The following is a 56,159-nucleotide window of genomic DNA, read 5'->3' as shown; positions in this document are numbered from 1 at the left end:
GCGCACGGCCACCAGGTGCCCAGCGCCCGCGAGGTCACTCCCCGCCGCAGTCTCGACTGAGGCGCTTTCTCAGGTTCCTCGGTTGCCCTGCTCGAGCAGCACGGAACGGGTCAGGTGGCGCGGGTGGTCGGGATCGAGGCCGCGCTCGACCGCCAGCGACTCGGCGAGGCGGTGCACCCGGACCAGGTCGGCCAGCGGGTCCTCGGGTGAGGTCGTCACCTCGGCGCCGGTCGCCCGGATCTGGTCGACCAGGCCGGCCGGCGGCACACCGAAGATCCACACCAGCCGGCCGGGCGCGGCCACCGCGATCGGGCCGTGCCGGTACTCCATCGCCGGGTACGACTCGGTCCAGAACCCGGCCGCCTCGCGCAGCTTGAGCGCCGCCTCGTGGGCCAGGCCGACCGTCCAGCCGGTGCCGAGGAACGTGATCTGCTCGGCCGCCGGCAGCGGCGCGGCCAGGGCCCGGCGCGCGGCGTCCGGCAGCGCCGCCGTGTCCTCGCCCAGGTGCGCGCGCAACAGCACCAGCGCCGTGGTGGCGAACCGGGTCTGCACCACCGAGGCTTCGTCGGCGAACTCGCAGGCGATCACCGCGCCGGCCACCCGGGCGATCGGCGCGGCCGGGTCGGCCGTGATCGCCACGCTGGGCGACCCGACCCGGGACAGCAGGTCGAGCACCTCGGTCGTGGTGCCGGACCGGGACAGCGCGACCACCCGGTCGTAGCGCCGGCCGGCCGGAAACTCCGACGCCGGCCAGGCGTCGGTCTCGCCGAGCCCGGCCCGTTCCCGCAGCGCGATGTAGGCCATCGCCATGTAGTAGGACGTGCCGCACCCGATCACCGCGACCCGCTCCCCCGGACGCGGCAGATCCGGCGATGCGGCCAGCGCGGCGGCGCGCCGCCAGCATTCGGGTTGGGTGGCGATCTCCTGGCTGAGGTGGCTCACCCGGTCAGTCGGGCAGGCGGTCGCCGGTCTCGGCGTCGAACAGGTGCACCGCGCCGGGCTGGGGCACGAGCCCGATCTTCTCGCCGCGCTGCCAGTGCGACATGCCGGCGGCCCGCACCGTGATCGCGTGCGGGGCCTCCTGCTGGTCGGTGCTCTCGTCGGCGGAGATGACCTCGGTGGCGTTGGCCGTGCAGTAAAGGAACTGGTCGCTGCCCAGCTCCTCGACCACCTCGACGGTCACGGCGACGCCCTCGCCGGCCGAGCGGATGTCCCAGCCCTCGGGCCGGATGCCGACCACGACGCTGTCGGTGGTCAGCGCGGACCGCTGGGCCGGGGTCAGCTCGATGATCTGACCGCCGATCTCGGCCACCTCACCGGCGACCTTGGCCGGGATCAGGTTCATGGCGGGGGAACCGATGAAGCCGGCGACGAACAGGTTGCGGGGCTTGCCGAACAGGCCGATCGGGGTGTCGCACTGCTGCAGGATGCCGTCCTTGAGCACGGCCACCCGGTCGCCCATGGTCATGGCCTCGACCTGGTCGTGCGTGACGTAGATCGTGGTGACGCCCAGCCGACGCTGCAGCGAGGCGATCTGGGTGCGGGTCTGCACGCGCAGCTTGGCGTCGAGGTTGGACAGCGGCTCGTCCATGCAGAACACCTGCGGGCGGCGCACGATCGCCCGGCCCATGGCGACCCGCTGGCGCTGGCCACCGGACAGCTTGGCCGGCTTGCGCTCCAGGTAGGGCTCCAGGTCGAGCAGGGCGGCGGCCTCCTTCACGCGCTCCATGCGCTCGGCCTTCGGCACCTTCTTGATCTTGAGGTGGAAGCCGATGTTGTCGGCGACGGTCATGTGCGGGTACAGCGCGTAGTTCTGGAACACCATCGCGATGTCGCGGTCCTTGGGCGGCAGGTTGGTCACGTCCCGCTCACCGATCCGCACGCTGCCGGAGTCGACACCCTCGAGGCCGGCGAGCATACGCAGCGTCGTCGACTTGCCACAGCCCGACGGTCCGACCAGGACGAGGAACTCCCCGTCCGCGACTTCGAGGTCGAGGTTGTCAACGGCCGGCTTGTCGTTGCCGGAGTAGAAGCGGGTCGCGCCCTCGAAGGTCACGGTCGCCATGGTCTAGTCCTCCTCGTTGGGGCTGACCGGGAGAGAGATCCGGCAAGCAATGCACAATTTAGAACACATCCCTGAGTAACACCACGATCGGTTCAGATAAGGACCGGCTGGGCAAGCGCGGCCCGCAGTGCGGCCAGGATCTCCTCGGCGGTGCCCCCGGCCGTGAACCCGGCGGCCAGCCGGTGCCCGCCCCCGCCGAGCGCCACGGCGGCGGCGCACACGTCGACCCGCCGGGCCGCCCGCAGCGATCCCGACCACCGCCCCGGCGCCACCTCCTTGAGCACGACCGCGACCTCGGCCTCGATGGTGGTGCGCAGGATGTCCACCACGCTCTCCACCTCCTCGACGCCCACCCCGGCCATGTCGGCCAACCGCACCTCGGTGTGCACCAGGCCGAGGCCGGCCACCGCGTCCGGTTCGAGCTGGGCGCGGCCGAGCACCGCGGAGAGCATCCGGCTCCAGGCGAACGGGTGGCTGCCGGCCAGCTGTCTGGTCAACGCGTCGGCGTCCACCCCGGCCTCGAGCAGCCGCGCCGCCAGCCGGTGTGTGTCCGGCGTCGCGCGGCGGAACATGCTCGTGTCCATCACCAGCCCGGCGTACAGGCACCGGGCGATCCGCTCGTCCAGCTCCACCCCGAGCTCGTCGAGCAGCCGGGCCACCAGCACCACCGTCGCCTCGGCCCGCTCGTCGACCAGATGATGCGTCCCGAACCGGGTGTTCGACGCGTGATGATCGATCACCAGCACGGCTCCCCCACAGGCGATCGTCGCCGCCACCCGGTCGGCCAGCCGCCCCAGCCGCCCGGCACTGCCCGCGTCCACCGCCACCAACAGCTGCACCGCCCGCGGCACCGCGCCGGCCGGCACCACCAAACCGTCCGAATCCAACCCCCGCAACGATCGCGGCACCTCCCCCGGCGCGCCGAAGGACACCCGCACCGCGACCCCTCGCCGGCGCAGCGCCGTGCCCAACGCGAGCGCACTGCCCAACGCGTCCGCGTCCGGGTTCACATGGGCCAGGATCGTGACGTCCGTAGCCCGCCGCAACAACTCGGCCGCACCCAACAGATCATCCGAACCCACCCGCCCAATATCGCACCCCGACCGCCCCGCCGCTGGTCATCACGGCTGCTTTCCCCGCGAGTCCCCGTTTCCGGCAACAGAGTTTCCGGTTCGGGCTCAGACCGCGGGGGCGGCGGCGCCGATGAACCGGAGGACTTCGGGGAGGATGCGGCGCCAGTAGGGCTCGGTGTGGTCGCCCGCGGTGATCGCGGAGATGCGGGGATGGGCGCGCTCGACCAGGCGGCGGGACTGGGCGATGAACGGGTCGCTGGTGCCGCACCAGACCCCGAGCTGGGTCGCGGCGCCGAGCTCGTCTATGTGGCGCAACGGTTCCGTGGCCTCCCACGCGGCCTCGCTGGCGAAGGCGTTGCGTTTGCGGGCTTCGGTCCAGTTGTCGAACAGGGCGGAGCTGATCGCGGCGACCGCGGCCAGGCCGGGGTTGCGGGCGTAGTTGAGGGCGCCGTAGCCGCCCATCGAGATTCCCATGGCGGCGAACGGGATCGGTTCGAAGCCGCGGTTGGACAGCCAGATGGGCAGGTCCTGCAACAGCATCTTCTGCGGGTCGTCGGACGGTTGTCTGGCAACCCAGTAGCTGTCGCCGCCGTCGACGGAGACCACCGCGAACGGGCGGGTTCCGGTGGTGCTGGTCGCGAGGTTGAGCGCGTCCGGAACGCCGAGGTCGAGGAAGGTCTTGGCGTTGGCGCTGCGGCCGTGCAGCGCCAGGCACACCGGCAGCTTGCCGATCACGCCCGCTGGGCGGATCGTGACCAGCTCGACCTGGGCCGACCGGGCCGTCGACTGCACCCACTCGGTGGAGATCGGCTCCGGTGCGATGGTCGGCGTGCTCAGCGATTCCGCGGTCAACTGCACCGGACCGTCGCCGGCTCCCCCCGCCGCCTGCTTCGAACACCCTGGGGCGGCTGCGATCCCCGCCGCACCGAGGCCACCGACCAGGAAACCCCGCCGCGAGAACCGTCTCGCCGAACCTGTCACCCGTCATCACCACCGGCACTCGCCGAAAGGTCACGGAGAGGTTACCGAAGCCCGCCGCCGCGCGGACCCAGACACCCGAATTCGAGATATGCAACACTGTCCGTGATCCCATAAGAGGAGGTGAGAGGCGTGACAAGTGCACTCGAGCACCCCATCGGCCCCACAACGGTCGACCAGTGGTTAAGGCTCGACCCCCCACCCGACGGATCCCGCCTCGAACTCCTCTACGGACATCTCCACGTGATCCCACCACCCACCGGTGAGCACCAGTACGCCACCGTGAAGCTGCTCGCGCTGCTCGAGAAGGCGATCAGCGCCGCCGGCCGCACCGACCTCTACCAGGTGCCCGCCGTCGGGCTCGAGATCAGCACCCCCTGGCGAACGGGCGTCATTCCGGATGTCGTGGTGCTGTGCGGCAAGCCCATCGGCGCAAGCTTCGAGGCCGAACAGGTGGCCCTGATCGTCGAGATCTGGTCGCCGGGCAACCGCCGGGCCGATCGCGAGGACAAGAAATCCGCCTACGCCGCCGCCGGGGTGCCCTGCTTCTGGGAGATCGAAAACGGCCGAATCTCCGCGCACTACCTGGAGAACGGGCGATACGTACGGGAAGTATGGGCCACACCGGGCAACCCGGTGACCATCCGCCGCGCCGCACCGGTGCCGGTCACATTCGACCCGGCCGACCTGGTCCTGTGAGGTAGGGGGCGCCAGCTCTCGAAAAGGGCGGCCCCGTCAGTCTTCGGTGGGTTCCTCGCGCGGTGGCTTGTAGGGGTCCGGGTCGCCGGCTGGTTGGGCGCCGTTGGCCAGGCGGGCCACTTCGGCGTCGGCGGCTTTGGCGCGGGCCAGGAGGTCGTCGATGTGGCGGGCGTCGTCCGGCACGGTGTCGGCGACGAACGACAGGGTGGGGGTGAACCGGACGCCGGTGGCCTGGCCGACCATGGTGCGCAGCACGCCCTTGGCGCTGTCCAGTGCGGCGGCGGCGCCTGCGGTGTCGGGGGCGGTGTCCAGCTTGTCGCCGAGCACGGTGTAGTAGACGGTGGCGTCCCGAAGATCCGCGGTCACCCGGGCGTCGGTGATCGTCACCCGGGCCAGGCGCGGATCCTTCACCTCGTGCTCGAGTGCGGACGCGACGATCTGCCCGATGCGCTTGGCAAGCTTGCGGGCACGGGGTGCGTCAGGCACGGCGGCTTCTCCTATTCGTCATCCGGGCCGAGCAGCCGGCGCCGGGCGGACAGCAGGTCCAGCTCCGGGCGCCCGGCCACCAGGCGCTCACAGGCGTCCAGCAGATCGCGCACGTGTTTCGCGTCCGGGGCGACCGCGGCCACCCCGATCAAAGCGCGCCGGTGCAGGTCGAGATGGCCGGCCTCGGCCGCGCTCACCTCGAACCTGCGGCGCAGCTCGGCGATCACCGGGCGAACCGCGGATCGCTTCTCCTTCAACGAGCGGACGTCACCGAGCAGCACGTCCAACTCGAGGGCACCGACGAACAACGGGCATCACTCCAGGCCGTCAGGCGCAATGCCACATTCACCGGCTAGGAGCGCGGGAATGTGACATTGCGCCGTACACGCGACGCTGTCAGGTGCGCGGCTTCTCGCGCAGCTCGTAGGTCTGGACCACGTCCTCGACCTTGATGTCGCTGAACGAGCCGAGCGTCAGACCGCATTCGAAGCCCTCCCGGACCTCGGTCACGTCGTCCTTGAACCGGCGCAACGTTCCCACGTTGAGGTTCTCCTGGACCACGTTGCCGTCGCGCAGCAGCCGGGCCTTCGTGTTCCGCCGGATCTCGCCGGAGGTCACCAGGCAACCCGCGATCGTGCCGACCTTGGAGGACTTGAACACCTCGCGAACCTCGGCGCTGCCGAGCGCCACCTCCTCGTAGATCGGCTTGAGCATGCCCTTCAGGGCCTGCTCGATCTCGTCGATCGCCTGGTAGATCACCGTGTAGTAGCGGACGTCGATGCCCTCGCGGTTGGCCAGTTCGGTGGCCTTGCCCTCGGCGCGGACGTTGAAGCCGATCACGATGACGTTGTCGGCGATCGCCAGGTTGATGTCACCCTCGGTGATGCTTCCGACGCCACGGTGGATCACCCGCAGCTCGACCTCGTCACCGACGTCGATCTTCGTGAGCGCGTCCTCGAGGGCCTCGACGGTACCCGAGTTGTCACCCTTGATGATCAGGTTCAGCTGGCTGGTCTCGCGCAGCGCGGCGTCGAGGTTGTCCAGGCTGACCCGGGTGCGCCGGGTGGCGTTCATGGCGTTGCGGTTGCGGGCCGAACGCCGCTCGGCGATCTGCCGCGCGACCCGGTCCTCGTCCACCACCAGGAACGTGTCGCCCGCGCCGGGCACCGAGGTGAACCCGATGACCTGCACCGGACGCGACGGCGTCGCCTCGGCGACGTCCTCGTTGAACTCGTCCACCATGCGCCGCACCCGGCCGTAGGCGTCGCCGGCCACGATCGAGTCGCCGACGTGCAGCGTGCCGCGCTGCACCAGCACGGTCGCCACCGGGCCACGGCCCCGGTCCAGGTGCGCCTCGATGGCCACGCCCTGGGCCTCCATGTCCGGGTTGGCCCGCAGGTCCAGCGCCGCGTCCGCGGTGAGCAGGACCGCCTCGAGCAGACCCTCGATGTTGATCGCCTGCTTGGCCGAGATGTCCACGAACATGGTGTCGCCGCCGTACTCCTCGGCGACCAGCCCGTACTCGGTGAGCTGCTGGCGGATCTTGGCGGGGTTCGCCCCCTCCTTATCGATCTTGTTCACCGCGACCACGCACGGCACGTTGGCCGCCTGGGCGTGGTTGATCGCCTCCACCGTCTGGGGCATCACACCGTCGTCGGCGGCGACCACGATCACCGCGATGTCGGTGGCCTGCGCACCACGCGCACGCATGGCGGTGAACGCCTCGTGACCCGGGGTGTCGATGAAGGTGATCAGGCGCTCGCGACCCTCAAGCGACGTGGCCACTTGATAAGCACCGATGTGCTGGGTGATGCCGCCGGCCTCGCCCTCATGCACGTTGGCCTTCCGGATGGTGTCCAGCAGGCGGGTCTTACCGTGGTCGACGTGACCCATGACGGTCACCACCGGCGGCCGGGCCTGCAGGTCGGATTCGCCGCCCGCGTCCTCGCCGTAGGTGATGTCGAAGGACCCGAGCAGCTCGCGGTCCTCCTCCTCCGGGCTGACCACCTGCACCACGTAGTTCATCTCGGAGCCGAGCAGCTCGAGCACCTCGTCGGAGACCGACTGGGTGGCCGTGACCATCTCGCCGAGGTGGAACAGCACCTGCACCAGCGACGCCGGGTTGGCGTTGATCTTGTCGGCGAAGTCGGTCAGCGAGGCACCACGCGGCAGCCGGATGGTCTCGCCGCTGCCCTTCGGCAACCGCACGCCACCCACGCTGGGCGCCTGCATGTTCTCCATGTACTCCTGGCGCTTCTGCCGCTTCGACTTGCGGCCGCGCCGGGATGGCCCACCCGGACGCCCGAACGCACCGGCCGCGCCGCCGCGGCCGCCACCGGAACCCGGCCGGCCGCCACCGCCACCGCCACCGCGGTAACCACCGCCACCGGTCGTCGGCGCGGCACCGCCGCCGCCACCACCGGGACCACCGCGGTAACCACCACCGCCGCCACCACCACCGGGGCCGCCGCGGGCACCCCCGCCGCCGCCACCGCCGGGACCACCGCGGGCACCGCCGCCGGGACCACCACGGGCGCCGCCGCCGGGACCACCGGGGCCACCCCGGGCGCCGCCGCCGGGACCGCCACGCGGGCCGCCCTGACCGCCGCCACCCGGCCGGGCCGGACGCGGCGGCATCATGCCCGGGTTCGGGCGGGGCGGCATGTTGCCGGGGCTGGCCGGCGGGCGCGGCCCACCGGGAGCCGAACCGCCGCGCGGGCCGGGGGTCGGCCGGCCGTCACCGGGCCGGCCGGCACGCTCGCCGCCCGGACCACCGGCCGGGCGCGGCGCGGACGGCCGCGGCGGGGGTGCGCCGGCACCGACGCCGAACGGGTTGTTGCCGACCCGCGGGGCGCGCGGACCGGGCTTGGGCGACTGCGGCTTGGGCGGCACCACGGTGTGACCGGGGTGCGCGGCGTCCGGAGCGGTCGTCGGCTTGGCGGGCTCGGCCGCGGGCGGCGGCGGAGCCTCGACGGTTGGCTCCGCCGCGGCCGCCGCGGCGGCCGCGGGCTCGGGAGCGGCGGCCGGCTTGGCCGCGGGCTTGGGGCCGGGCCGCGGGCCGGCGGGCTTGGTCGCCGGCTTGGGGGCCTCGGTCTTGGGGGTGGCCGGGGCAACCGGCGCCGTTGCCGCCGGGGCGGACTTGGCCGGGGTGGCCACGGCCTGCGGCGCGACCGCCTTGACCGGCGGGGCGCCGTTGTCCTTGGCTGCCTCGCCCTTCTTCGCGTACGTGTCCCGCAGCCTGCGGGCCACCGGCGCCTCCACTGTGGAGGACGCGGACTTCACGAACTCGCCAAGATCCTTCAACTTGGCGAGAAGCTCCTTGCTGGTGACTCCGAACTCTTTCGCGAGTTCGTGCACTCGGGCCTTGCCTGCCACTGCTCTCCTCGGATGAGTGAGGCCGGCGGCTAGGGTCCCGCTCGACCTCGTCCTATCGCCTCACGTTCATGGCTTCAGCTTCACGGCTGACTCATGACGGGTCGACCTGCTTTCTTTCTTCTTCCGCGGCCGGGGAAAGTCCCCGGTCGGTGCCGCGGTGGGTCACTGCTCCAGCCACTCACGCAACGCCGTGACGTCGAGCGGTCCGGGCACCCGCAGGGCCCTGGGGAACGCTCGGCGCCGCTCGGCTCTGCCCAGGCAGTCCAGATCGGGATGCAACCAGGCTCCCCGACCGCCGAACCGCCGCCGTGGATCGGGAACCAGGTCCCCATCCACGAGAGCGACACGTAGCAACTCACCAGCCATCGCCCTGACCCGGCATCCGACGCAGGTCCGCATGGGTCCCGTACCCGGAGGACATGCGGGAGCCGGTTCGTGACGATGAACCATCAAGAGTCTATCTCGTGTTCGTCAGTCGACCGAACCGGAGGGCGTCGGGGTCGCTGCGGCGGCGTCGCTGCGGATGTCGATCCGCCAGCCGGTCAGCCGGGCGGCCAGCCGGGCGTTCTGCCCCTCCTTGCCGATCGCGAGGGACAGCTGGAAGTCCGGGACGACCACCCGGGCCGTCTTGGCCCGCTCGTCCACCACCCGCACCGACACCACCTTGGCCGGGGACAGCGCGTTGCCGACGAAGGTCGCCGGGTCCTCGGAGTAGTCGATGATGTCGATCTTCTCGCCGACCAGCTCGCTCATCACGTTGCGCACCCGGGCCCCCATCGGACCGATGCAGGCGCCCTTGGCGTTGACTCCAGGCACCGTCGAGCGGACCGCGATTTTGGAGCGGTGACCTGCCTCACGCGCCACCGCGGGGATCTCCACCGTGCCGTCGGCGATCTCCGGCACCTCGAGTGCGAACAGCCGCCGGACCAGGTTGGGATGCGTTCGGGACAACGTGATCTGCGGCCCGCGTGTTCCCCGGGACACGCCGAGCACGTAGCACTTGAGCCGGGTGCCGTGCTCGTAGCGCTCGCCGGGCACCTGCTCGACGGCGGGCAGGACGCCCTCGGTGTCGCCGACCTGGACCACGACCATGCCGCGCGAGTTGGCCCGGGCGTCGCGCTGCACCACGCCGGCCACGATCTCGCCCTCCTTGGCGGAGAACTCGCCGAAGGTCTTCTCGTTCTCGGCGTCGCGCAGCCGCTGCAGGATGATCTGACGCGCGGTGGTGGCGGCGATCCGGCCGAAGCCCTCCGGGGTGTCGTCCCACTCCTCCTCGACCGTGCCGTCCTCGCCGAGGCGGTAGGCGATCACCCGGACGACGCCGGTGCGCCGGTCGACGTCGATCTTGGCGTGCGGCTGGTGGCCGTCGGTGTGCTTGTAGGCGGTCAGCAGTGCGGTCTCGATGGCGTCCAGGACCGTCTCGAACGGGATGTCCTTGTCCCGTTCGATTGCGCGGAGCGCCGCGATGTCGACGTTCACCTCGACTCCTCCTCCACGTCACGCTCGGCGTTCGCGAGCCGCTCCAGTTCCTCGGTGGGTGGCCGGTTGAACTCCACCTCCACCACGGCGTGTGCCACGTCGGCGTAGCGCAGCCGCCGCAGCGTGCCGTCCACGAGCAGTTCGACGCCGTCCTCATCGGAGTCCCCGACCCGGGCGGTGAACGTGCCGCCGTCATCGTGTCGCACCTTGACCAGCCTCAGCCTGGCGCGCCGCCAGTGCCGCGGCATGGTCAACGGGCGATCAAGACCCGGCGAGGTGACCTCGAGCGTGTACGGTCCGCCCAGGACGGTCCCATCCGGGTCATGGGAGTCGAGCGCGGTGGACACCGCCCTGCTCACCTCGGCCACCTGGTCGAGCCCGATGCCCTGGTCGGAGTCCACGACGACCTTGACAAGCCGGCGCCGGCCGGCCGTCGTCACGTCCACCGACTCGAGGTCGAGACCCATCGCCGTGACGGCGTCGGCGACCACCGGCTCGAGTGTTCCGGGTTGTCGCTGACTGGCCACCGTGGTCGCTCCAAGTGGTGCGCGCGTGCAGCGAATGAGGGCAGCATCCACCACGGCCGGCGCTGCACTAACCGACCGTGGTTGACAAGCCTAACTCCTTACGGAGCGTGGGCCAGTCAGGAGCGTTCCCGCACGTCTCCCACGCGCCTGGCAGGATGACTCTTTGTGAGGGGAGATGCCATCGCGAGTCGCCGCCAGGTGTTACGTGCCGTCCTGGCGGCACCCGTCGTGCTCGCCGCGTGCACGTCGACACCGCCTCCTCCCCCGCCACCCGACCCGCTCGCCGCGCTGGCCGAGACCGCGCGCTCGGACGCCGCACTGGCCGCCGCCATCGCCGCCGCGGTGCCGGCCCTGGCGACCGCGGCCGGCTCGGTGTCCTCGGCCCGCGCGGAACACGCCGAGGCGCTGCAACGGGAGGTGGACCGGGAACGCCCGCCGCGCACCTCGGCCAGCGCGCCGCCTTCCAGCACCGCCCCGGCGGTACCCGCCGATCCGGGCGCCGCGCTGGTCACGGCGCTGACCGCGGCCGAGTCGAGCGCGGCCGCGCTGGTCGGCTCGCTGCCCCGGTACCGGGCCGGGCTGGTGGGCTCGGTGGCCGCCGGCTGCGCGAGCCTGCGCGAGGTGCTCGCATGATCCAGCCGTCCTCGTCGCCCTCCTCGGCCGCTGCCCTGCCCGCGGAGGCGTCCGACGCCGTCCAGGCGGCGCTGGGTGCCGAGCACGCCGCGGTGTGGGTCTACGGCCTGGTCAGCGCGTTCCTGCCGGCCGGCCTGGATGCGCCGGTGGCCGCCGGCATGGCGGCGCACCGGGCCCGGCGGGACGCCACCGAGCGGTTCCTGGCCGCCGCCGGAAGCACGCCTCGGCCGGCCGAGCCGGCCTACCTGCCCCCCGACCCGGTGACCGACCAGGCCTCGGCGCTGGCGCTGCTGGTCACCGCCGAGGCGGACACCACGGTGGCGTGGCGCGCGGTGCTGGAGCGCACCGACTCGGCGGAGCTGCGCGCGGCCGCGCTGGAGGCGCTCACCACGGCGGCGGTCCGGGCCGCCCGGTGGCGCAAGGCCGCCGGGCAGTCGCCGGTCACGCCGGCGCTCCCGGGTCAGCCGTAGCGCCGGTCAGGCACCGATTCGGTCGCCGAGGAGGGTGGCGTCGACGCAGATGGTGTCGAGGGTGTCCTCGTCCTTCTTCTTGTCGCCCTTCTCGGTTCCCGGGGCGAAGTCGGCCTCGACGATGATCACGTTCTGGCCGTGCTGCACGGCGTGGTAGCCACCGCCCCCGGACAGCGAGTTGAGCGGCGGAAGCTTGACGATGCCCTCGCGGACCAGGTCGTTGACGTTGCCGGTGTTGTCCTTGTCGGCCAGCTCACGGAGCTGGGCCGCGTCCGCGTCGGACGCCATGCGGACCACGGACACGCTGGCGTAGACCTTGCGGCCGTCCTGGCTGGTCGTGGTGTAGAGGCCGCGGGTGAGCTGCTGGCACGGAGTGCTCTGCAGGAACGCCTTGACCTTGTCGTAGGCGTGCTCGGCGCAGTTGCTGTCGTGCCGGGGCGCGGCCACCTCCGGCACCGGGGTGAAGGTGAACTGGCCGGTGCGCTGTTCCTCGGTGGGCGTCGCGGCCGACGGCGCGGGCTGCGCCTCGTCGTTGAGGTAGTACCAGGTGAGCCCGGAGATCACCGCGACGGCGAGCAGGCCGAGGCCGCGCAGCACCCAGAGCAGCGCGGGATTCTGCTGCCGAGCCGGGGGTTCGGCGCGGAACTGGACCGGCTCGCCGCGGCCCCGCAGCGGCGTGGTTTCCTCGCCCCCGCCGCCGAGTCCCGGCCACGGCGGCTGACCAGGAGGATGTGGTGCCGACACGGGGGCTCACCGTAGTAGCTCACGCTGCGCTACCCAAACTGCCCAGCACCAGATCGACGTCCTCCTGGGTGTTGTAGAGGTGGAAGGCCAGCCGGGTGCGCCCGGCCCGCACGCTGGCCCTGACCCCGGCCCGGGTCAGCCGCGCGGCCGCGTCCGGCACGTCGATCGAGATGATCGCCGAGTCGGCGGGCGGCAGGTTCAGACCGGCGAGGGTGGCGTTGGCCAGGCCGACGCAGTGGTCCCGGACCCGGGTCCGGTCCAGGTCGGCCAGCCACGGCAGGGCGGCGGCGGCACCCAGTTGGGAGAACCAGACCGGGCCGAGGTCGAACCGGCGCGCGTTGCCGGCCAGCCGCAGCGGCAGACCGTAGATCGAGTCCCACGGGTCCTCGCCGGCGTACCAGTTGGCGGCGACCGGCCGGGTCAGCTCGAGCAGGTCCGGGCGGACCGCGAGCCAGGCGGCGCCGCGCGGCGCGAGCAGCCACTTGTAGCTGCCGCCGACCACCCAGTCGGCCCAGTCCAGGTCCAGCGGCAGCCAGCCGGCGGCCTGGGTGACGTCGAGCAGCACCGGGGTCCCGGTCGCGCGCAGGCCGGCCAGGTCGGCGACGGTGCCGTCGGCCGACTGCACCACGCTGACCACCACCAGGTCGTGCTCCCGGGCGGCCCGGACCAGATCGGCCGGTTCCACCTCGGTGACCGGCATCCCGCGCGCGGCGAACGGGAACGTGGCGCTGGTGAACTCGTTGCGCACGGTGACCACCCGGGTGGTGACCGGCAGGCTGGCCGCGACCAGGGAGATCATCTGGGAGACACTGGCCCCGGTGCCCACCGAGGCGGTCGGCACGCCGGTCAGCCTGGCCCACGCCTCCCGGGCCACCGCCACGTGCTTGTCGTACTCGTGCGGCTGCACGGATCCGGTGCGCCACATGGAGACCCCGACCGCCACGGCGTCCGCCACGCTGGTCGGCGGCACGCCGATGCCGGCGGTGTTGAGGTAGCCGGTGGGCACGTCGAAGGTCTCGCCGAAAGCGGTGCGCATGTTCGCGACGTTACGGTTTGACTCCGTGCACAGCAAAGAGATTGAGATCAGGACCGGCTCCGGTGAGGTGGTCCGGGACCTGTCCCGGGAATGCGAGCGGTTCCTGGCCGAGGCGGGTGCCGGCGACGGCCTGCTGCACGTGTGGGTGCCGCACGCCACCGCCGGCCTGGCGATCATCGAGACCGGGGCGGGCAGCGACGACGATCTGCTCACCGCCCTGCGCCGGCTGCTGCCGCCGGACGCGACCTGGCGGCACCGGCACGGGTCACCCGGCCACGGCCGGGACCACGTGCTGCCGGCGCTGCTACCGCCGTACGCCACCGTCCCCGTGCTCGACGGCCGGCTCGCGCTCGGCACCTGGCAGTCCGTCTGCCTGGTCGACACCAACGGGGACAACCCGGTCCGCCGGGTCCGGCTGAGCCTGCTGACCGGTTGACCGGCCGGGCCAGAGCAGCACGGCCAGCCCGACCACGGCCATGATCGACAGCACCAGCACGCCGGTGCGCACGTCCGGGGCCGCCGGGGTGCCGATCAGCAGGCTGCGCAGGCCCTCGGTGGAGAACCGGAACGGGGTCCAGGACCACAGCGTCACCCGGTAGGCGGGATCGAGCAGTTCCGGGACCGTGCCGGCGACCGCGGGGGCGATCAGGTACAGCGGGCCGAGGATGGCCATCGCGCGGATCCCCAGCAGCCGGAACAGCGCGCCCTGGACCGCCGCGAAGGCCAGCGCGGTGAGCAGCAGGAAGCCGAGCACGCCGGCGGTCAGCGGCAGGAAGTCGCTCCACAGCCGGAAGAAGCCGGCCACCACGGCGACCCCGGCCAGGCTCCCGGCGACCGTGAGGGTGGCCCGGCTGACCAGGCCGGCCCGGATCCCGCGCCGGACGGCGAGCAGGCCGAACAGCAGCGCGCCGACCATGCCGGCGAGCCACAGCAGCCCGCTCGCGGCCAGCGGCGCGACCCGGCCGGCGATGCCGGTCGAGTGCAGGTTCTGGACCGGGACGCCGGGCTGGTCGAGCGTCCCGGCCACGGCGCCGAGGATGCCCTGCGCGGCCAGGGTGGCCTGCGGGTTGACCGCGTCGGAGACCACGATCGCCGTGGCCGGCGGGGTGCCGGGGGCGAGCCGCAGGTAGCCGTAGATCTCCTTGTCTTCCAACAGCTTGCGCGCCTCGCCGGCGGCGGTGACCCGCCAGGACACGAGGTCGCCGCTCAGGCTGGTGATCCGGTCGGCCACGGTGCGCAGCTGCGGCGCGTCGCCGGCCAGCTCGATGGCGAGCGGAACGTGCTCGCGCTCGGCGGTGGCCTGCACGCCGAACGTGAGCAGGCCGACGATGGCGGCCACCACGGCGCCGATCAGCGCGGCGACCACGGCGAGTAAGAGGGGTTTGGGAGCTTGGCCGGCGTCCATGGGCATCCTTTCAACAAGCGTTGAACAACGGGACACTCTACGACGGAAACCGGCGCGAAGTGGCCCTCAACCCCAGTTCCGGACCCATGTGACGATGACCGCATGATCCTCGTGCTCTGGGACATCGACCAGACCCTGGTCGACTACAGCGGCGTCGGGCGCCGATGGTATGCCGAGGCGATCAGCAATGTCCTCGGTATCGATCTGCTGCACATGCCCGAGTTCGCCGGCCGGACCGAGCGCGCGCTGGCCGCCGAGCTGCTTGCCCTGCACGGCGCCCGGAGCGAGGAGGAGGACGTGCAGCGGGTGTTCGCCGAGCTGGTCCGGCTCGCCCGCGCCGACCGGCCGGACCTGGCCACCCTCGGCCGCGCGCTGCCCGGCGCCGCCGAAGCGCTCGCCGAGCTGGCCGGTCGCGGCGGCGTGCTGCAGTCCCTGGTCACCGGCAACCTGCCCGAGCTGGCCGGGCTCAAGCTGGAGCCGTTCGGGCTGGACCGCTACGTCGACCTGGAGGTCGGTGGGTACGGGGCGATCTCGCTGGAGCGGCACCACCTGGTCGCCGAGGCGATGACGCAGGCCGCGGCCAAGTACGGCCGGCGGTACCCGCCGGACTCGGTCGTTGTCGTCGGAGACACCCCGCTGGACATGCTGGCCGGACGGCACCACGGCACGGTCACCGTCGGCGTGACCACCGGCCGGTACGACGCCGACGCGCTGCACGCCGCCGGCGCCACCGTCGTGCTGCCCGGCCTCGCCGACACGTCGGCCGTGCTGGCCGCGGTGCTCAGCGCCTAGTCAACGCCACCAGGTGGGACGCCGCGTCGTCCACCGCGACCTCGGTGCGCTCGCCGGTGGCCCGGTCCTTCACCTCGACAACGCCACTGGCCAATCCGCGGCCGACCACCACGATCGTGGGCACGCCGACCAGCTCGGCGTCGGCGAACTTCACTCCCGGCGTGGCCGTGCGGTCGTCCAGCAGCACCGAAAGGCCGGCCTCGTCGAGCTCGGCGGCCAGCCGCTCGCCCCCGGCACGCACCGCGTCGTCCTTGCCCGCGATCACGATGTGCACGTCCGCCGGGGACACCGCCCTCGGCCACACCAGGCCGTGCTCGTCGTGCGACTGCTCGGCGATCACCGCGACCAGCCGGGACACCCCGATCCCGTAGGAGCCCATGGTGATCCGGATCGGCTTCGAGTCGGCGCCGAGCGCGTCAAGGGCGAACGCGTCGGCGTACTTGCGGCCGAGCTGGAAGATGTGCCCGACCTCGATGCCGCGCGCCGCGACCAGCGTGCCCCGGCCGTCCGGTGAGGGGTCGCCGGCGCGCACCTCGGCGGCCTCGATCGTGCCGTCCGGCGTGAAGTCCCGGCCGGCGACCAGGTCCACCACGTGGTGGTCGGCCTTGTCCGCGCCGGTCACCCAGGCCGTGCCGGTCACGACGCGGGGATCGACCAGGTAGCGGACCCCGTTGTTCTGCAAGGCTTTCGGGCCGATGTAGCCCTTCACCAGGAACGGGTTCGCGGCGAAGTCGGCCTCCTCGAGGATGGCCACGTCGGCGGGCGTGACCGCGGCCTCAAGGCGTTTGAAGTCCACCTCGCGGTCGCCGGGCACGCCGACGGCCAGCAGCTGCCACTTGTCCTCACCGGGCGCGCGGGTCTTCACCATGACGTTCTTCAGCGTGTCCGCCGCGGTGAACGTGCGGCCCAACCCGGCGGCGTTCAGGAAGTCCACCAGGGTCTCGATGGTGGGCGTGTCCGGGGTGTGGTGCACCTGCGCGGCCGGTTTGTCCGCAGTGGACTGTGCGGGGGGCGCCGGGGTGACCACGGCCTCGACGTTGGCCGCGAAGCCGGACTCGGTGCTGCGTACGAAGGTGTCCTCGCCGGTCTCCGCCTCGGCCAGGAACTCCTCGGAGGCCGAGCCACCCATCGCACCGGACATCGCCGAGACGATCACGTAGCTGATCCCGAGCCGGTCGAAGATCTTGATGTAGGCGTCGCGGTGCAGGTTGTAGGAGTTGACCAGGCCCGCGTCGTCGAGATCGAAGGAGTAGGAGTCCTTCATCAGGAACTCGCGGCCGCGCAGGATGCCGGCCCGGGGGCGCGCCTCGTCCCGGTACTTGGTCTGGATCTGGTACAGGATGACCGGATAGTCCTTGTAGGAGCTGTACTCGCCCTTCACGGTGAGCGCGAACAACTCCTCGTGGGTGGGGCCGAGCAGGTAGTCGGCCTTCTTGCGGTCCTTGAGCCGGAACAGGTTGTCGCCGTACTCGGTCCACCGGCCGGTCGCCTCGTAGGGCTCGCGGGGCAGCAGCGCGGGGAACTGGATCTCCTGGGCGCCCATGGCGTCCATCTCCTCGCGCACGATCCGCTCGACGTTGCGGAGCACCTTCAGGCCCAGCGGCAGCCAGGAGTACCCGCCCGGGGCGACGCGGCGGACGTAACCGGCGCGCACCAGCAGCCTGTGGCTGGGCACCTCGGCGTCCGCGGGGTCCTCGCGCAGGGTGCGCAGGAACAGCGACGACATCCTGGTGATCACAGTGAACTCCTCGTCAGGGCGTGCGCACAGAGTAGTGAACGGTTGCCGGCCGGTTCCAGCGGGTTACCGGGCCGTAACCGGTATCCTCCTGACGGAGGTGACTCGCTGTGGAAGAGGGGCCGCTACGGCTGGTGCGGGAGTTCGTCAACACGCGGGACATCGAGGGCGGCACCGAGGCCCTCGGCGATCCGGACGAACTGGCGAAGTGGCTGCGCCACAACGACTTGCTGGGTGCCGGCGACCCGGTGACCGAGGCCGACCTCGACCGCGCCGTCGAACTGCGCGAGGCCGTCCGGGACCTGCTGGCCGGTGCGCCGGACGAGCGCGCCGCGGACGTGCTCAGCACCGCCGCCCGCCGCTCCCGCGTGCGCCCCCGGTTCTCCGCCGCCGGCACCGTCACCCTCACCCCCACCGCCCCCGGCGTCGACGGCTCCCTCGGCACCCTGCTCACGCTGATCGCCGAAGCCATGACCGACGGCCGCTGGCGCCGCCTCAAGGTGTGCCACAACCACGGCTGCCGCTGGGCCTTCTTCGACACCTCCCGCGCCGGCGCCGGCAAATGGTGCACCATGGCCATCTGCGGCAACCGCAACAAAGCCGCCGCATGGCGCGCCCGCCAACGCTCCCCCCGCCGCTGACCAACCCCACCTCTTCACACCACGCGGTCGTTGCCGCCGTCGACGGGGAGCTGGGCGCCGGTGGTGCAGGCGAAGGTGGTGGTGCAGAGCTCGGCGACGACCCGGGCGACGGCGGGGCTGGTGACCTCGGTGCGGAGTAGGTTGCGGCGCTTGTACTCGGGCACCGTGAGGCCGTAGTGGGCGGCGCGTTCGGCAAGGACCTCGTCGGTCCACAGGCCGGTGTCGAACACGGCGTCGGGGTGGACCACGTTGACCCGGATGTCGTCGGCGGCCCACTCCAACGCGGCGACCCGGGCCAGTTGGGTGACGGCGGCCTTGGATGCCGAGTAGGCGGCGGCGCCGGGGCCGGGGGCGGCCACGTTCTTGGACGCGATCAGGACGACGCGGCCGCCGCGCGGGGCGCGGGAGAGCAGCGGGTGGGTCAGCGCGAACAGCTGCGCGATGGCGTCGGTGTTCACCGCCATCGTCCGGCGCCAGACCGCCGGGTCCAGTTCGGCGATCCGGCGGGCGCCCGGGAACACCCCGGCCGAGGGCACGACGATGTCGATGCCGCCGAACCGGCGCACGGCGGCGTCCAACGCCGCGGACACGGCGCCGGCGTCGGTCACATCGGCTTGCAGGCCAAGGTAATCCGACCGGTCGGCGGCGGTCTCGACGAGGTCGAGCCCGACCACGCTCGCCCCCCGGGCGATCAGCTCCGCCACGCACGCCCGGCCGATGCCCGACGCCGCGCCGGTGACCAGGGCGACCTCGCCGGTCAGTTCCTTGGCGCCGCCGCCCCGGCGCAGCTTGGCCTGCTCCAACTCCCAGTACTCGACGTCGAAGATGTCGCCGGCCGGCAGCGCCCGGTACCCGCCGAGCGCCTCGGCCCGCTCGATGATCCCGATGGTGTGGGTGTAGATGTCCGCGGCGATGTCGGCGTCGGCGGCCCGCCGGCCGGCGGTGAGCATGCCCAGCCCGGGGTCGAGCACCACCCGCGGCGCCGGGTCGAGCATGGTCAGCTCCCGGCCGCCGTTGTGCTCGGCGAAGTAGCCGCGGTACCGCTCGGCGTAGCCGGCCAGATCCCGCCCGACCAGCGGCAGCCGCTTGGTGCGGATGACGTGGTCCGGGGTCGCCGGGCCCCTGGTTGCGACCGCCGCCAGATCCACTCGGTCCACAAAGGACTCCACCGCCTCGCCGCGATGCTGACTGACGATCATCGGCGCACCGGCCAGCGTGGACAGCTCGGCCCGGAACTCGGCCAGCCGCACCGGATCGACCGGTCCGTCCGAACGGGACGGTGCGCGCCGGGCCGGGGTCCGGGCGGCCAGGAACTCCTCGGCCGCGCCGACCAGCTCGAGGTGCCGGTGATAAGCCTCCCGCACGTCGGCGCCGAAGGTGAACAGCCCGTGGTTCATCAGCACCATGCCGACCGTGCCCTCGTGCGCGGCCGGCCCGAACAGTTCGGCGCACGCCCTGGCCAGCAGGAAGCCCGGCATCACGTACGGCACGACGACCACCCGGTCGCCGTAGACGGTCCGCACCAGGTCCGCACCGGCCGCCGTGTTGGTGATCGTGACGATCGCGTCGGCGTGGCTGTGCAGCACGGCCGGATGCGGCAACAGCGCGTGCAGCAGGCTCTCCACGCTGGGGTCCGGCGCCGAGGAGTCCAGCGACGCGCAGCGCAGCTCGTTCATCATCTGCCGGTCGGACAGCTTGTCCACGGTGAGCAGCTCGCGCAGCCGGGCCAGCCGCAGCGGCGCGAACCCGGCCGGCTCGATCGAGGCCAGGTCCCAGCCGCTGCCCTTGACGTAGAGCGTCTCCACCGGCTCCCCGGTGACGTCGGTGACCGTGGTCTTCACCGACGTGTTGCCGCCGCCGTGCAGTACAAGGTCCGGGTCGCGGCCGATCAACCGCGAGCCGTGCACCAACGCCTCGAGCGGGTCGGACCCGTCGTAGTCCCATGCACCCCGCATCATGGCCGCTCCCCCTTCGCCGGGTGGATCACCCGCGCTTCGGTGACGATCGCGGTCACCAGGTCGGCCGGGGTGAGGTCGAAGGCGAAGTTCAGCGTTTCCGTTCCGGCCGGGGCGATCGTCGTCTGTCCGATGTGGACTATCTCGGCGCCGTCGCGCACCTCGATCTCCACCTCCGCGCCGCTCGGCGTGGCCAGGTCGACCGTGGACTCCGGCGCGGCGACCAGGAACGGGATGCCGGCCCGGGCCGCGGCCAGCGCCAGCGGGTAGGTGCCGATCTTGTTGATCACGTCGCCGTTGGCCGCGATCCGGTCCGCGCCGACCACCACCGCGTCGGCGAGGCCGCGGGCCAGCACCGACGGCCCGGCGCCGTCCACCACCACGGTGTGCGCGATGCCGAGTTGGGCCAGTTCCCACGCGGTGAGCCGGGAACCCTGCAGCAGCGGCCGGGTCTCGTCCACGTAGACCCGACCGAGCGCGTCGCGCTCGTGCAGCGCCCGCACCACACCCAGCGCGGTTCCCCACTCCACACAGGCCAGACCGCCGGCGTTGCAGTGGGTCTGCACGTTCACCGGCCGGGCAGCACGGCCGAGCAGCCAGTCCGCGCCGCGACCGGCCAGCGTGCGGTTGCACCGCACGTCCTCCTCCACGACCGCCAGCGCCTCGGCCAGCACGGCGTCCGGCCCGTCCGGCAGCCGGCGCAACGCCCGGTCGACACCCCAAGCCAGGTTGACCGCGGTCGGCCGGGCCTGGCGCAGCGCCGCGACCCGGTCACCGGCGAGGTCCGGATCGTCCCGGACCGCCAGCGCGGCGCCGAGCGCGCCGGCCACGCCGAGCGCAGGCGCGCCACGGATGGCCAGCCGCTTGATCGCGTCGATCAGGTCCTCGACCGTGCGGAGGTCCAGCATCCGCACGGCATCCGGCAGCGCGGTCTGGTCCACCGCCACGATGTGCCCGTCCCGCCACTCGATCGTGCGCACCGGTCCATGATGCCCGGAGATTGTCAGAGGATCGGTCTAGCGTGCGCGCCATGAGCATTCACCTGGGCGGAGTCACGATCGACTGCGCCGACCCCGCCAAGCTCGCCGGCTTCTGGACCGAGGCTCTCGGGGCCAAAATCATCCAGGACTACGGCGGCGAGTTCATCTTCATCGCGGCCGACGCGGACAGCCGGCCCTACGTCGGGCTGCAGCGGGTGCCGGAGAAGCGCGCCGGCAAGAACCGGGTGCACATCGACCTGGCCGCGGCGGACCGCGAGGCCGAGGTGCAGCGGTTGGTCGGGCTCGGCGCGACGGCCGTGACCGAACACTCCGTACCCGGCCTGACCTGGACGGTCATGCAGGACCCGGAAGGCAACGAGTTCTGCGTCGGAGGCGCGAACCCCTGACGTACGCTCGGCGACCATGCTGGTGTTGCTGCCGCCGTCGGAGACCAAGTCCGACGGCGGTTCCGGTCCGCCGCTCGACCTGGACACGCTGTCCTTCCCCGAGCTGAGCCCGGTGCGCGAGCGCCTGGTGTCTGCGCTGGTGACGCTTGCCGGTGACGTGCCGGCGAGCCTGGCGGCGCTGGGCCTGACCGAGCGGCAGTCCGGCGAGGTCGCCCGCAACGCCGCGCTGCGCGAGTCGGCGACCCGGCCGGCGCTCGAGCGGTACACGGGCGTGCTCTACGACGCGCTGGACGTCGCCGGGCTCAGCCGCGCCGAGCGCCGCCGGGCCGACGCACGGCTGGCGGTCGCCTCCGCACTGTTCGGTGTGGTGCGGGCCGGCGACCCGATCCCGGCCTACCGGCTCTCCGGCGGGAGCACGCTGCCCGGGCTCGGCGGCCTGCGCGCGCTCTGGCAGGAGGCGCTGGGCAAGACCCTGTCGACGGTGGACGAGGTGGTGCTCGACCTGCGCTCCGGCCCGTACGCCAACCTGGCCGCGATCCCGCACGCGGTGACCGTGCGGGTGGTCAGCGCGGACAGAAGACTTGCCATCAGCCATTTCAACAAGGCGCACAAGGGCCGGTTGGCCGCCGCCCTGGTCCGCGCGCCCCGCGAGCCCGGCTCGGTGCGCTCGGTCGTCCGGGTGGCGGCGGCCGCCGGGCTGCGCCTGGAACCCACCGGCCCGCGGACGCTGGACCTGGTCGTCTGACGGATCGCCGGTAATTCGGTTGCGCGCCGCCCGCGGGTGGTGGATGGTGCTCTTCGCAGTGGTAACGCCGAGTCGAGGAGGTGCCTCATGTACACGGTCGACGTGGATGTGGCATGCGCCCGTCCGGCCCCACTCGTGATCGTCGCGCGCTGAGTCGCCGCGCCGCGGTGGGGCATCCCCTTCATCGAGGAGAACCCACCAGTGCTTTCGCACGATCCGTACGACGAGTACGAGGATTTCGAGGACTACGACGACTTCGGCGCCGACACCCGGTCGGCGCGGGTCCGGCGTAAGACCAGGCTCGAGGACGATCCCCAGCCGCAGCGCTCCGGCCGGCTGACCCAGGACGCCCGGGACCGGCTCGCCGACCAGCGCGAGGACGCGGTCACCGCCGAGATCGACCTGCCCGGCACCGCCTACCGGTGGTCCACCTGGGGAACCGGTGAGCTGGGCCCGCACCCGTGGCCGGACTGGCTGGTCACCGAGCTGGCCGCGGTGGACACCGAGCTCGGCGTGCTGAAGACCGGCAAGGAGGCCGACGTCCACCTGATCGAGCGCGGCATCCCGGACGGCGCGCGGTCCTGCCTGATGGCGTCCAAGCGCTACCGCAGCAACGAGCACCGGATGTTCCACCGGGACGCCGGCTACCTCGAGGGCCGCCGGGTCCGCGAGTCCCGGCAGATGCGCGCGATGACCAACCGCACCGCGTTCGGCCGCAACCTGCTTGCCGAGCAGTGGTCGACCGCCGAGTTCGCGGCGCTGTCCCGGCTGTGGTCGCTCGGCGCGCCGGTGCCCTATCCGATACAGCGCAGCGGAACCGAGCTGCTGCTGGAGTTCCTCGACGACGGCGACGGCGGCGCGGCGCCCCGGCTGGCCCAGCTACGCCCGGCCGCCGACGAGCTCACCGAACTGTGGCACCAGCTCACCGCCGCGCTGGAGCTGATGGCCACCGAGGGACTCACGCACGGCGACCTGTCGGCGTACAACGTGCTGGTCCACAACGGACACCTGATGCTGATCGACCTGCCTCAGGTGGTGGACGTGGTGGCCAACCCGCGCGGCCCGGAGTTCCTGGCCAGGGACGTGGCCAACATCGCCGGCTGGTTCGCCGCCCGCGGCCTGCCGGACCGGCTGGCCGACCCGAACACGCTGACCGAGCACCTGCTGTACACGGCGGGGATGGAGTAGGAGCGCGACGTCAGGGCGTGTCCTTGTCCTCGTCCTCGAGGCCGTCGTCGACGATGTCGTCCTCCGCCGTGCGGGCCCGGCGCACGATCAGCACCACGACGGTGACCAGTGCGGCGGCGCCGAGCACGATCCAGATCCAGGCCGGGACGCCGCCGGAGTCCTCCTCGGCCGGGGCGGCGGCCGGCTGGGTGGTCGTGGTCGGCGGGGCCGTGGTGGTCGTGGCGGGTGGCGCGGTGGTCGTGGTGGGCGGCGGGGTGGTCGTTGCGGCGACGGACATGGTGAAGTCGACCGTGCCGAAGACGTCGTCGCCGTCCTCCGACCGGACCGTGTAGTTGATCACGTAGGCGCCGGGCGGGCCGAGCGGCTGCACCGGCACGGTCACCACCGCGCCCTGCACGGAGATCTGGCCGATCGTCCAGTTCGTGCCCGGACCGGTCACCGTGACCTGCAGCGGTGACACCGGTTCGTTGAACGTCAGGGTCACCACCTGGGGTGGCACGGACACCGTCGAGCCCTTCGCCGGGCTGCTGCCGGTCAGCTCGGCATGGGCGAACGCGGGAGTGGCAAGTCCCAGCAGGGCCAGCGCGGCCAACGCCAGCGCGGCGGCGATACGCCTGAGGATCATGGCGCGAATCCTGCCAGTTAACCGGCCAGCGCGGCGACCGGACCAATCACGATCACCGCGGGCGGGCGGACCCCGGCCGCCGACACGTCGGCCACCACTTTGTCCAAAGTGGACCGCACGACCCGCTGGTTGCGGGTGGTCGCCTCCTGGACCACGGCCACCGGGGTGTCCGCGGACCGGCCGCCGGCCAGCAACACCGCGGCGAACCGGGTGATCCGCTCCACCCCCATCATGATCACGATGGTGCCGGACAGCCGGGCCAGCGCCGACCAGTCGGTCAGTGACTCGTCCGGGTCGGCGTGCCCGGACACGATCACCACCTCGTGCGCCACCCCACGATGGGTGACCGGCACCTCGGCCACCGCGGGCGCGGCCAGCGCGCTGCTGATCCCCGGCACAACGGTGACCGGGACACCGGCCGTCACGCAGGCCAGGAACTCCTCGAAGCCCCGGCCGAACAGGTACGGGTCGCCGCCCTTGAGCCGCACCACGAACCGCCCGGCCGCGGCGTGCTCGAGCATCGCCGCGTTGATCGCCTCCTGGCTGGCCGCCCGGCCGTACGGGATCTTGGCCGCGTCCACCACCAACACGTTCGGCGGCAGCTCGTCGAGCAGTTCCCGGGGTGCCAGCCGGTCGGCCACCACCACGTCGGCCCGGGCCAGCAGCCGGCGGCCGCGCACCGTGATCAGCTCGGGATCGCCCGGCCCGCCGCCGACAAGGGCCACCCCGCCGCGCCGGGGCGCCGGCGCCTCGGTCGACCGGTGATCGTCCACCCGGCCCTCGCGCAGCGCGTCCAGCAGACCGTCCCGCACCGCCGCCGAGCGCAGCGGCCGGCCGCCGGACAGCACGCCGACCAGCATCCCGTCGTGCTCGCCGGTGGCCGGGGTGACCGCGCTGCCCCGCTCCCCCGCGTCGGCCCGCACGCAGAACACCCGGTCCCGCTCGGCATCCGCGGAGACCTCGGCGTTGACCGCGGGATCGCTGGTGCAGCACAGCACGTACCAGGCCGCGGAAAGGTCACCGCCGGCGTAGCGGCGGGCGTGCCAGACCAGTTCGCCCGCGTCCACCATCGCCTGCACCGCCGGGGTGATGCTCGGCGAGATCAGCTCCACCCGGGCGCCGGCGGCGACCAGTCGGGGCAGCCGGCGCTGCGCAACGGTGCCACCGCCCACCACGACGACCCGGCGCCCGGCGAGGTCCAGCCCGGCGAGATAGTGCTGCTCAGCCATGCCGCACAGCATGCCCGACGGCGATGCGTGGTCAGGCCTGGTCCGGGCTGTCCACGACGACCAGGCGGTAGCCGACCCCGCGGACCGACTCCACCAGCGCACCGGGCGCCGCGGCCCGCAGCTGCCGGCGCAGCCGCTTCACCGCCGACACCACCGCCTCGATGTCGCCGAGGTACGGCCGCTCCCACACGTGCGTGGTCAGCTCGGCGAAGGTCCACACCCGGCCGGGGTCTCTGGTCAGTGCGAACAGCAGGTCGAACTCCCGCGCCGAGAGCGGCACCGGGCTGCCCCGCCAGGTCGCCTCGCGCAGGTCGGCGTCCAGCCGCAGCTTTCCGAACTCCACCACCCGGTGGGTCGGAATCGGGTCGCTCAGCGGCGGAGCGGACGGGATCAGCTCCGGTCCGGACAACGCGGCCCGCAGGCTGTTCGTGTCCGGCAGGTACAGCACGGCCACCCGGCCGCCGGTCGCCCTGGCGATCGCGGCTATCTCATCGGCGCTGGTCCCCACACACAGCACCAGTGGCACGTTGATCGTGTCGAGCACGCCGCGCGCGTCCACGTGCCACCTCCCGACTTTGCAGGGCCGTTATCAGCGTGATCGAACGAGTAGTCATTTCGTTACTCGTTTTGGGCAGGTCACGGGCAGTATCGGGGTGATTACCACCGAAAATCCCTGGTAACCGTGAAAAAGACCCGATCGCGCCCGGATAACGCCCGCTTCACGTCCGTGACCGGACCGCGTCGATCCTGGACCGTGCTGTGCATACCCGTAGTAACGACCGGACTACGGGTGGGGCGCACGTGTGGTCACACGGCGGATCACACGGGAACGGAGGACGGACCGCATGTCACGACGACCGCAGCTCCGCAGACGGGGGAAGGCCTTACTCGGCCTCCTCGCCGCGGTACTCGCCATGCTCGGCGTGTTTGTCGCGCCGGCAACGGCGGCGCCGCCGCCAGACAAGTCGGCGGCGAAGATCGAGCAGTCGGTGTCGAACACCCTCGCTGTCAAGGACAGCGCCGACTTCTGGGTGATGTTCGGCCAGACCGCCAACCTGGCCTCGGCCTCCTCGACGACGGACTGGTCGGCCCGAGGTGCCGCCGTGGTCGACGCACTCAAGCAGACCGCGGACGCGGCGCAGGCCGGCGTGCGGGCCGAGCTGGACGCCCAGAAGATCACCTACGAGTCCTTCTACATCGCCAACGCGATCAAGGTGACCGGCGGCACCACCGCGCTGGCCAAGTCCCTGGCCAGCCGGCCGGAGGTCAGCGCGATCGCGGCGCCGTTCAAGATCGACGTCCCCAAGCCGACGCCGGCCAAGACCGAGGCGGCGATCAACGCGGTCGAGTGGGGCATCGCGGCGATCAACGCCGACGACGCGTGGTCCACCTTCGGCACCCGCGGTGCGGGCATCGTGGTGGCCAACATCGACACCGGTGTCGACTTCAACCACCCGGCCCTGGTCGGCAAGTACCGCGGCAACACCGGCAACGGCACGTTCAACCACAACTACAACTGGTTCGACCCGGCCGAGGTCTGCGGCTCCCCGTCCCTGGCACCGTGCGACAACAACGACCACGGCACGCACACCATGGGCACCATGGTCGGCGACGACGGCGCCGGCAACCAGATCGGTGTCGCCCCGGACGCCACCTGGGTCGCCGCCAAGGGCTGCGAGTTCAACAGCTGCTCGGACGCCTCGCTGCTGGCCTCCGGCCAGTGGGTGCTCGCGCCGACCGACCTGACCGGCGCCAACCCGCGTCCGGACCTGCGGCCGAACATCGTCAACAACTCGTGGGGCCTGAGCAACGGCCCGGCGGTGAGCCCGTTCTACCGGTCGACGGTGCAGGCCTGGCGGGCGGCGGGCATCTTCCCGGCGTTCTCCAACGGCAACGCCGGCGCCGGCGGCTGCGACACCTCCGGTTCGCCCGGTGACTACGTCGAGTCCTACTCCTCCGGCGCGTTCGACATCAACGGCAACATCGCCAGCTTCTCCAGCCGCGGCCCTGGCGAGAACGGGACGATCAAGCCGCAGCTCGCCGCGCCCGGCGTGAACGTGCGCTCGTCGGTGCCCGGCGGCGGCTTCGAGGCGTTCAACGGCACGTCGATGGCATCGCCGCACACCTCCGGAACCGTCGCCCTGATGTGGTCGGCGGCCCCGGCGCTGATCGGCAACATCGACCAGACGGCGGCCATCCTGAACAGCACCGCGGTCGACACGTCCGACCTGACCTGCGGTGGCACGCCGCAGAACAACAACGTGTGGGGTGAGGGCAAGCTCAACGCCTTCGCCGCGGTGGAGCAGTCCCCGCGCGGCCCGACCGGCACCCTGACCGGCACGGTGACCGACGCCGGCACCGGCGCCCCGATCGCCGGCGCGAACGTGCAGATCACCGGTCCGCGCAACGTCAGCCTGCTCACCGGTGCCGACGGCCGGTACAGCAGCACCCTGCCGGTCGGCAGCTACTCGGTGACCGCGTCGACGTTCGGCTTCGGCTCGGCCACCGGTTCGGCGACCCTCACCGAGGGCCAGACCACCACGCTGGATCTGGCGCTGTCCCGGGTCAGCAACGGCACCGTGAGCGGGGTGGTTCGCGACTCGGCCGGCGCCGTGGTGGCCAACGCCCTGGTCGAGGTGCTCGGCACGCCGATCGCCCCGGTGCGGACCGGAGCGGACGGCACCTACTCCTTCGCGAACGTCCCGGTGGGTACCTACCAGGCCAAGGCGTCCGCGGGCGGCTGCTACGACCAGCAGACGCAGGCGCTGAACGTGACCGGTAACACCACGCTGAACTTCGTCATTCCGAACCGGAGCGACCAGTTCGGCAACTTCTGTGTCCTCGAGACGGCGAACTACGTCGAGGGCGACACGGCGCTGGCGCTGTCCGGCGACGACGCGGCGGTCACGGTCCCGCTGCCGTTCAGCTTCTTCTTCTACGGCAGGACCTACAACAACGCGTTCGTCAGCTCCAACGGTCACATCAACTTCCTGGCGCAGAACACGAGCTTCAGCAACGGCGCCATCCCGTCGGCGGGCACGCCGAACGCGGCGCTCTACCCGTTCTGGGACGACCTGTTGCTGGACGGCTCGAGCCGGGTGTTCACCAAGACCGCCGGCACCGCACCGAACCGCTCGTTCCTCGTGGAATGGCGCAACGCCATGTTCTTCAGCGGCGCGACCACCACGCGGGTCGACTTCGAGGCCGTGCTCAACGAGACCGGTGAGGTCTCGTTCGTCTACCGCAACCTGAACCCGGCCGACGGTCGGGAGACCGGCAACTCCGCCACGATCGGGATCGAGAACGAGACCGGCACGGACGCCCTGCAGTACTCGCTCAACACCTCGGCGCTGAGCGACGGGCAGTCGATCCGGTTCAAGGTTCCGCCGCACGGGCTGCTGACCGGCACGGTGACCGACTTCAACGACGGTCAGCCGGTGGAAGGCGCGACCGTCGAGGTGCTGAAGGGCACGGACGTGGTGTCCAGCGCGGCCACGGCCGCGAACGGCACCTACACCGCGCACCTGCTGTCCGGTGAGTACGACGTCCGGGTGGCCAAGCCGCTCTACGAGTCGAACACCTCGACGGTGACCATCGAGGACAACGCCACGACCACGCACAACGTGGCGCTGCACACCCCGAGGGCGGAGGTCCAGGGCGGCCCGCTGGTCTTCCTGGCGCAGACCGGTCAGCTGCGCACGGCCACGCTCAACCTGGTCAGCGGCAGCGAGCTCGACCTCGAGTACACGCTGACCAGCAGCAAGTCGTGGCTGTGGACGGTGCCGGGTTCGCTCACGGTGCCGGGCGGCGAGACCCAGCCGCTGACCGTCCGGGTCGACCCGGTCGGGCTGCGGCCGGGCGTGCACACGGCGACCATCGACCTGGTCACCAACGCCGGGCGGACCCCGACCATCTCCGTCCCGGTGACGCTGGTGGTTCCGGCCTACCGCAAGGGCCTGGACGCCGGTGGCGGCGGCGCCTTCACCGACGCCAACGCCGACGCGTGGGTGGCCGACCAGGCCTGGGCGCCGGGTGGCTTCGGTCACATCGGTCCGGGGTTCGTGGAGACCTCGAACCGGGCCATCGCCAACACCACCGATGACCGGCTCTACCAGACCCAGCGGTCCGGCATGGCCGGGTACCGGTTCGACAACCTGCCGGCCGGCACCTACCAGGTGGAACTGGACTTCGCCGAGCTACGGGCCAACTTCGGTCCGGGCAGGCGGGTCTTCGACGTGATGCTGAACGGCACCATGGTGCTGCCGGGCTACGACCCGGCGGCGGCGGTCGGCACGCTGACCGCGGACCGGCGTGAGTTCTTCGTCACGGTGGCGCAGGGCGGGACCGTCGAGGTGTTCTTCGGTGCCCGTCAAGGGAAGCAGTTGCCGATCATCAACTCGGTGCGGGTGACGCACCGGCCCGACCGGTAGCGGTCAAAACGCAGTTGGGTGGGGTAGTCGCACACGCGGCTACCCCACCCGCCGTTGCAGGGCCTACTGTCCAGAGCATGCAGGAGTGGTCGGACATGGACCTGGCCCAGATGTTCGCCCAGACGGCCAAGGTGTTGGCGACTCAGGAGAGCTTCAGCGGCACGCTGGAGGACATCGCCGCGCTCGCCGTCGCGGTGGTTCCGGGGGCGGAGACCGCCGGGCTGACCCTGGTGCGCAACGGCAAGGTGGAGACCCCGGCGGCCACCGACCAGCTCGCGGTGGCCAGCGACGTCGCGCAGTACGAGACCGGCGAGGGTCCCTGCCTGCAGGCGGTGTGGGAGGACCGGGTGCTGCGGGTGGACGACATGGAGACCGAGACCCGGTGGCCCAAGTTCGCCGAACGGGCGGTGAAGCTGGGCGTGGGCAGCATGCTGGCCTGTCACCTGTCCAGTGAACGCGGGTCGCTGTCCGCGCTGAACCTCTACGCCCGGGCCAAGGCATCGTTCGACCAGCAGTCGGTGAGCGTGGCGCTGGTGTACGCCACGCACGCCACCATCGCGCTGGAGTCGGCCCGGATGGAAACCGACCTGCGCGCCGCGGTGGGGACCCGGCAGGGCATCGGCCAGGCGGTCGGGATCGTGATGGAGCGCCATCAGCTCACCGCCAAGCAGGGGTTCGACCTGCTGGTCCGGGCGTCCCAGAAGCTCAACGTCAAGCTGCGGGACCTGGCCGACATCGTGGTGACCACCGGGCTCGACCCGGCACAGCCCGCCGACCTCGCCCGGCTGGCCGACCAGCGGCCCGCCCGGGCGACGCACAGGGCCCAGGCCAAGATCGGTGCCGCCGAGGCGCACGAGGCCGCGGCCGAGCAGCACGAGAAGCACGCCGCCGCCGGCCGGGCCGAGGTCGCCGAGCACGAACGCCAGGCCGCCGCGCACCGCAGCGCCGCGACCAGCGCCCGGGACGCCGCCGAACAGGACTCCGAGTCACTCGGCTGACCGGAGCCGTCCGCCGCTACGACCGGCGCAGCACGGCCCAGACCGCCTTTCCCCCGGACAGCATCGGGGCCCAGCTCCACGAGTGGACCAGCTTGTCGACCAGCACCAGACCGAGGTGCCCGGTGGTGGACAGGTCGGGCTCGCACATCTGGACCGGGGTCGGGTCGTCGTCGTAGACGGCGACGACCAGGGCGCCGCCGTTCTGCTCCAGCCGCAACCGCGGCTCCGACGAGGTGTGCCGCACGGCGTTCTCCACCAACTCGCTGGCGACCAGGATCGCGTCCGGGAGGTGCTCGCAGCACTCCCACCGCTGGCAGGTCTGCTCCACGAACCGGCGGGCCAGCAGCACACTCGACGCGTTGCGCGGCAGCTCGATCAGGGTCCGGCGGCGCGCAGGCGGATCGCCGACCGCGGTCAGCGCCTCGTCGATGCTGGCGTGCAGCGGAACGTGCCGGTGCAGCGTGTTGCGGGCCAGCCGCCTGCGGTCCAGCTCGCGCGGTGCCACCAGCACGATCGGCACCGCCGGCCAGTCCAGGACCTGCATCCGGACCGAGGAGAAGACCACGAGCGTGGTGTCCGCCGGTACCCGCAGCTCGTCGAGGTCGACCACCACGGCCCTCGGCAACTCCAGGGCGCACTTGAGCAGGGCGTCGCGCATCCGCGCGTAGGTCGACAGGGTCAGCTCGCCGTGCGGCCGGACGATCGTCGCACCGTGCAGCAGGACCCGATCGATGGTCAGGCTCATCGCGAACCCCGGACCACGATCGGGTCACGAGTACGGCGAGCCATGTCACCACCATGACATTGCCACGTTCACGCACGGTACGTACCCGCGCCGCTGCCCGCCAAATCGTGACACTCCGGACGGTTGACGGCCGCTCACACGGGGTACCAGGTGAGCAAGTTCAGGGGACGTGGCGAAAGGGCGGACGTGAACAGGGAACCTCATGGCGCGCCCGCGCGCGGGCTGCGGCGCTACCTCGGCGAGGTGTGCCGGGCGCTGCGGGTGGGGCCGGAGGCGAGTTGTTGGGAGCTCGACGACCGGGCCAACGCCTACGTGGCGCTCGACGGCCGGCTGCCCGGCTATCCCAGGCACGACCTCGCGCTGGTCTGGGACGAGGAGAACGGCTGGGCGGCGGCGCTGGAGACCCAGTGCGGCGACGACATGATCATCCTGTGTTACCTGGGCGGCGACATCCTGCCGCACCCGCGGGTGGTGGCCGACTTCGTCGCCGAGTTGCGCGCTGACGAGTACCCCGGCCAGCCGGACCCGCCGGCGCTGCGCGCGTCGTTCGCCGAGGACGGCTTCGAAGCCCGGCTGGCCGTCCTGGCCGGCGCCGCGGCCGAGCGCGGCTCGATGGCCAGCGAGCCCACCGCCTGAGGTTTCCCGAGGTGACGCAGCGGGGATCCGTCAGCTCATGCTGACGATTACCCCGGAGGCCGGGCTGGCGATCAACCGGATGGCCGCCGAACAGGGCGCCCCGCACGACGGCGGGCTGCGGATCGAGGCGATGCACGGCGTCGAGCGGCCGGACTTCGCGATCTCCATCGCGACCATGCCGGACGAGAACGATCAGATCGTCACCGAGGAGAGCACCGGCGCGCGGGTCATGCTCGACCCGCTGACCGCCGAGTTCACCGAAGAGTCGATCCTGGACGTCGACGACACGGTGGAAAGCGCCCTCCGGTTCCGGCTGCGGTCGCGCGGCAACGAGCGCTGACCCTCACGCCTCCGCCCGGTCCCGGTTGCCGTTGGGCGACGGCGCCCAGGCCGCCTGGCCGGCAACCGGCACCACGAGTCCCTCCCGGAGCAGCCGGCGAACCAGCACCAGCTGGTCGTCCAGGTCGATTCCGGGCAGCTCACCGACCGCCACCGGGGCGCCGCCGAGCAGCTCGACCAGGGCCGGGCCGGTCACCGCGGGCAGCGACAGCTGGTCGCCCGGCAGGTCGAGCAACACCCGGTCGCCCTCGTAGCGCAGCGCGTGCCGCAGCCCAGGGCGCAGCCGGATCCGGCTGCCGAGCCGCACCGAACGCGCGGCCCGGGACTGGGCCAGCGGGCCGATGGGCTGCGGCCGGGAGCCGGCCCAGAGCCGGTCGCGGACCAGCCGGGTCACCTCGGCCGGGTCGGCCGCGCGCAGGTACCGGATCAGCGCCTGGACCGCCGGCCGCAGCTCGGTACCGAGATCGTCGGGGTCCAGGGCCATGGGCAGCGACGTGCGCAGCTCCGGTTCCCCGGCCGCGAGCGCACACAGCGCCTCGACCAGGGCGTAGCGGGTGAGCACGTGCACGCCGACGGTCAGATGCGCGGACAGCTCGCCGAGCGCGGTGGCCGAGTGCAGGTAGCCGCGCGGCAGGTAGAGCGCGTCGCCCGGCTCGAGCACGTGGTCGAGCAGCGGGGGTTCGCCGGCCCGTTCGGACACGGCGCCGGCGCGGTTCGCCCACGGCTGGTCCCGCAGCGGATCCCGGTGCACCGGCTCGTGGATCAGCCAGCGCTTCCGGCCGGCGAGCTGGAGGACGAACACGTCGTGGGTGTCGTAATGGGCGGCGAAGCCCTGCGCGTCCGCGGGCGTGAGGTAGGCGTTGACCTGCACCGGGTGACCGAGGTCCTGGGTGAGCTGGCCGGCGAACTCGATCAGCGGCGGCCACATCCGGTGCAGTGCCTGCAGGACCAGGGTGCTGCCGTCCTCGAACAGCCGCAGCACCGCCTCGTCGGTGACCTGATCGGAGATCTCCGCGCCGGCGCCGGCCGGACCGGTGAACTGCGCCGAGGACAGCACGGTGCCGTTGCGGGCCAGGCGCAGGAACGGGGTGCGCAGGCCGCGCCGGGACAGCAGCTCGTCCACGCCGTCCAGGGTGAGCAGGTCGTCGAACCGCCACGGCGCCGACCCGGCGGGGGTGAGCAGGAGGCCGCGCCCCCAGTACCGCTCGGCGAACTCCGCCGGCTCGATGCCGATGCACCGGCGCAGAGCCGGGCGGTCGGTGCTCACCGACCGGCGCCGCTGTCCACCGGACCGCCGTCCTCCGCGCCGCTGTCCACCGGACCGCCGTCCTCCGCGCCGCTGTCCACCGGACCGCCGTCCTCGGCACCGCTGTCCACCGGACCGCCGTCCTCGGCACCGCTGTCCACCGGACCGCCGTCCTCGGCGCCGGTGTCGATCGGGCCGCCGTCGGCCGGGCCGTTCGGCCGGTTGTCGGGTCGGTTGATGTCATCATCGCTGAGCGTCATGTGCTCCGGACTACCCAACGGATCTACGACAAAACGGGGTACTCATATGGCATGGCCGGTCACATCGTCGCGCTCCGGGCCCTGCGGCTCGGCGACTTCCTGGTCGCCGTTCCGGCGCTGCGCGCGTTACGCCGGGCCTGGCCCGAGCACGAGGTGATGCTGGCCGCGCCGGGCTGGCTGGGCGCGCTGGTCAGCCTGGCCGAGTGCGCCGACACGCTGTTACCGGTGCCCGGCCTGGTGCCGCTGCCGCAGCGGGCGGCCTGGCCGGACATCGCGGTGAACCTGCATGGCGCCGGCCCGCAGAGCACCGCGGTGCTCGACGCGCTGCGGCCGGCGCAGCGGATCGGGCACGCCGGGCACGGCTGGACCGGGCCGGCCTGGGTCGCCGACCTGCACGGGCGGGACCGCTGGTGCCGGCTGTTGCGCTGGGCCGGGGTGCCGGCCGACCCGGGGGACTTCCGGCTGGAACCGCCCGGGGTGCCCAGCCAGGCGCCGGGCGCGGTGGTGATCCATCCCGGGGCCGCTTACGAGAGCAAGCGGTGGCCGGTGAACCGGTTCGCCCGGGTGGCGGGCGAACTGCGGGCGGCCGGCTACCCGGTGGTGGTCACCGGGTCGGCGGCGGAACGGGATCTGGCCGCCCGGCTGGCCGGCCGAGCCGGGCTGCCGGCCGGCGCCGTGCTCGCCGGCCGCACCGGCCTGCTGGACCTGGCCGCGCTGGTCGCCGAGGCCCGGCTGGTGATCTCCGGCGACACCGGGATCGCACACCTGGCCTACGCGTTCGGCACCCCGTCGGTCACCCTGTTCGGCCCGGTGCCGGCGCGGCTGTGCGGACCTCCGCCCGGCGGGCCGCACCGCACGCTGTCCCGGGACGCGGCGCGCCGCGGCGACCGGTTCGGTAACCGGGTCGACCCGGCGCTGATCGGTGTGCGGGTCTCGCACGTGCTGACCGCGGCCTACGAACTGCTCGTCTACGCGCCGGTGACCTCGGCGAACGTCCGCGATTTCTCCTAGGTACCAACACATCCGGCTGCGCCTGCAGCACGACTCAAGCCAGATGCGGTTTCGGAGCGGGAGGATGCGGGTAGTCGCAGAAACCCGAAGATATGCGGAGGTGTTGACCGTTGTTGCCCGTGACCATTGACCAGCTCGTCACCGCTCCGCACGACGTGGTGGCGGAGGACCCCGCGCAGTTACGGGCCCGCCGCATGCGTGCTGTGCGGGCCGTCGCCTCGGCCGCGACCGACTCGGACGACTGCGGGATGCTGCTTGAGGCGCTCGGGCTGCGTCCGGAGGAAGGCATCGGCGAGCCGCCGGCACCGCGCTCCGGTAACTGACCTTCCGCGCTTCGTTCCGCCCGCCGGCCGGCGGGCCACAATGACCGGTATGACGACCCCGAAGCTGGCCGGCGCGACTGTGTTCCCCGATGGAACTTGGGTGCGCGGCCGTGGCCTGCGCGACGGCGTCCCGACCGGTCCCCCACCCGGATATGGCCTCTACCTCGGCACCGCGCACCTCCGCACCCGGCACGAGCACACCCTGACCTGGCCGCACGACTGGATCGACTGGCCGGACTTCCGGCTCCCCCGCGACCGCGCCGCCGCGATCGTCGAGATCCGGAACCTGCACGCCCGCGCGCGCTCCGGGACCGAGGTCGAGGTCGCCTGCGGCGGCGGGATCGGCCGCACCGGCACCGTGATGGCGTGCCTGGCGATCCTGTCCGGGGTGCCCGCAGCCGAGGCCGTCACCTGGACCCGCGCGCACTATCACCCGCGCGCCGTCGAGACCCCCTGGCAACGACGCTGGGTCCACGCATTTCCGCCTCTCCGGAATTAACTGCTGTTGTTGCGTTCCAGCCGGTGGCGGTTGGCGGGTTGATTGTGGCTGGGTTGCGTCACGGTGCCCCTGAGGTTGCGTTGTTGGGCCGAGACTTTCCTCAGTGATCCACGTGGACAGGCACCAGATTGGGGGTTGGGGTCAGGTTGTGGTGAGGATGGTGAAGGTGTCGGGGGGGAGGGTGATGGTGTCCGGGGTGAGCGTGGGGGTGGTGTTGGGGGTGGACAGGAGTAGCTGGGTGGGGGGTCTGTCCAGGGGGATGGTGGCGGGGGTGTCGGCGAGGTTGGCGGCGACGCGGAGTGCGCCGCGGTGCAGCAGGAGCCAGGAGTCGGCCGCGGTGATGGTGTAACGGTCCAGCCGCGGGTCGGACAGCTCGGGGTGCGTGCGGCGCAGCTGGATGAGGGCGCGGTAGGTGTCGAGGACGGCCCGGTGCCGCGGGGTGGACAGCTCGTCCCAGGGCAGGGTGGAGTGGATGCGGGTGGCCGGGTCCATCGGATCCGGGACCTCGGCTTGCGCCCAGCCGTGTTCGGCGAACTCGCGGCGCCGGCCGGTGCGCACCGATTCGGCCAGCTCGGGGTCGGTGAACGAGGCGAAGAACTGCCAGGGGGCCTCGGTGGCCCACTCCTCGCCCATGAAGATCATCGGGGTGTACGGGGAGGTCAGCAGGATCGCGGCGCCGACGAGTTGGCGTTGTGGGGAGATGGTTGCGGCAAGGCGGTCGCCGGTGGCGCGGTTGCCGATCTGGTCGTGGTTCTGCAGGAAGGCGACGAAGCGGTGGCCGGGGGTGCGGGCCGGGTCGATCGGGCGGCCGTGCGTGCGGCCGCGGAAGGACGACCAGGTGCCGGTGTGGAAGTACGCCGAGCCCAGCGTGCCGGGCAGGGCGCCGGGGGCGGCGAAGTCGGCGTAGTAGCCGTGGGTTTCGCCGGTGAGGGCGACGTGCAGGGCGTGGTGGATGTCGTCGCTCCACTGGGCGGTCAGGCCGTAGCCGCCGGCCTCGCGCGAGGTGATCAGGCGGGGGTCGTTGAGGTCGGACTCGGCGATCAGGGACAGCGGGCGGCGCAGGCCGGTGGCCAGGGCGTCGACCTCGGCGGCCAGTTCCTCGAGCAGGTGGGTGGCGCTGCGGTCGACCAGGGCGTGCACCGCGTCCAGGCGCAGGCCGTCCAGGTGGTAGTGGCGCAGCCAGTCGAGGGCGTTGTCCAGCACGTACCGGCGCACCTCGTCGGAGTCGGGGCCGTCCAGGTTGAGCGACGGGCCCCAGATGTTGCGGCCGGCGAAGTACGGGCCGAACCGGTCCAGGTAGGCGCCGGACGGGCCGAGGTGGTTGTAGACGACGTCGAGCAGCACGCCGAGCCCGCGGGCGTGGCAGGCGTCGACGAACCGCTTGAAGCCGTCCGGACCGCCGTACGGTTCGTGCACCGCGCCCCAGGCCACCCCGTCGTAGCCCCACCCGGACGCGCCGTCGAAGGCGTTGACCGGCATCACCTCGACCTGGTCGATGCCCAGGTCGACCAGGTGGTCCAGGCGTTCGACGGCCGCGTCGAACGTGCCGGCCGGGGTGAAGGTGCCGATGTGCAGCTCGTAGAGGACGCTGCCGGGCAGGGCGCGGCCGGTCCAGCGCTGGTCGGTCCAGGTGAACGCGGAATGGTCGTAGCGCCGGGTCGGGCCGTGCACGCCGTTCGGCTGCCAGCGCGAACGCGGGTCGGGCAACGGGTTGGCGTCGTCGTCATCGAGCAGAAAGGCGTAGTCGGTGACCGGTGCCTCGGCGTGCCACCAGCCGCGCTCGTCCCGCTCCATCGCGAGCACGGCCGAGGCGCCGAGTAGCCGGACCCGGTCCCGGTGCGGCGCCCAGACCGAGATCACGGCCGCCCCCGGCGCAGCAGCGCGACCGGGTACCGGGCCAGCAGATCGGCCAGCCGGACCGAGCCCACTGGCGACCCGGTCAGCAGGTCCACCCAGTCGCCCGGGGGCAGCGGCAGGACCGTGTCCCGCCAGCCGCCGGCCCGCTCCAGGCCGACCGGCAGCCGGGTGGCCACCGCGACCAGGTCGAAGCCGGCGCCCCGGGCGAAGGCCAGCGCGTGCCCGGCGGCGGCGCCCTCGGCGAACACGGGGCGATACGCGGTGAACAGCTCGGGCTCGGCCCGCCGCAACCGCAACACGGTGCGCACCACGTGCAGCTTGGCCGCACCGGTCTCGTCGAGGTCCGGCCGCCAGCCCGACTCCAGCCGGTCCAGCAGCCGTTCCCGCTCGGCGAAGTCCACCGGCCGGCGGTTGTCCGGGTCCACAAGGGACAGATCGAACAGCTCGGTTCCCTGGTACACGTCGGGAATCCCGGGCCCGGCGAGCTGGACCAGCTTCTGCCCGAGCGAGTTGGACCAGCCGGCCGGCCTGATCCGCTCGACGAACGCCGCGACCTCGGCGGACAGCGCCGGGTCCGCGAGCACCGCCGCCGGCCAGGCCAGCACCTCCGCCTCGAACTCCTCGTCGTGGTCGGTCCAGGAGGTGCGCAACTTGGCCTCCTTGGCCGCCTTGTCCAGGTACGCGGCCAGCCGCTCGGCGGTGATCGGCCAGGCACCGACCAGGGACTGCCAGCCGAGCAGGTTCAGCGACGCCTCGGACAGCGGCCGGCGCGCCGACCAGTCGCGCACCGCTTCGGCCCAGTCCCCGGCAAGCTCGGCCAGCACGGCCAGCCGGGCCCGCACGTCCTCGGACCGCTTGGTGTCGTGTGTGGACAGGGTGGTCATGCTGAGCGGCCAGCCGGAGTCGCGGGCCGCGGCGGCGGCGTGGAACTCCCCCACCGCAACGCCGAACCGGTCCGGGGCGCCGCCGACCTCGTTCAGCGCAACGAACCGGGTATAGCGGTAGAACGCGGTGTCCTCGGTTCCCTTGGCCACCACCATCCCGGACGTCTGCTGGATCCGCCTGGCCAGCTCCCCGCCCGGATCCGCCCGCACCTCTTTGTCCACTGTAGACAGAATATCGGCCAGGTCGGGCCGGGCCGCCCGGGCCGACTCCACCGCCGCGGTCCAGTGCTCGAGCCCCTCCGGCAGGTACGACCGGTACACGCGAAACGCCGCCAGCAGCTCGGCGACCGCCGCGTCGGCCCGGTCCGCCGGCACCAGCGCGGCGATCCGGCGCACCTCGGCGACCAGTGCGGTCGTGGCCACCAGCCGCCGGCATTCCCGTTCCACGGCGGCGAAATCGGTGGGCAGGCCGAACCCGGCGGCCAGCTCGGTCAGCGGCCGCTCCCCCGCCGGATCCACGAACACCCCGCACACCGCGCGCAGCGCCTCGTACCCGGTGGTGCCGTGCACCGGCCAGGACCCGGGCAGCGACTCGCCCGGCTCGAGGATCTTCTCCACCACCAGCCAGCAGCCGGTGGCCGCGTGCAGCTCGCGGAGATACCCGCCGGGATCGGCCAGCCCGTCCGGATGATCCACCCGCAGCCCGTCCAACTCGCCGAACCGAGCCCAGCGCAACGGCTCGGCGTGCGTGGCCCGGAACACGTCATGGTCCTCCACCCGCACCCCGGCCAGCGTGGTGATGTCGAAGAACCGCCGGTAGCCCAACTCCGCGTTGCCGCGCCGCCAGGACACCAGCCGGTAGTGCTGCTGCTCGGCGCTCGAGGTGCCGGGCGCCAGCGGGAACTCATGCTCGTGGTAGGACAGCCGGCCGTCCCGCACCTCCACCGCCGGCTCGGGCTCCTCGCCGAGCACCGGCAGCAGCACCGGCCCGCGGTCCCAGTCGATGTCGAAGTACGAGGCGTAGCGCGACTCCCGGCCGTGCGCGAGCACGTCCCACCACCACGGGTTGGCCGCCGGCACCGCCACCGACATGTGGTTGGGCACGATGTCCACGACCAACCCGAGCCCGGACCGGCGCACCGCGTGCACCAGGCGCAGCCGGGCCGGCTCGCCGCCCAGTTCGGGGTTCACCCGGCTCGGGTCCACCACGTCGTAGCCGTGGGTGGAGCCGGGCGCGGCGGTCAGCAGCGGCGAGGTGTAGACCGCGCCGGCACCGAGCCGGTCCAGGTAACCGACCAGCCGGGCCGCCGCGTCCAGGTCGAACCCCCGGTGCAGCTGCAACCGGTAGGTGGAGGCCGGCACCGTCACCCGCCGTCCTCCACCCGCCGCAGCAACACCAGGGACCGGGCGGTGACCGGCAGCGTGTCGCCGGCCGGCACGGTGCGGACCTCGGCCGGCAGGTCGCCGTCGAGCACGACGCCGCTGGTGGTGTCCAGCACCACCGCCCAGCGCCGGCCGTAACTGGCGTCCGGCACGGTCACCTCGATGTCCTCGTCGTGCGCGTTGAACACGCAGAGGAACGAGTCGTCCACCACCCGCTCGCCGCGCTTGTCCAGGTCCGAGATGCCTTCCCCGTTGAGGAACACCACGATGCACCGGCCGAAGTCGCTCTCCCAGTCCTGCTCGGACATCTCCTGCGCCGCCGGGGTGAACCAGGCGATGTCGCGCAACTCCTCGCCCTTGCGGATCGGGCGCCCGGCGAAGAACCGGCGCCGCCGGAACACCGGGTGGTTGCTGCGCAGCGCCGTGACGGCGGCGGTGAACTCGAACAGGTCCGCGTTGGCCTCCGCCAAGGACCAGTCCACCCAGGACACCTCGTTGTCCTGGCAGTAGGCGTTGTTGTTGCCGCCCTGGGTGCGGCCGAACTCGTCGCCGTGCAACAGCATCGGCACGCCCTGGGACAGCAGCAGCGTGGCGATCATGTTCCGGCGCTGCCGGGCACGCAGCTCGTTGACCTTCTCGTCGTCGGTCGGGCCCTCGGCGCCGCAGTTCCACGACCGGTTGTCGTCGTGGCCGTCCCGGTTGTCCTCGCCGTTGGCCTCGTTGTGTTTGTCGTTGTAGGAAACCAGGTCGTTGAGCGTGAACCCGTCGTGCGCGGTGATGAAGTTGATCGAGGCGAACGGGCGGCGGCCGTCGTCCTGGTAGAGGTCGGACGAGCCGGTGATCCGGGAGGCGAACTCGCCGAGCGTCTCCGGGGTGCCCCGCCAGAAGTCCCGGACGGTGTCCCGGTACTTCCCGTTCCACTCCGTCCACAATGGCGGGAAGTTGCCGACCTGGTAGCCACCGGGCCCGACGTCCCACGGCTCGGCGATCAGCTTCGCCTGACTGATCACCGGATCCTGCTGGATGATGTCGAAGAACGCCGACAGCCGGTCCACGTCGTAGAACTCCCGGGCCAGTGTCGCGGCCAGATCGAACCGGAAGCCGTCCACCCGCATCTCGGTCACCCAGTAGCGCAGCGAGTCCATGATCAGCTGAAGGGTGTGCGGATTCCTTGCGTTGAGCGAGTTTCCGGTGCCGGTGTAGTCGGTGTAGAAGCGCTGATCCTCTTCCAGCCGGTAGTACGCCTCGTTGTCGATCCCGCGCATGGACAGCGTGGGGCCCAGGTGGTTGCCCTCGGCGGTGTGGTTGTAGACCACGTCGAGGATCACCTCGATGTTGGCCTCGTGCAGGGTGCGCACCATCGCCTTGAACTCCTGCACCTGGTTTCCCCGGCCGCGCATCGAGGTGTAGCCACCGTGCGGGGCGAAGTAGGCGATCGTGTTGTAGCCCCAGTAGTTGCGCAGGTTCCGCTGCACCAGTCCACTGTCGTGCAGGAACTGGTGCACCGGCATCAGCTCGACGGCGGTGACCCCCAGCCGGGTGAAGTAGTCGATCATCACCGGGTGGGCCAGCGCCGAGTAGGTGCCGCGCATCGCCTCGGGGATCTCGGGATGCCGCTTGGTCAGCCCGCGGACGTGCGCCTCGTAGATGACGCTCTCGTTGTACGGGGTACGCGGTGCCCGGTCGTTGTCCCAGTCGAAGTACGGGTTGACCACGACGCCGAACACGGTGTGCTGCGCGGAGTCGGCGTCGTTGCGCTCGTCCGGCGCGTCGAACCGGTAGCCGAACACCGACTCGTCCCAGTCCACCTCGCCGCCCACCGCCTTGGCGTACGGGTCGAGCAGCAGCTTGTTGGGGTTGCAGCGCAGTCCGCGGGCCGGGTCGTACGGGCCGTGCACCCGGTAGCCGTACCACTGGCCGGGTCCGATGCCGGGCAGGTAACCGTGATGGACGAAGCCGTCGACCTCGGGCAACCGGATCCTGGACTCGGTCCCGTCGCTGTCGAACAGGCACAGGTCGACGTGCTCGGCGACCTCGGAGAAAAGCGCGAAGTTGGTGCCGGCACCGTCATAGGTGGCACCGAGCGGGTAGGGGGAACCGGGCCAGGGCCGCACGCGCACTCCTCTCGAATTAGTCGCACTGTCACGGTAGTTCGTGCGGGCGGGCCCTGCCCAAGACCGCCACGGCTCGCCGCACCGCCGGGTGGCCGAGCAACTCGTCCACCGTGACCGGCAACGGGATCCGCCAGTTCGGGTACTCGTCGACCGTGCCCGGCAGGTTCGGTTGCCGGGGCTCGCCGAGGGCGTCCTGCGGAGAGGTCAGCAACAGCGTGCTGGCGGCGGTGGCGAGCAGCGCGTGCAGCGCGACGACCAGATCCTCCTCGGTCGGATCCGGGTCGAGCAGACCGTGCCCGGCGAGCAGCTCGAGCAACTCGGCACGTTCCGCCCCGGCCCGCTCCAGCTCGGCGGCCGGGTCGGTGAGCAGGCCGAGCTCGGCGCGCACCCGGACGTGCTCGGCGCGCAGGAAGCCGGCAGCGGTGGGCAGGTCGTGGGTGGAGATGCTGGCCATGGCCGCCCGGGGCCAGCGGCGCGGCGGCAGCAGCGGCTCGCCGGGCGCGTCCTGGTCGCGCTGGAACCACAGCACCGCCGAGCTGAGCAGGCCGCGCTCGTGCAGCGTCGCGGTCACCTCGTCGGACACCGTCCCGAGGTCCTCGCCGACCACGATCGCCGACGCCCGGTGTGCCTCGAGGGCGAGGATGCCCACCAGCGCCTCGGCGTCGTAGCGCACGTAGGTGCCCTGGTCCGGCGGGTAGCCCGGCGGGATCCACCACAGCCGCCACAGCCCGGCGACGTGGTCCACCCGGATGCCGTCGGCGTGCGCGAGCACCGCGCGGATCACGTCCCGGAACGGGCGGTAACCGGCGGCGGCCAGCCGGTCCGGACGCCAGGGCGGCAGGTTCCAGTCCTGGCCGCTCTGGCTGAACGGGTCGGGCGGGGCGCCGACGGTGACCTCGGAGGCCAGCACGTCCTGCAGCGCCCACCCGTCGGCGCCGCCCGGGTCCACCCCGACCGGAAGGTCGTGCACGATGCCGATCGCCATGCCGGCCCGGTGCGCCGCCGCCCGGGCGTCGTCGAGCTGCCCGGCGCACAGCGACTGCAGCCAGGCGTGGAAGGCCACCCGGTCGGCCAGATCGGCCCGCGCCTCGGCGACCTGCTGGTTCCCCGGATGGCGCAGCGCCGCCGGCCACTTGCGCCAGTCCGGACCGTGCCGCTCGGCCAGCGCGCAGAACGTGGCGAAGTCCCTGAGGTCGGGATCGAGCCGGGCGACGGTGAGCTGGCCGGCCCACATCCGCTCAAGGGCGGCCAGCTTGGTGGCCCACACGGCGTCGTAGTCGATCAGGTCCGGGCGCCGGACCGGCTCGACGCCGGGGACGCGCAGGTAGAGCGGGTTGGCGAAGCGCCGGCTCGACGGGGAGTAGGGCGAGCGCTGCACCGGCGTGCTCGGCGTGATCGCCTGGACCGGGTTGACCAGCAGCACCCCGGCGCCAAGCGCGGCGGAGCCGGTGGCGAACGCGCTCAGGTCGGCGAGGTCGCCGATGCCCTGCGTGCCGGCCGAGTGCAGCGCGTAGAGCTGGACCTGCCAGCCCCAGGCCGGCGGCACGGCGGGCAGCCGGCGCGGGGTGACCACGACGGTGATCTCGCGGTCCGTCGTGGTCAGCGTGTGCCAGCCGAGCGGGAGGTCGGCGGGTAGCCGGTCGGGCACGGCGAGGACGGTGCCGTCCTCGGTGGTCAGCTCTCCGGTCATCTCCGGCCGGTCGCCCTGCCTGATCACCACCGGGTCCGGTACGGCGGTGCGGTCCGCGCGGGTATCGGCCAGCGCGGCCCGAACCGCCCGTGCGCTGCCCGCGTCCACCCCCAACTCGGCGAGCACGGCGCGCACGACGTCGTCGGAGACCGCGACGCGGCGGCGCTGTGTGTCCTCGTACCAGGTGGCGACTCCGTGCGCGCCGGCCAGCGCGCCCAGCTCATCATCCATCCGGCAAGAATTTACCGGGCCGACGCGCGCGGGCTCGGCATGGTCAGGCGCAGACCGTCCCGCGCGGTGAGCAGGGCAAGTCGCGCCTGGTCCGGGTCCTCGGCGTCGAGCCGCAGCCGGGCGTCCCGCACGGCGTGCACCGCGGCGGCAACCCGGCAGGTGTCCCCAACGGCCGCGGTCCAGGCGAGCGCCCCGCGCAACGTGTCGTCGCACCGGTGCAGCACCTGCACGTCCGGGTCACTGGACAGCTGCTCGAGCACGCTGTCCACCGCCGTGCGCAGGTACCGGCCGGGAACGGGCACCGGCTGCCGGTGCACGACGGGCTCCCGCCTGGCCAGCGGCGCCGTCCGCAGTTCCGTCTTGACGTCCATCGTTCGGTGTTGCTTCGACACCACGACCCACCCCTCCCGCACCGCAGTGGCGCACAGCAGGCCCAGCCGGAAGCACCCGGTTGGCGGCGAGCCCATCCTACGAGCACATCGCCCGCCGCGACACGCCAAGAATTGCTAAATTCGCCTTACAAGTACCGGTTCTACCCGGTTAACTCCTCCCCGACGCCCACCCCTCCCCCACCTTCACCCAACCAGGCGACAACCCGATCCAACATCCGCTGGCCAGCGTGGCGTACGCGATTCGGCTGCCGGCCATGAGGGAGGACGACCCATCGCAAGACGACCGAGATCCGCGTCAACGACTCCAGTCGGAAGAAGATCAACGTGGGTGCGCTGATCCGATTCCGGTGTCAGGGCGACGGAGTCCTGACCCGGGTCACCCGGGTTGCCCACTACCGCAGTTTCGAAGAGATGTTCGACGACGAGGATGTCCGCTCGGTCAACCCACTGGCGACGCGCACGGAGCAGCTGACGAACATCCGCCAGATCTATCCCCCCAAACGAGAAGCGCTCGGCGTCGTCGCGCTCGGCATCGAACTGGTCGACTCGCCGCGGCCGGCCTGACCGCCCATCGCCCGCCGGTGCGCTCGTGTCCAGCGAGACGTGATCACTCGTGCTCTCCTTACTGAGTATGGGCTCTGGAGGTGAGTGGGTTGTACGTGCTGGCCGAGGCTGATGTGCAGTTGGATGCCAACGCGGTGGATTACGCGTTGGTGGGGTTCTATTTCGTGCTGGTTCTGGGGATCGGGTACGTGGCGCGGCGGCAGGTGTCGACCAGTCTCGACTTCTTCCTGTCTGGACGGTCGTTGCCGGCGTGGGTGACCGGGTTGGCGTTCATCGCGGCCAACCTGGGGGCCATCGAGGTCATGGGGATGTCGGCGAACGGGGCGCAGTACGGGATGCCGACCGCGCACTACTTCTGGATCGGCGCGGTGCCCGCGATGCTGTTCCTCGGCATCGTGATGATGCCTTTCTACTACGGCTCCAAGGTGCGCAGCGTGCCGGAGTTCATGTTGCGGCGGTTCGGCAAGCCGGCGCACCTGGTGAACGCGATCTCGTTCGCCACGGCCCAGATTCTCATCGCCGGGATCAACCTGTTCCTGCTCGCCAGCGTGATCGACCTGCTGCTCGGCTGGCCGATCTGGGTCTCGGTGATCGTGGCCGCGGCGATCGTGCTGACCTACACCGCGCTCGGCGGGCTGTCCGCGGCCATCTACAACGAGGTGCTGCAGTTCTTCGTCATCGTGGCCGCGCTGCTGCCGCTGACCCTCATCGGGCTGTACAAAGTGGGCGGCTGGCAGGGTCTGGTCGACCGGGTGTCCGACCCGGCGCAGGTGCACACCTGGCCGGGCAACCAGCTCACCGGGTTCGGCAGCAACTTCCTTTCCGTGCTCGGCCTGGTCTTCGGGCTCGGGTTCGTCCTCTCGTTCGGTTACTGGACGACGAACTTCGTCGAGGTGCAGCGCGCCATGGCGGCCCGCAGCATGTCCGCGGCCATGCGCACGCCGATCATCGGCGCGTTTCCGAAGATCTTCGTGCCGTTCCTGGTGATCATCCCGGGCATGGTCGCCGGGGTGTCGGTCGCGGAACTGGCCGGGGAGAACAAGGAGGCGCTGCTGGCCGAGCAGGCCGCGCCGAGCGGAGCCACGTTCAACGACGCGCTGCTGCTGCTGATGCGCGACCTGCTGCCCAACGGGATGCTCGGGGTGGCCATCGCCGGCCTGCTGGCCTCGTTCATGGCCGGCATGGCGGCCAACCTCAGCTCGTTCAACACCGTGTTCACCTACGACATCTGGCAGGACTACTTCGTCAAGGACCGGCCGGACGGCTACTACCTGCGGTTCGGCCGAATGGTCACCGCCGGGGCGACGATCCTGGCGATCGGCACCGCGTTCATCGCGGCCAACTACACGAACCTGATGGACTACCTGCAGCAGCTGTTCTCCTTCTTCAACGCGCCGCTGTTCGCCACGTTCATCCTGGGCATGTTCTGGCGGCGGATGACGCCGACGGCCGGCTGGGCCGGTCTGGTCAGCGGCATCCTGACCGCGGTCGGGGTGTTCGTGCTGTCCGAGTCCGGGGTGTGGGCGCTGCCCGGGCAGGGCTCGGCGTTCGTCGGCGCCGGACTGGCGTTCGCGGTGGACATCGCGGTCAGCGTCGTCGTCTCCTACCGGACCGTCCCCAAACCGGACGCCGAGTTGGCCGGCCTGGTCTACTCGCTGACTCCCAAGGCGGACCGGCAACACGAGACCACCGGCGCCGACGCCGGCTGGTACCGCAACCCGACCCTGCTTGCCGGGATCGCGCTCGGCCTCACCGTCCTGATGAACATCTTCTTCTTCTAGGGAGCCGACATGACCACGCCATCCCGCGCGTTCGACCTCCGGTTGGTCATCGCGCTGCTGATCGGGGTGTATGGCCTGGTGCTCACCGTGCTGGGACTCGCCTTCACCTCCGACGCGGACATCGAGAAGTCGGCCGGCGTCAACGTCAATCTGTGGGCGGGCATCTGCATGGTGCTCGCCGCGGCCGGGTTCCTGCTGTGGGCCCGGTTGCGACCGCTCGCCGTGCCGACCCGCGACGACACCGACACGGAACGCACTTCCGGATAACGCAGCGTGACGACCGTTTACCAGGGCCTGACCTGGGAATCCTCGCCGGCAGTCGTTAACCCTGGAGGTCGTCATGGTGGCAACACCCAACACGGCGGCAACCGGTGTGGTGCGCACCCTGATTCCGGCGCGGATCGACAGGTTGCCCTGGTCCAAGTTCCACACCCGCATGGTGATCGCCCTGGGGGTGGCCTGGATCCTGGATGGCCTGGAGATCACCGTCGCCAGCGCGGTGGCGGAGACGCTGACCAAGCCCGAGACGCTGAACATGTCCTCGACCGCGGTCGGGCTGATGGCGACGGTGTACCTGGCCGGTGAGGTGGTCGGCGCGCTGGTGTTCGGCAGCCTGTCCGACCGGCTCGGCCGGCGGAACCTGTTCATGATCACCCTGGGCGTGTACCTGTTCGGCAGCGGCCTGACCGCGCTGACCCTTGGCAACGACGGCTTCTGGGTGTTCTTCCTGTACATGACCCGGTTCATCGCCGGGATGGGCATCGGCGGTGAGTACGCCGCGATCAACTCCGCGATCGACGAGCTGATCCCGGCCCAGTACCGGGGTCGGGTGGACATCGCGGTCAACGGCACCTACTGGGCCGGCGCGATCATCGGCACGCTGGGCACGTTCATCCTGCTCAACGTGGTCGACCTGTCGCTGGGCTGGCGGCTGGGCTTCCTGCTCGGTCCGGTGCTCGGCGTGGTGATCCTGCTGGTACGCCGCAACCTGCCGGAAAGCCCGCGCTGGCAGGTGATGAACGGCCGGAACGAGGAAGCCGAGAAGTCGATCAGCATGATCGAGCAGGAGGTGCGCGACTCCGGCCAGGAACTGCCGCCGGTGGACGAGAGCAAGGCAATGGACGTCAAGCCGGCGGAGAAGATCGGCTATGTCACGCTGACCCGGGTGCTGTTCCGGGACTATCCGCGCCGGGCGGTCCTCGGCGCCTCCCTGATGATCAGCCAGTCGTTCCTGTACAACGCGATCTTCTTCACCTACACGTTGGTGCTCGGCAAGTTCTACGGGGTGCCGGCGGAGATGACGCCGATCTACCTGATCGCGTTCGCGGTCGGCAACCTGGCCGGACCGCTGACCATCGGCCGGCTGTTCGACACGATCGGCCGCCGCACGATGATCTCCGGAACCTACATCCTGTCCGGCGGGCTGCTCGCGGTGAGCGCGTTCCTGTTCTATGCCGGGGCACTCAACGCCGTCACGCAGACGATCTGCTGGTGCGTGATCTTCTTCTTCGCCTCGGCCGGAGCCAGCTCCGCCTACCTGACGGTGAGCGAGATCTTCCCGCTCGAGGTGCGGGCCAAGGCGATCGCGGTGTTCTTCGCCATCGCGCAGTGCTTCGGGGCGCTCGGTCCGGTGATCTACGGCGCGTTGATCGGCGACGGGTCGCGTCCGTTCCCGCTGTTCATCGGCTACCTGCTGGGCGCAACGTTCATGATCGCCGGTGGCGCGGTGGCCCGGTTCTGCGCCGTGGACGCCGAACGCCGCTCGCTGGAGGACATCGCCGAGCCGCTCTCGGTCACCGGCCGCAAGGGCCGCACCCGGGCGGAGGGCGCGGGCGCGCCGTTCACGACCTGACCTCCGGATGAGACGGTGCGCGGCGCCCGGGAAACCGGGCGCCGCGCACCGTCCGTTGTGGACTAGCTCATCCGGTTGCGCAGCATCTCCTTGCCCTGCTCGGCACCCTTGCGGCTCTCGCCCTGGGCCTTGCGGAAGAACTTCGCCAGTTCCTGGTCACCTTCGCGCTCGGCGTCCTGGATGTAGGTGTCCAGGCGCAGCGTGTTGCTCAGGCAGGCCTCCACGAACCAGATGAGGTTGTAGTCCTTGTCCTTCGTCCCTGTCACGTGGCCGGTTTCGGCACTCGTCACAGACACAAGCTCCACCTTCCTCTCTCTTGTCTCCCTCTGGTCGGCTACCCACCGAACCGCGTCTCATACCCCCGTTCCGGTCGTTTGTGTCCCTCGGGCGCGTGGTAACCGTCCTGACATGGGGCGAGTAACGGCGATCGAGTCGATTCGCAGCGATCAGGACGCGCTGCTGCGCACCCTGGCCCGGGTGGCCAAGGCACTGCGCGATGCGGACGTGCCGTTCGCCGTGACCGGCGGATGCGCGGTCTACGCGCGCGGCGGGCCGGCGACCGAACACGACCTGGACCTGCTGGTGCGGGAAGAGGACGTGCCGGCGGCGGTGAGCGCGCTGGTCGGTGCCGGGATGCGCGCGGCGGAGGCGGCCGAGGACTGGCTGACCAAGGTGTACGACGGCGATCGCCTTGTGGATCTGCTGTTCCGGCCGAACGAGCGGCCGGTGACCGAGCAGACGCTGGAGCGTGCCGAGGAGATGCGGGTCGGCGGGACCCTCGCACCGGTGCAGAACGCGACCGACGTGCTGGTCAACAAGCTGCTCACGCTGAGCGAGCACCGGTGCGACTTCAGCCTGCTGCTGACCATCGCCCGGGCCCTGCGGGAGCAGATCGACTGGACCCGGCTGGGCGAGCAGACCGCGTCCTCACCCTTCGCCGAGGCGTTCCTGCTGCTGGTCGCGCGGCTGAACATCGCCTCCGGCGACGGACTACCGGAAGGAACCCCATGACGACCGACCAGGATGCGCCGCAGTACCGGGCGGCGCGGTTGCGCCAGGCGCTGGCCGAGGATCCGCGCACAACCGAGCTCGGTGTGCGGGTGACGGTGCGCGGCGAGCACGTTCTGCTGTCCGGACAGGTGGTTTCCGAGCAGCGGCGCGACGAGCTGGCCCGCGTGCTGGCTGAGATCGCACCGAACCTGGAGATATACAACGATGTTCGGGTGACCAACGCCGGTGAGCCGAGCGGGAGGGAGGACCTGCGGTGATCCGGATCGCCGCCGTCGGTGACGTGCACCTCGGCGAGGACGCCAGGGGCAGGTTGCGGCCGGCCCTGGAGAATGTCGGCGAGCACGCGGACGTGCTGCTGGTCGCCGGCGACCTGACCCGGCACGGAACCCTGGACGAGGCTCAGGTGGTGGCCGACGAGTTCGCCGACCTGCCGGTTCCGGTGATCACCGTGCTCGGCAACCACGACTACCACAGCGACCAGCAGGAGGCGATCGCCGGGCTGCTCGAGGACAACGGGATCCGGGTGCTCGAAGGCGGCAGCATGGTGGTCGAGGTAGGGGATGCGCGGCTGGGCGTGGCCGGGGTCAAGGGCTTCGGCGGCGGCTTCGCCGGCAAGTGCGGCAGTGCGTTCGGCGAGCCGGAGATGAAGGCGTTCATCGCGCACACCGGGCAGATCGCCGACCGGTTGCGGCACGCGCTGGACTCGATGGAGGACGTCGACGTCCGGGTCGCGCTCACGCACTACGCACCGACTGCGGACACGCTGCGCGGTGAGCCGCCCGAGATCTACCCGTTCCTCGGCTCATACCTGCTCGGCGAGGCAATCGACACCGCCGGCACCGACCTCGCCATCCACGGCCACGCCCACTTCGGTTGCGAGCAGGGCCTGACCGCCGGAGGCGTCCGGGTGCGCAACGTCGCCCAACCCGTGATCAACTCAGCGTTCGCCGTCTACTGCATCCAGTAGCCAGGAATACCAGCCGGACATGCCGTCGCCCTTGGTGGCCGAGACCTCGAGCACCGTGGCTCCCGGCCGCACCCGGTCCAGGTAGTGCCGGAACCGGTCGACCGGGAAGTCGAGGTAGGGCAACAGGTCCATCTTGTTCAGCACCACGATGTCCGCGATGCGGAACATGTACGGGTACTTCAGCGGCTTGTCGGCGCCCTCGGTGACCGACATGACCACGGCGCGGCTGGTCTCGCCGAGGTCGAACAGCGCGGGGCACACCAGGTTTCCGACATTCTCGATGAACACCACCGATCGCGGCCGCGGGTCGAGCGCGCGCAGCGCACCGGCCAGCATCTCGGCGTCGAGGTGGCAGCCGGCGCCGGTGTTCACCTGGACCACGCTGCATCCGGTGGCATCGATCCGGTCGGCGTCGAAGGAGGTCTCCTGGTCGCCCTCCACCACGGCCATGTCGGTCTCGCCGGCCAGGTCCCGGATCGTGCGCTCGAGCAGCGTGGTCTTGCCCGACCCGGGTGAGCTCATCATGTTCACCGCGCGGATTCCCCGCTGGGTGAGCCAGCTGCGGTTGCGCGCGGCCAGCTCGTCGTTGCGGGCCAGCACCTTCTGCTCCAGCGTGACGGTGTGCCCGTGACCATGAGCGTGGTCGTGGGCGGGCGGGCCGGGACTCACCGAGCAGCCGCAGGTGGCACACATGCGGGGCTCACCTCCACCGACTTGATCAGCATGTCCTGACCGGACAGCACTGCCACATTGGCCCCGTCGCACGCCGGACACAGCACGATCGGATCGTCCACGGTGAACTCCTCGGCACAGTCCCGGCACCGCGCCGCGCCGGACGGTTCGTCGATCTCCAACCGGGCACCGGCCAGCGTGGTGCCCTCGACGACCAGGTCGAAGCAGAACCGGACCGAGTCCGCCACGACGCCGGAAAGCTTGCCGATCTCCAGGCGGACACAGCTGATCCGCGCGTCGCCGAGTCGCTCCTCTACCGCATCGACCACGGCCTGGGTCAGGGAAAGTTCGTGCATGTCAACAGATCCGCGGCAACGGGTCGCCGACCAGCAGGTCGCAGATCCGGGTCCCGCCGAACACGGTGTTCAGCAGGACCAGGCCGGGCGGGTCGGCCTTGATCCGGCCGATGACCGCCGCCTGCGCACCGAGTGGGTGCCGGCGCAGCGCGGCCAGCGCGGTCTGTGCCTCGGCACCGTCCACGATGGCCACGATCCGGCCCTCACAGGCGACGTAGAGCGGGTCGATGCCGAGCAACTCCGAGGCGCCGCGCACCTCGGTGCCGACCGGGATGCGCTCCTCGTCGACCACGACGGCCACGTTGGCCGCCTTGGCCACCTCGTTGAGGATCGTGGCCACGCCCCCGCGGGTGGCGTCCCGCATGGCCCGGACACCGGACGTGGCGGCCAGCAGGCCGGCCACCAGGCCGTGCACCGGTGCGGTGTCGGAGACCAGGTCCGCCTCGATGTCCAGCTCGCCGCGGGCGAGCATCACCGTCACCCCGTGCTCGCCGATCGGGCCGGAGACCAGCACCGCGTCGCCGGGTCTGGCGGTGGCGACGCCCAACTGCCGCTCGTGCTCGAACACACCGACCCCGGCGGTGTTGAGGTAGCAGCCGTCCGCCTTGCCGCGCTGCACCACCTTGGTGTCCCCGGTGGCGATCGACACGCCGGCCGCGTCGGCGGCGGCCCGCATCGAGTCCACGATCGTCATCAGGTCGGCGACCGGGAAGCCCTCCTCCAGGATGAACCCGGCGGTCAGGTACAGCGGCCGGGCGCCGGACACGGCGAGGTCGTTCACCGTGCCGTTGACCGCGAGATCACCGATGTTCCCGCCGGGGAAGAACAGCGGGGACACCACGAACGAGTCGGTGGTCAGGGCCAGCCGGCCGCCGCCGACGGCCAGCACGGCCGCGTCCTCGAGCGGCTCGAGCAGCGGGTTGCGGAACGCCTCGAGGAAGATCGCGTCGATCAGCGTCTGGGTCGCCTTGCCGCCCGACCCGTGGGCCAGCGTGATCCGCTCCTCCCGGACCTTCGCCCGGCGCCGCCGCGCCTTCTCGATCCGGTCGAGCACCTGCTGCTCCCGTTCGGACGGCTGCACGGTCTGGTTGGCGCTCATGAAATGCTCGCCTCCCGCACCCGGGTCCGGGTGAACCGGCCGAAGTTGTAGTAGGCGGCGCAGGCTCCCTCCGGCGAGACCATGCAGGTGCCGATCGGCGTCTCCGGGGTGCATGCGGTGCCGAACACCTTGCACTCCCACGGCTTCAGCACGCCCTTGAGCACCTCCCCGCACTGGCACGCCTTGGGATCGGCGACCCGCACGCCCGGCACCTGGTAGTGCAGTTCGGCGTCGAACCTCGCGTACTTCTCCCGGATCCGCAGGGCCGAGTGGGAGATGAAGCCGAGCCCGCGCCATTCGAAGTACGGCCGCAGTTCCATCGTCTCGGCGATCGCCCGCAGCGCGGTGCTGTTGCCCTGCCACGGAACCACCCGGGAGTACTGGTTCTCCACCGCCGCGCGGCCCTCCTTCAGCTGCAGCATCAGCAGGTAGATCGACTGCAGGATGTCCAGCGGCTCGAACCCGGCGACCACGATCGGCTTGCCGTAGTCGGCCGCGATGAACTCGTAGGGCCGGCAGCCGATCACGGTGGACACGTGGCCCGGTCCGATGAACCCGTCGAGTCGCAGATCCGGCGAGTCCAGGATCGCCTTGATCGCCGGGATGATCGTGATGTGGTTGCAGAACACGGAAAAGTTCTCGATGCCGTCCTTTGCCGCGCGCAGCACGGTCATCGCGGTGGACGGCGCGGTGGTCTCGAACCCGATGGCCATGAACACCACCTGCTGGTCCGGGTGCTGCCGCGCGATCTTGAGCGAATCCAGCGGCGAGTAGACCATCCGGATGTTGGTGCCCTCGGCGTTGGAGTCGAAGAAGTTCCCGTCACTGCCCGGGACCCGCATCATGTCGCCGAACGAGGTCATCAGCACGCCGGGCCGGCGGGCGATGTGGATCGCGTCGTCGATCCGGCCCATCGGGATCACGCACACCGGGCAGCCCGGCCCGTGGATCAAGGTGATGCTCTCCGGCAGGTAGTCCTCGAGTCCGTGCTTGTAGATGGTGTGCGTGTGCCCGCCGCACACCTCCATGAACTTGTACTCGCGGCCGGGCTCGCACAGGCTGGTGATCTTGGCGGACAGCGCCCTTGCCTTCTCGGCGTCCCGGAACTCGTCGACGAACCGCATGACCTCAACTCCTAAACGATCTGCGAGTCGCGCAGCGCGGCCAACTCGTCCTCGTAGGCCTTGCCGATCCCCTCGAGGAACTCCATGGCCGCCTTGGCCTCCGCCTCGTCGATCTTGGACAGCGCGAACCCGACGTGGATCAGCACCCAGTCGCCCGGCTTGATCTCCTCCTCGGCCAGCAGGCCGATGTTGATCGCCCGTTTCACCCCGCTCACGTCGACCCTGGCCAGGTCCGGCCGGTCGGTCAGGATCTCGATCACCTCACCGGGAATGCCGAGGCACATGGCTGCTCCTTCGCTCTCGCGCCAGAACCGTGCGTCGCGACGAGGTGGCGCACGAGGTCGACGGCGGTGCCCACCGCGCGCTCGACCACCGGGCTGAGCCCCATCCGCTGGTCCAACCGTTCCGGCTCGCACCCGACCAGCAGCACCCGGCCCGGGTCCGCGCCGAGCGTGCGCACCAGGCGCAGCACCACATCCGGCTGCATCCCGTGCGCGTCGAGCACCGGCGCGACGTCGTCCCCGGATGCCGGGTCCAACTCGATCACGTAGACCGTGCCGGGCGGTTCGCCCCGGCCGGTCGCGTCGACCAGGATGATCAGCTCGTATCCGGCGCCGGCCAGGTCGTAGGCCAGGTGCATGCCGCGGATGCCGTAGTCGGCCACCCGGACCGATTCCGGAACGTCCACTTCGGACAGTCTGCGAGCCACCTCGACGCCGAACCCGTCGTCGCCGAGGAAGATGTTCCCGATGCCGGCCACCAGTACCGTCGGCGTCATAGCGGCTCGACCTCGTCCGGTCGGAAGTAGCGGTACCGGCCGTGTGCGGCGAACAGCTCGGCGCCCGGGTCGTCCTCGACGGTCACCGCGAGGTACCGCTCGCCGTCCACGTCGAGCAGCACCGCGTGCACCAGGGCCGTGCGGCCGGCCAGGAACATGTCGTGCGCGTCGGCCCGCCCGTGCGGTTGCAGCCGCACCCGCGCACCCCGGCCGACCTCCACTCCGGACACCCGCACGGTGTCGGTCTGCGGGGACACCGAGGCGTCCGCGCCCGGGTCCCACCACGGCAGCTCCGGCCGCGCGGCGAGGTCGGCGGGCTCCTCCGGGGTCGGCGCGGTGATCGAGCGCAGGTAGCGCACGCTGCCGTGCAGCCGCTCGAGCAACTCGGCCGGCAGGTTGTCCACCCGGTCGATCAGCTCGGCCGCCCGGTCGTCGGTGGCCCTGGCCGCGTGCTTCTCCGCGTCGGTCAGGGTCATCGTGCGCAGGGTGAGGATCTCGTCGATCTCCGTGCCGTCGAACAGGTCGCCCGGGCTCTCCGCGGCGATCACCGGGTGGTCGTACAGGATGATCGGCGAGCAGAGCACGGTGTCCCGCCGATCCGGGTCGCCGACCAGTACCGGCCAGATCCGGTCGTTGACGCACTCCGCCGCGGCGACCGAGGCCCACTCCGGGGGGTCGAGCAGCGACAGAAAGCTGCCGGCGGACACCGAAAGCAGCACATGCGTGGCGATCAGCCCATGGTGCAGCGCCGCGGCCCTCGTGGTCTGCGGCAGGTGCCAGGTCGAGGTGTTCGTCACCCGCAACCGCAGCTTGAGCCCGCCGAACGGACCGGGCAGCGGCTCCGCGCGCAGCGACAGCTCGCCGGACAGCGGGTTGCGCCTGCGCACCAGCCGGGCCCGCCGCGGACCGGGGATCGGCTCGACATCCTCCCCACCGTCCACGTGGAACGGAACACGGCGATCCGCGCCGAGCAGGTCGGCGAACCGGAGCACGGCGTCGACCTCGCGCTCGACCGCCTCCTCCCACGAGGTGTGCTCGACGCCGTCCGCGGTGATCGACGGCACCGGGCGGTACCCGGTGCCGTCGGGGATCTCCACCGTCCTGGCCTGCACCTGCAGGAATCGCAGCCGGACATGCAGGCTCGCGTGCTCGCCCGGCTCCACCAGCAGCTCGCTGCCGCACCAGGAGTGCTCGCCGGTGCCACCGGCCGCGTAGCCGGGCGGCATCAGCACGCCCCACTGCCACCGCACCTGGTTCTTGGCCGCGGCGGCGCGGTACGGGTAGAGCAGGTAACCCTCGTAGAGCACGGCGTCCGCGATCGCCCGCGCCCGGTCCAACGCAGCGGTCATCGGCTCACCAGGAAGCCTTGTACCCGGTCGTCAGCTCGCGACCCTTCTTGCGCCACGCCGGCTCGCGGTCGGCCTTGCGCTCGGTGATCTTGCGCAACCGCCTGATCACGCCGCCGTAGACCTTGCTCCCGGCCGCGGACACCCTCGACCCGGGCGGCGGGTCCATGAAGGGCATGAATTTGTCGGGGAAGCCGGGCATGGTGCAGGCGATGCAGATGCCGCCGACGTTGGGGCAGCCGCCCACGCCGTTGATCCAGCCGCGTTTGGGTACGTTGCACTTGACGACCGGGCCCCAGCAGCC

At 71.6% G+C, this 56,159-nt stretch carries 57 protein-coding genes and 2 pseudogenes (1 of these 59 running past the window's edge); 24 read left to right on the top strand and 35 right to left on the bottom strand.

Annotation, left to right across the window (positions count from 1 at the left end; genetic code table 11):
* Positions 1-60 carry the end of a helix-turn-helix domain-containing protein gene (locus VFV67_RS30650; RefSeq protein ID WP_326474261.1) on the top strand. Its footprint begins 399 nt before the window's first position, so only the last 60 of its 459 coding nucleotides appear in the window; its start codon lies beyond the left edge, outside the window; the stop codon is at positions 58-60.
* 9 nt (positions 61-69) lie between these two features.
* Here the strand turns inward: VFV67_RS30650 and VFV67_RS30645 are convergent, their stop codons facing one another.
* From VFV67_RS30645 to VFV67_RS30630, 4 genes are all read right to left on the bottom strand, one after another.
* The gene (locus VFV67_RS30645; protein WP_326474168.1) at positions 70-942 is read right to left on the bottom strand and encodes a sugar isomerase; all 873 of its coding nucleotides are present in this window, start codon (positions 940-942) and stop codon (positions 70-72) included.
* Positions 943-946: 4 nt separating this feature from the next.
* Positions 947-2,065 (bottom strand): sn-glycerol-3-phosphate ABC transporter ATP-binding protein UgpC, encoded by a 1,119-nt coding sequence (locus VFV67_RS30640; RefSeq protein ID WP_326474167.1) that lies wholly within the window; start codon positions 2,063-2,065, stop codon positions 947-949.
* A gap of 92 nt (positions 2,066-2,157) precedes the next feature.
* Positions 2,158-3,147 (bottom strand): DHH family phosphoesterase, encoded by a 990-nt coding sequence (locus VFV67_RS30635; RefSeq protein WP_326474166.1) that lies wholly within the window; start codon positions 3,145-3,147, stop codon positions 2,158-2,160.
* A gap of 96 nt (positions 3,148-3,243) precedes the next feature.
* Positions 3,244-3,996 carry an alpha/beta hydrolase gene (locus tag VFV67_RS30630; protein WP_326474165.1) on the bottom strand — a complete coding sequence of 251 codons (753 nt, stop codon included), beginning with the start codon at positions 3,994-3,996 and terminating at the stop codon, positions 3,244-3,246.
* Between the two features lie 252 nt (positions 3,997-4,248).
* Here VFV67_RS30630 and VFV67_RS30625 point away from each other — a divergent pair, with 252 nt between their 5' ends.
* Positions 4,249-4,815: a Uma2 family endonuclease gene (locus VFV67_RS30625; RefSeq protein ID WP_326474164.1), complete on the top strand. Its 567-nt coding sequence runs from the start codon at positions 4,249-4,251 to the stop codon at positions 4,813-4,815.
* Between the two features lie 36 nt (positions 4,816-4,851).
* On the opposite strand, the gene rbfA is transcribed toward VFV67_RS30625, so the two are convergent.
* The 6 genes from rbfA to rimP all read right to left on the bottom strand — a co-directional run bounded on the left by rbfA (position 4,852) and on the right by rimP (position 10,682).
* Positions 4,852-5,301 (bottom strand): 30S ribosome-binding factor RbfA, encoded by a 450-nt coding sequence (gene rbfA, locus VFV67_RS30620; RefSeq protein ID WP_326474163.1) that lies wholly within the window; start codon positions 5,299-5,301, stop codon positions 4,852-4,854.
* An 11-nt stretch (positions 5,302-5,312) separates the two neighbouring features.
* Positions 5,313-5,609 (bottom strand): DUF503 domain-containing protein, encoded by a 297-nt coding sequence (locus tag VFV67_RS30615; protein WP_326474162.1) that lies wholly within the window; start codon positions 5,607-5,609, stop codon positions 5,313-5,315.
* An 88-nt stretch (positions 5,610-5,697) separates the two neighbouring features.
* Positions 5,698-8,676 carry a translation initiation factor IF-2 gene (gene infB / locus VFV67_RS30610; RefSeq protein ID WP_326474161.1) on the bottom strand — a complete coding sequence of 993 codons (2,979 nt, stop codon included), beginning with the start codon at positions 8,674-8,676 and terminating at the stop codon, positions 5,698-5,700.
* Positions 8,677-8,838: 162 nt separating this feature from the next.
* Positions 8,839-9,042: a YlxR family protein gene (locus tag VFV67_RS30605; RefSeq protein WP_326474160.1), complete on the bottom strand. Its 204-nt coding sequence runs from the start codon at positions 9,040-9,042 to the stop codon at positions 8,839-8,841.
* Positions 9,043-9,147: 105 nt separating this feature from the next.
* Positions 9,148-10,155 carry a transcription termination factor NusA gene (nusA, locus tag VFV67_RS30600; RefSeq protein WP_326474159.1) on the bottom strand — a complete coding sequence of 336 codons (1,008 nt, stop codon included), beginning with the start codon at positions 10,153-10,155 and terminating at the stop codon, positions 9,148-9,150.
* Complete coding sequence (rimP, locus tag VFV67_RS30595) at positions 10,152-10,682, bottom strand: ribosome maturation factor RimP (protein ID WP_326474158.1); 531 nt, start codon at positions 10,680-10,682, stop codon at positions 10,152-10,154. The genes nusA and rimP overlap by 4 nt, the downstream gene beginning before the upstream one ends.
* Before the next feature lie 198 nt (positions 10,683-10,880).
* On the opposite strand from rimP, the gene VFV67_RS30590 reads away from it, so the two are divergent.
* Together VFV67_RS30590 and VFV67_RS30585 are read left to right on the top strand one after the other, a co-directional pair.
* The gene (locus VFV67_RS30590) at positions 10,881-11,315 is read left to right on the top strand and encodes a hypothetical protein (RefSeq protein ID WP_326474157.1); all 435 of its coding nucleotides are present in this window, start codon (positions 10,881-10,883) and stop codon (positions 11,313-11,315) included.
* The gene (locus tag VFV67_RS30585) at positions 11,312-11,785 is read left to right on the top strand and encodes a ferritin-like domain-containing protein (protein ID WP_326474156.1); all 474 of its coding nucleotides are present in this window, start codon (positions 11,312-11,314) and stop codon (positions 11,783-11,785) included. The genes VFV67_RS30590 and VFV67_RS30585 overlap by 4 nt, the downstream gene beginning before the upstream one ends.
* Before the next feature lie 6 nt (positions 11,786-11,791).
* Here the strand turns inward: VFV67_RS30585 and VFV67_RS30580 are convergent, their stop codons facing one another.
* Together VFV67_RS30580 and VFV67_RS30575 are read right to left on the bottom strand one after the other, a co-directional pair.
* Positions 11,792-12,529: a hypothetical protein gene (locus tag VFV67_RS30580; RefSeq protein ID WP_326474155.1), complete on the bottom strand. Its 738-nt coding sequence runs from the start codon at positions 12,527-12,529 to the stop codon at positions 11,792-11,794.
* A gap of 19 nt (positions 12,530-12,548) precedes the next feature.
* Entirely contained in the window at positions 12,549-13,565 is a 1,017-nt protein-coding gene (locus VFV67_RS30575; protein WP_326474154.1) for an aminotransferase class V-fold PLP-dependent enzyme, read from the bottom strand.
* A 25-nt stretch (positions 13,566-13,590) separates the two neighbouring features.
* Between VFV67_RS30575 and VFV67_RS30570 the strand changes: the two genes are divergently transcribed.
* Both VFV67_RS30570 and VFV67_RS30565 read left to right on the top strand, forming a co-directional pair.
* The gene (locus VFV67_RS30570; protein ID WP_326474153.1) at positions 13,591-14,001 is read left to right on the top strand and encodes a secondary thiamine-phosphate synthase enzyme YjbQ; all 411 of its coding nucleotides are present in this window, start codon (positions 13,591-13,593) and stop codon (positions 13,999-14,001) included.
* A gap of 1,071 nt (positions 14,002-15,072) precedes the next feature.
* Positions 15,073-15,762 (top strand): HAD family hydrolase, encoded by a 690-nt coding sequence (locus tag VFV67_RS30565; protein ID WP_326474152.1) that lies wholly within the window; start codon positions 15,073-15,075, stop codon positions 15,760-15,762.
* Here VFV67_RS30565 and VFV67_RS30560 read toward each other — a convergent pair.
* Complete coding sequence (locus VFV67_RS30560; protein ID WP_326474151.1) at positions 15,752-17,500, bottom strand: proline--tRNA ligase; 1,749 nt, start codon at positions 17,498-17,500, stop codon at positions 15,752-15,754. The genes VFV67_RS30565 and VFV67_RS30560 overlap by 11 nt on opposite strands.
* Before the next feature lie 107 nt (positions 17,501-17,607).
* Between VFV67_RS30560 and VFV67_RS30555 the strand changes: the two genes are divergently transcribed.
* The gene (locus tag VFV67_RS30555) at positions 17,608-18,138 is read left to right on the top strand and encodes a CGNR zinc finger domain-containing protein (protein ID WP_326474150.1); all 531 of its coding nucleotides are present in this window, start codon (positions 17,608-17,610) and stop codon (positions 18,136-18,138) included.
* 14 nt (positions 18,139-18,152) lie between these two features.
* Here VFV67_RS30555 and VFV67_RS30550 read toward each other — a convergent pair whose 3' ends face one another.
* A complete protein-coding gene (locus VFV67_RS30550; RefSeq protein ID WP_326474149.1) occupies positions 18,153-20,096 on the bottom strand; it encodes a bifunctional aldolase/short-chain dehydrogenase in 1,944 nt (647 codons plus the stop codon).
* On the bottom strand, positions 20,093-21,073 hold the full coding sequence (mtnA, locus tag VFV67_RS30545) for an S-methyl-5-thioribose-1-phosphate isomerase (RefSeq protein ID WP_326474148.1): 981 nt from the start codon (positions 21,071-21,073) through the stop codon (positions 20,093-20,095). Before mtnA ends, VFV67_RS30550 begins: the two co-directional genes overlap by 4 nt.
* 50 nt (positions 21,074-21,123) lie before the next feature.
* Between mtnA and VFV67_RS30540 the strand changes: the two genes are divergently transcribed.
* The 3 genes from VFV67_RS30540 to VFV67_RS30530 all read left to right on the top strand — a co-directional run bounded on the left by VFV67_RS30540 (position 21,124) and on the right by VFV67_RS30530 (position 23,413).
* Positions 21,124-21,480, top strand: a complete 357-nt coding sequence (locus VFV67_RS30540; RefSeq protein ID WP_326474147.1) for a VOC family protein — start codon at positions 21,124-21,126, stop codon at positions 21,478-21,480.
* A 16-nt stretch (positions 21,481-21,496) separates the two neighbouring features.
* Positions 21,497-22,225: a peroxide stress protein YaaA gene (gene yaaA, locus VFV67_RS30535; RefSeq protein ID WP_326474146.1), complete on the top strand. Its 729-nt coding sequence runs from the start codon at positions 21,497-21,499 to the stop codon at positions 22,223-22,225.
* A 201-nt stretch (positions 22,226-22,426) separates the two neighbouring features.
* Positions 22,427-23,413 (top strand): serine protein kinase RIO, encoded by a 987-nt coding sequence (locus VFV67_RS30530; protein ID WP_414636378.1) that lies wholly within the window; start codon positions 22,427-22,429, stop codon positions 23,411-23,413.
* Positions 23,414-23,423: 10 nt separating this feature from the next.
* Here VFV67_RS30530 and VFV67_RS30525 read toward each other — a convergent pair whose 3' ends face one another.
* Genes VFV67_RS30525 through VFV67_RS30515 form a run of 3 tightly spaced genes read right to left on the bottom strand, consistent with a single transcriptional unit; the run spans position 23,424 to position 25,826 of the window.
* The gene (locus VFV67_RS30525; protein ID WP_326474145.1) at positions 23,424-24,038 is read right to left on the bottom strand and encodes a copper resistance CopC family protein; all 615 of its coding nucleotides are present in this window, start codon (positions 24,036-24,038) and stop codon (positions 23,424-23,426) included.
* Between the two features lie 17 nt (positions 24,039-24,055).
* Positions 24,056-25,267, bottom strand: a complete 1,212-nt coding sequence (gene cobA, locus VFV67_RS30520; protein WP_326474144.1) for a uroporphyrinogen-III C-methyltransferase — start codon at positions 25,265-25,267, stop codon at positions 24,056-24,058.
* Between the two features lie 31 nt (positions 25,268-25,298).
* Positions 25,299-25,826 (bottom strand): winged helix-turn-helix domain-containing protein, encoded by a 528-nt coding sequence (locus VFV67_RS30515; RefSeq protein ID WP_326474143.1) that lies wholly within the window; start codon positions 25,824-25,826, stop codon positions 25,299-25,301.
* Positions 25,827-26,112: 286 nt separating this feature from the next.
* Here VFV67_RS30515 and VFV67_RS30510 point away from each other — a divergent pair, with 286 nt between their 5' ends.
* Positions 26,113-29,697: a carboxypeptidase regulatory-like domain-containing protein gene (locus VFV67_RS30510; RefSeq protein WP_326474142.1), complete on the top strand. Its 3,585-nt coding sequence runs from the start codon at positions 26,113-26,115 to the stop codon at positions 29,695-29,697.
* Between the two features lie 77 nt (positions 29,698-29,774).
* Positions 29,775-30,695: a GAF and ANTAR domain-containing protein gene (locus tag VFV67_RS30505; protein ID WP_326474141.1), complete on the top strand. Its 921-nt coding sequence runs from the start codon at positions 29,775-29,777 to the stop codon at positions 30,693-30,695.
* Positions 30,696-30,711: 16 nt separating this feature from the next.
* Here VFV67_RS30505 and VFV67_RS30500 read toward each other — a convergent pair whose 3' ends face one another.
* A complete protein-coding gene (locus VFV67_RS30500; protein ID WP_326474140.1) occupies positions 30,712-31,440 on the bottom strand; it encodes an ATP-binding protein in 729 nt (242 codons plus the stop codon).
* 186 nt (positions 31,441-31,626) lie between these two features.
* On the opposite strand from VFV67_RS30500, the gene VFV67_RS30495 reads away from it, so the two are divergent.
* Entirely contained in the window at positions 31,627-32,076 is a 450-nt protein-coding gene (locus VFV67_RS30495) for a DUF6292 family protein (RefSeq protein WP_326474139.1), read from the top strand.
* 37 nt (positions 32,077-32,113) lie between these two features.
* Positions 32,114-32,416, top strand: a complete 303-nt coding sequence (locus tag VFV67_RS30490; RefSeq protein ID WP_326474138.1) for a hypothetical protein — start codon at positions 32,114-32,116, stop codon at positions 32,414-32,416.
* Positions 32,417-32,419: 3 nt separating this feature from the next.
* Here the strand turns inward: VFV67_RS30490 and VFV67_RS30485 are convergent, their stop codons facing one another.
* Positions 32,420-33,682: a cupin domain-containing protein gene (locus tag VFV67_RS30485; RefSeq protein ID WP_326474137.1), complete on the bottom strand. Its 1,263-nt coding sequence runs from the start codon at positions 33,680-33,682 to the stop codon at positions 32,420-32,422.
* Entirely contained in the window at positions 33,679-33,921 is a 243-nt protein-coding gene (locus VFV67_RS30480; protein ID WP_326474136.1) for a hypothetical protein, read from the bottom strand. Before VFV67_RS30480 ends, VFV67_RS30485 begins: the two co-directional genes overlap by 4 nt.
* A gap of 51 nt (positions 33,922-33,972) precedes the next feature.
* On the opposite strand from VFV67_RS30480, the gene VFV67_RS30475 reads away from it, so the two are divergent.
* The 3 genes from VFV67_RS30475 (at position 33,973) to VFV67_RS30465 (ending at position 35,754) form a co-directional block, all read left to right on the top strand.
* Positions 33,973-34,932, top strand: coding sequence for a glycosyltransferase family 9 protein (locus VFV67_RS30475; RefSeq protein WP_326474135.1), 960 nt, complete (start codon positions 33,973-33,975; stop codon positions 34,930-34,932).
* Positions 34,933-35,051: 119 nt separating this feature from the next.
* Positions 35,052-35,255 carry a hypothetical protein gene (locus tag VFV67_RS30470; RefSeq protein WP_326474266.1) on the top strand — a complete coding sequence of 68 codons (204 nt, stop codon included), beginning with the start codon at positions 35,052-35,054 and terminating at the stop codon, positions 35,253-35,255.
* Between the two features lie 49 nt (positions 35,256-35,304).
* Entirely contained in the window at positions 35,305-35,754 is a 450-nt protein-coding gene (locus VFV67_RS30465) for a protein-tyrosine phosphatase family protein (RefSeq protein WP_326474134.1), read from the top strand.
* Between the two features lie 141 nt (positions 35,755-35,895).
* Here VFV67_RS30465 and treZ read toward each other — a convergent pair whose 3' ends face one another.
* The 5 genes from treZ to VFV67_RS30440 are packed head-to-tail and all read right to left on the bottom strand — an operon-like array spanning position 35,896 to position 44,284.
* The gene (treZ, locus tag VFV67_RS30460; protein ID WP_326474133.1) at positions 35,896-37,614 is read right to left on the bottom strand and encodes a malto-oligosyltrehalose trehalohydrolase; all 1,719 of its coding nucleotides are present in this window, start codon (positions 37,612-37,614) and stop codon (positions 35,896-35,898) included.
* A complete protein-coding gene (gene treY, locus VFV67_RS30455) occupies positions 37,611-39,863 on the bottom strand; it encodes a malto-oligosyltrehalose synthase (RefSeq protein ID WP_326474132.1) in 2,253 nt (750 codons plus the stop codon). The genes treZ and treY overlap by 4 nt, the downstream gene beginning before the upstream one ends.
* Entirely contained in the window at positions 39,860-41,992 is a 2,133-nt protein-coding gene (glgX, locus tag VFV67_RS30450) for a glycogen debranching protein GlgX (RefSeq protein ID WP_326474131.1), read from the bottom strand. The genes treY and glgX overlap by 4 nt, the downstream gene beginning before the upstream one ends.
* A 28-nt stretch (positions 41,993-42,020) precedes the next feature.
* Positions 42,021-43,913, bottom strand: a complete 1,893-nt coding sequence (gene malQ, locus VFV67_RS30445) for a 4-alpha-glucanotransferase (RefSeq protein ID WP_326474130.1) — start codon at positions 43,911-43,913, stop codon at positions 42,021-42,023.
* Between the two features lie 11 nt (positions 43,914-43,924).
* Positions 43,925-44,284 carry a hypothetical protein gene (locus tag VFV67_RS30440; RefSeq protein WP_326474129.1) on the bottom strand — a complete coding sequence of 120 codons (360 nt, stop codon included), beginning with the start codon at positions 44,282-44,284 and terminating at the stop codon, positions 43,925-43,927.
* Between the two features lie 306 nt (positions 44,285-44,590).
* Here VFV67_RS30440 and VFV67_RS30435 point away from each other — a divergent pair.
* From VFV67_RS30435 to VFV67_RS30420, 4 genes and pseudogenes are all read left to right on the top strand, one after another.
* Positions 44,591-44,869 (top strand): annotated as a pseudogene (locus VFV67_RS30435) (hypothetical protein); the annotation flags it as partial.
* An 89-nt stretch (positions 44,870-44,958) separates the two neighbouring features.
* Positions 44,959-46,650, top strand: a complete 1,692-nt coding sequence (locus VFV67_RS30430; protein ID WP_326474259.1) for a sodium:solute symporter family protein — start codon at positions 44,959-44,961, stop codon at positions 46,648-46,650.
* A 9-nt stretch (positions 46,651-46,659) separates the two neighbouring features.
* Positions 46,660-46,917 carry a hypothetical protein gene (locus VFV67_RS30425; RefSeq protein ID WP_326474128.1) on the top strand — a complete coding sequence of 86 codons (258 nt, stop codon included), beginning with the start codon at positions 46,660-46,662 and terminating at the stop codon, positions 46,915-46,917.
* Positions 46,918-46,990: 73 nt separating this feature from the next.
* Positions 46,991-48,502 carry an MFS transporter gene (locus VFV67_RS30420; RefSeq protein ID WP_326474127.1) on the top strand — a complete coding sequence of 504 codons (1,512 nt, stop codon included), beginning with the start codon at positions 46,991-46,993 and terminating at the stop codon, positions 48,500-48,502.
* A 62-nt stretch (positions 48,503-48,564) separates the two neighbouring features.
* Here VFV67_RS30420 and VFV67_RS30415 read toward each other — a convergent pair whose 3' ends face one another.
* Positions 48,565-48,768, bottom strand: a complete 204-nt coding sequence (locus tag VFV67_RS30415; RefSeq protein ID WP_326474126.1) for a hypothetical protein — start codon at positions 48,766-48,768, stop codon at positions 48,565-48,567.
* 142 nt (positions 48,769-48,910) lie between these two features.
* Between VFV67_RS30415 and VFV67_RS30410 the strand changes: the two genes are divergently transcribed.
* From VFV67_RS30410 to VFV67_RS30400, 3 genes are read left to right on the top strand one after another with little or no spacing between them, the layout of a single operon-like run.
* On the top strand, positions 48,911-49,513 hold the full coding sequence (locus VFV67_RS30410) for a nucleotidyltransferase family protein (RefSeq protein WP_326474125.1): 603 nt from the start codon (positions 48,911-48,913) through the stop codon (positions 49,511-49,513).
* Positions 49,510-49,770 (top strand): BON domain-containing protein, encoded by a 261-nt coding sequence (locus tag VFV67_RS30405; protein ID WP_326474124.1) that lies wholly within the window; start codon positions 49,510-49,512, stop codon positions 49,768-49,770. The genes VFV67_RS30410 and VFV67_RS30405 overlap by 4 nt, the downstream gene beginning before the upstream one ends.
* Positions 49,767-50,480 (top strand): metallophosphoesterase family protein, encoded by a 714-nt coding sequence (locus VFV67_RS30400; protein WP_326474123.1) that lies wholly within the window; start codon positions 49,767-49,769, stop codon positions 50,478-50,480. Before VFV67_RS30405 ends, VFV67_RS30400 begins: the two co-directional genes overlap by 4 nt.
* On the opposite strand, the gene hypB is transcribed toward VFV67_RS30400, so the two are convergent.
* From hypB to VFV67_RS30360, 8 genes and pseudogenes are all read right to left on the bottom strand, one after another.
* Complete coding sequence (gene hypB, locus VFV67_RS30395) at positions 50,451-51,173, bottom strand: hydrogenase nickel incorporation protein HypB (protein ID WP_326474122.1); 723 nt, start codon at positions 51,171-51,173, stop codon at positions 50,451-50,453. The two genes, VFV67_RS30400 and hypB, sit on opposite strands and share 30 nt — an antisense overlap.
* Positions 51,146-51,508 (bottom strand): hydrogenase maturation nickel metallochaperone HypA, encoded by a 363-nt coding sequence (hypA, locus tag VFV67_RS30390; protein ID WP_326474121.1) that lies wholly within the window; start codon positions 51,506-51,508, stop codon positions 51,146-51,148. Before hypA ends, hypB begins: the two co-directional genes overlap by 28 nt.
* Before the next feature lies 1 nt (position 51,509).
* On the bottom strand, positions 51,510-52,607 hold the full coding sequence (gene hypE / locus VFV67_RS30385; RefSeq protein WP_326474120.1) for a hydrogenase expression/formation protein HypE: 1,098 nt from the start codon (positions 52,605-52,607) through the stop codon (positions 51,510-51,512).
* Positions 52,604-53,731 (bottom strand): hydrogenase formation protein HypD, encoded by a 1,128-nt coding sequence (gene hypD, locus VFV67_RS30380; RefSeq protein ID WP_326474119.1) that lies wholly within the window; start codon positions 53,729-53,731, stop codon positions 52,604-52,606. The genes hypE and hypD overlap by 4 nt, the downstream gene beginning before the upstream one ends.
* A gap of 11 nt (positions 53,732-53,742) precedes the next feature.
* Positions 53,743-54,015: a HypC/HybG/HupF family hydrogenase formation chaperone gene (locus VFV67_RS30375; protein WP_326474118.1), complete on the bottom strand. Its 273-nt coding sequence runs from the start codon at positions 54,013-54,015 to the stop codon at positions 53,743-53,745.
* A complete protein-coding gene (locus VFV67_RS30370; protein WP_326474117.1) occupies positions 53,988-54,509 on the bottom strand; it encodes a hydrogenase maturation protease in 522 nt (173 codons plus the stop codon). Before VFV67_RS30370 ends, VFV67_RS30375 begins: the two co-directional genes overlap by 28 nt.
* Positions 54,506-55,858: a hypothetical protein gene (locus tag VFV67_RS30365; RefSeq protein ID WP_326474116.1), complete on the bottom strand. Its 1,353-nt coding sequence runs from the start codon at positions 55,856-55,858 to the stop codon at positions 54,506-54,508. The genes VFV67_RS30370 and VFV67_RS30365 overlap by 4 nt, the downstream gene beginning before the upstream one ends.
* A 4-nt stretch (positions 55,859-55,862) precedes the next feature.
* A pseudogene (locus tag VFV67_RS30360) lies at positions 55,863-56,159 on the bottom strand (hydrogenase expression protein HypE); the annotation flags it as partial.

The organism is Actinophytocola sp., from assembly GCF_035762905.1.
In the GTDB taxonomy this organism is placed as follows: Bacteria; Actinomycetota; Actinomycetes; order Mycobacteriales; family Pseudonocardiaceae; genus DASYTH01.
This window is presented reverse-complemented; position numbering and strand designations above follow the sequence as displayed.

Bases quoted from the DNA above. Each gene is read 5' to 3' on its own strand.
- VFV67_RS30640 (WP_326474167.1), bottom strand. From the start codon at position 2,065: ATGGCGACCGTGACCTTCGAGGGCGCGACCCGCTTCTACTCCGGCAAC.
- VFV67_RS30605 (WP_326474160.1), bottom strand. From the start codon at position 9,042: ATGGCTGGTGAGTTGCTACGTGTCGCTCTCGTGGATGGGGACCTGGTT.
- VFV67_RS30585 (WP_326474156.1), top strand. From the start codon at position 11,312: ATGATCCAGCCGTCCTCGTCGCCCTCCTCGGCCGCTGCCCTGCCCGCG.
- VFV67_RS30575 (WP_326474154.1), bottom strand. From the start codon at position 13,565: ATGCGCACCGCTTTCGGCGAGACCTTCGACGTGCCCACCGGCTACCTC.
- VFV67_RS30565 (WP_326474152.1), top strand. From the start codon at position 15,073: ATGATCCTCGTGCTCTGGGACATCGACCAGACCCTGGTCGACTACAGC.
- VFV67_RS30550 (WP_326474149.1), bottom strand. From the start codon at position 20,096: ATGATGCGGGGTGCATGGGACTACGACGGGTCCGACCCGCTCGAGGCG.
- VFV67_RS30540 (WP_326474147.1), top strand. From the start codon at position 21,124: ATGAGCATTCACCTGGGCGGAGTCACGATCGACTGCGCCGACCCCGCC.
- yaaA (WP_326474146.1), top strand. From the start codon at position 21,497: ATGCTGGTGTTGCTGCCGCCGTCGGAGACCAAGTCCGACGGCGGTTCC.
- VFV67_RS30525 (WP_326474145.1), bottom strand. From the start codon at position 24,038: ATGATCCTCAGGCGTATCGCCGCCGCGCTGGCGTTGGCCGCGCTGGCC.
- cobA (WP_326474144.1), bottom strand. From the start codon at position 25,267: ATGGCTGAGCAGCACTATCTCGCCGGGCTGGACCTCGCCGGGCGCCGG.
- VFV67_RS30510 (WP_326474142.1), top strand. From the start codon at position 26,113: ATGTCACGACGACCGCAGCTCCGCAGACGGGGGAAGGCCTTACTCGGC.
- VFV67_RS30505 (WP_326474141.1), top strand. From the start codon at position 29,775: ATGCAGGAGTGGTCGGACATGGACCTGGCCCAGATGTTCGCCCAGACG.
- VFV67_RS30500 (WP_326474140.1), bottom strand. From the start codon at position 31,440: ATGAGCCTGACCATCGATCGGGTCCTGCTGCACGGTGCGACGATCGTC.
- VFV67_RS30490 (WP_326474138.1), top strand. From the start codon at position 32,114: ATGCTGACGATTACCCCGGAGGCCGGGCTGGCGATCAACCGGATGGCC.
- VFV67_RS30480 (WP_326474136.1), bottom strand. From the start codon at position 33,921: ATGACGCTCAGCGATGATGACATCAACCGACCCGACAACCGGCCGAAC.
- VFV67_RS30475 (WP_326474135.1), top strand. From the start codon at position 33,973: ATGGCCGGTCACATCGTCGCGCTCCGGGCCCTGCGGCTCGGCGACTTC.
- VFV67_RS30465 (WP_326474134.1), top strand. From the start codon at position 35,305: ATGACGACCCCGAAGCTGGCCGGCGCGACTGTGTTCCCCGATGGAACT.
- malQ (WP_326474130.1), bottom strand. From the start codon at position 43,913: ATGGATGATGAGCTGGGCGCGCTGGCCGGCGCGCACGGAGTCGCCACC.
- VFV67_RS30440 (WP_326474129.1), bottom strand. From the start codon at position 44,284: ATGGACGTCAAGACGGAACTGCGGACGGCGCCGCTGGCCAGGCGGGAG.
- VFV67_RS30425 (WP_326474128.1), top strand. From the start codon at position 46,660: ATGACCACGCCATCCCGCGCGTTCGACCTCCGGTTGGTCATCGCGCTG.
- VFV67_RS30420 (WP_326474127.1), top strand. From the start codon at position 46,991: ATGGTGGCAACACCCAACACGGCGGCAACCGGTGTGGTGCGCACCCTG.
- VFV67_RS30410 (WP_326474125.1), top strand. From the start codon at position 48,911: ATGGGGCGAGTAACGGCGATCGAGTCGATTCGCAGCGATCAGGACGCG.
- VFV67_RS30405 (WP_326474124.1), top strand. From the start codon at position 49,510: ATGACGACCGACCAGGATGCGCCGCAGTACCGGGCGGCGCGGTTGCGC.
- hypB (WP_326474122.1), bottom strand. From the start codon at position 51,173: ATGTGTGCCACCTGCGGCTGCTCGGTGAGTCCCGGCCCGCCCGCCCAC.
- hypA (WP_326474121.1), bottom strand. From the start codon at position 51,508: ATGCACGAACTTTCCCTGACCCAGGCCGTGGTCGATGCGGTAGAGGAG.
- hypE (WP_326474120.1), bottom strand. From the start codon at position 52,607: ATGAGCGCCAACCAGACCGTGCAGCCGTCCGAACGGGAGCAGCAGGTG.
- hypD (WP_326474119.1), bottom strand. From the start codon at position 53,731: ATGCGGTTCGTCGACGAGTTCCGGGACGCCGAGAAGGCAAGGGCGCTG.
- VFV67_RS30375 (WP_326474118.1), bottom strand. From the start codon at position 54,015: ATGTGCCTCGGCATTCCCGGTGAGGTGATCGAGATCCTGACCGACCGG.
- VFV67_RS30370 (WP_326474117.1), bottom strand. From the start codon at position 54,509: ATGACGCCGACGGTACTGGTGGCCGGCATCGGGAACATCTTCCTCGGC.
- VFV67_RS30365 (WP_326474116.1), bottom strand. From the start codon at position 55,858: ATGACCGCTGCGTTGGACCGGGCGCGGGCGATCGCGGACGCCGTGCTC.